Genomic DNA, 56124 nt, shown 5'->3' with positions numbered 1-56124 from the left:
TCGTCGGTGCTGCTGCCGTACGAGTCCCCGGACTCGGAGAACGCCGCGGCGAACATCACGCTGCCGATGAGCGCGAGGACCGCGCCCAGGATGTGCAGGCCACCGAGGATGAAGAGGATGACGCGGGCCGCCTTCACGCCGCCCGGCATCTCCATGTGGGCGCCCGGGTATCCGACGGGACCGCCTGGGTAGCCCTGCGGGGCCTGCTGCGGGTAGGCGTAGCCGCCCTGCGGCGGGATGCCCTGAGGTGCCTGCTGCGGGTAACCGTAGCCGGGCTGGCCTTGCGGGGCCTGGGGAGGCTGCTGTCCGTACGGATTGTGCGGGTCGCCGAAACTCATCTTGGGGTGTTCCTCCGTGGAAGCGCGGGGACGCACGGCATGAGCGCGGAGGAATCCTGTCACGGTGCGGTCCGCCCCCCGGCACTGCCCGCGGCACTCAGTCGTTTCATCGTGGTCCGGCGGCCCCGGGCTTGTCCAGCCGGTTGCGCTACGGCCGGTCACTTGTTGTGCAAGTGCAATGAACCCTGTACACCTCTGAGCGCCTTGACTGGAACCGGGGCCACCTCATCCGGGAGGATGGGGGCATGACCGCCCAGATTCTCGATGGCAAGGCCACCGCAGCCGCGATCAAGTCCGAACTGACCGCCCGGGTGGCGGCACTGAAGGCACGGGGCATCACCCCCGGCCTCGGCACCCTGCTGGTCGGTGACGATCCGGGCAGCCGCTGGTACGTCAACGGCAAGCACAAGGACTGCGCCGAGGTCGGCATCGCCTCCATCCAGCGCGAACTGCCCGCGACGGCCTCCCAGGAGGACATCGAGGCGGTCGTACGCGAACTCAACGCCAACCCGGAGTGCACGGGCTACATCGTCCAACTCCCGCTCCCCAAGGGCATCGACACCAACCGGGTCCTGGAGCTGATGGATCCGCTCAAGGACGCCGACGGCCTGCACCCCATGTCCCTCGGCCGGCTGGTCCTGAACGAGCCGGGCCCGCTTCCCTGCACCCCGTACGGGATCGTCGAGCTGCTGCGCCACCACGGCGTCGGGCTCAACGGCGCCCACGTCGTCGTCCTCGGCCGCGGGATCACCGTCGGGCGTTCCATCGGCCTGCTGCTGACCCGCAAGTCCGAGAACGCCACCGTGACGCTCTGCCACACCGGTACGCGCGACCTCTCCGGGCTGCTGCGCCAGGCGGACGTCATCGTCGCGGCGGCCGGCGTGCCGCACCTGGTCAAGCCGGAGGACGTGAAGCGGGGTGCGGCCGTGCTCGACGTGGGCGTCAGCCGCGACGAGAGCGGGAAGATCGTCGGCGACGTTCACCCCGGTGTCGCGGAGGTGGCCGACTGGATCTCCCCGAACCCGGGCGGTGTCGGCCCGATGACCAGGGCCCAGCTGCTCGTCAATGTCGTCGAGGCGGCGGAACGGACCCCCAGTGCAGGCTGAACCGGACGCCGGGCAGGCGTCCGACAACGGCGGGAGCAGGGCGAACGGCACACCCGTCACCCCTGTCGCATCCGGCGTGTCCGTCCCGCCTGCGGTGCCCCTCACCCCCGGCCTGCCCGGGGCCGAGGCGGCCAGGTCCCGCCGCTTCCCGTCCGTCACGCGGGACACCGCCCGCCCCGAGGGCAGCGGCCGGGCCGTCCCTGGGGCGGTGTCGACGTCCGCCCGTCAGTGGCCGATGCTCAGTGTGCTCACCGCGACCGCGGCCGGGCTGCTGGTCACGGCCCTGGGACAGCCGCGGGTCGGCTGCCTGGTCATCGGCGTGGCCTTGATCGCGGCGTCGGTGCTGCGGCGCGTGCTGCCCTCGGTGGGCATGCTCGCGGTGCGCTCCCGCTACACGGACATGATCACGTACGGGGTGCTGGGCGTGGCGATCACGCTGCTCGCGCTGGTCATGGAACCCGGGCCGTGGCTGGAGATCCCGTTCCTGGAGAGCGCGGTCCGCTTCACCGTGCGGTGAGGACCGCCAGGGTGGCCGCGATGCCCGGCCGGGTCTCCGTGCCCGCCCGGACCGGCACGTCCAGCGTCCGCCCCCGGCCCGGCAGCTCCCGTACGGCCGCGCCGGGCGGCGGGGCGTCGCACAGCGGTTTCGGCAGGACCGACGCGGCCTGACCGGTGGCGACGAACCACAGCCCGGCCCGCAGGCACGCGCACTCGTGCGTGAGTGCGGGATTCGACGCGGTGTCGGTCCGCGCGCGGCGCACGCGTACGTCAAGTCGATCGAAGGCCGCCGAACGGGCCGGATCTTCCTCCTCGAATGAACGACCCGGAAGCGCTCCCGCCTTGGAACGACGGGGTGCGTGTGCCATGCACCACAGGGACCCGGGGATTAGCCCGCCCCCGGGTCGGATAGCCTGACCACGGATGTCTCTTCACGTCAAGATTTACTGGGGAGCGGCGTCCTCCAGCACATGGGGCAGGGACGCCCCACCGCCAGCTGTCTAACGGAGAAGGCCATGACCCGCACTCCCGTGAATGTCACCGTCACCGGCGCCGCCGGCCAGATCGGCTACGCGCTGCTCTTCCGCATCGCCTCCGGTCACCTGCTCGGCGCGGACGTGCCGGTCAAGCTCCGTCTTCTGGAGATCCCCCAGGGCATGAAGGCCGCTGAGGGCACCGCCATGGAGCTCGACGACTGCGCCTTCCCGCTGCTCGCCGGCATCGACATCTTCGACGACCCGAACCAGGGCTTCGACGGTGCGAACGTCGCGCTGCTCGTGGGCGCCCGCCCGCGCACCAAGGGCATGGAGCGCGGCGACCTGCTCGCCGCCAACGGCGGCATCTTCAAGCCGCAGGGCCAGGCCATCAACGCGCACGCCGCGGACGACATCAAGGTCCTCGTCGTCGGCAACCCGGCCAACACCAACGCGCTCATCGCGCAGGCCGCCGCCCCGGACGTACCGGCCGAGCGCTTCACCGCGATGACCCGCCTGGACCACAACCGCGCGATCTCGCAGCTGGCCGCCAAGACCGGTGCCGCCGTCTCCGACATCAAGCGTCTGACGATCTGGGGCAACCACTCGGCGACCCAGTACCCGGACATCTTCCACGCGGAGATCGCCGGCAAGAACGCCGCCGAGGTCGTCAACGACGAGCTGTGGCTGGCCGACACCTTCATCCCGACCGTCGCCAAGCGCGGCGCCGCGATCATCGAGGCCCGTGGCGCGTCCTCGGCCGCCTCGGCCGCCAACGCCGCCATCGACCACGTGCACACGTGGGTCAACGGCACCGCCGAGGGCGACTGGACCTCGATGGGCATCCCGTCGGACGGCTCCTACGGCGTCCCGGCCGGCCTCATCTCGTCCTTCCCCGTCACCTGCAAGGACGGCAAGTACGAGATCGTCCAGGGCCTGGACGTCAACGAGTTCTCCCGCACCCGCATCGACGCCTCCGTCCAGGAGCTGGCGGAGGAGCGCGACGCGGTCCGCGAGCTCGGCCTGATCTGATCGGATCCTCTCCGATCCCCTCGGATCCACGGATCCGATCCGCTTTCCCAGAAGGCCCCGGCGCACTGCGCGCCGGGGCCTTCTGGCGCGATCGAGCCCGTGACGCGCCCGGCCCGGCGGGACTGACCGGCTCTCCGGGCTCGATGCTGCGCTCAGACCTGCTTGTACATGCCCGGGGTGTAGTGGCCCGGCACCATGCGGGTGGTGACGCCGATGCGGTTCCAGACGTTGATCGTCGCGATGACGGCCAGCAGCTGGGCCAGTTCGCGCTCCTCGAAGTGCTTCGCTGCCTTCTCGTACACCTCGTCCGGCACGAAACCGTCGGTCAGAACGGTGACCGCCTCGGTGAACTCGATCGCCGCGAGCTCCTTCTCGGTGTAGAAGTGCCGCGACTCCTCCCAGGCGCCCAGCTGCACGATCCGCTCGACGCTCTCACCGGCGGCGATCGCGTCCTTGGTGTGCATGTCGAGGCAGAAGGCGCAGCGGTTGACCTGCGAGGCCCGGATCTTGACGAGCTCGACGAGGGACGGCTCCAGGCCCTTCCTGGAGGCGATCTCCAGGGCCAGGACGGCCTTGTAGACCTCGGGGGCGAGCTTCGCCATGTTCATGCGCGGGGTGTGCTCGGGGGCGTGAACGTGCGCGGGGGTGTGCGAGGGCGAGGGGGTCTGCCGGTTCTCTGCGGTGGTGGTCATGTGATCCACCCTAGGAGGCAGGCGGCCCGGCGATATGGTCCATATTCATGACGGATTCCTGGGCCACTTTCGGTGCGGACCTGCATCTGGACCTCTCCGCCGGGCGCGGGCTGCGGGCCGGGCTCACCGAGGCGCTGCGCGAGGCCGCGCGCAGCGGACGGCTGGCGGCCGGGACCCGGCTGCCGTCCTCCCGTACCCTCGCCGCCGATCTGGGCATCGCGCGGAACACGGTCGCCGAGGCCTACGCCGAGCTCGTCGCCGAGGGCTGGCTCACGGCCCGCCAGGGCTCCGGCACCCGGGTCGCCGAACGGGCGCGCCCGCGCCGGCCCGCGGCGGCCGCCCGCGTACGGCGGCCCGTGCGCGAGGGGCCCTCGTACAGCCTGCTGCCCGGCTCCCCGGACCTGGGCGGCTTCCCGCGCGCGGCCTGGCTGAGGGCCGCCCGGCGGGCGCTGACCGACGCGCCGAACGAGGCCTTCGGGTACGGGATCGACGTGCGCGGCCGCGTCGAGCTGCGGCGGGCGCTGGCCGGCTACCTGGCGCGGGCGCGCGGGGTGTACGCGGACCCGGACCGGATCGTGCTGTGCGCCGGCTTCCTGCACGGGCTGACGCTGCTGGCAGGGGTGTTGCGGGCGCGGCGGGTGCGGGAGGTGGCCGTGGAGGGGTACGGCCTGGACTTCCACCGCGACCTGCTGGTGCGGGCGGGGCTGCGGACGCGGCCGCTGGGGGTGGACGGGGAGGGGGCCCGTACGGGGGAGCTGACCGCGGCGGCGGGCGCGGTGCTGCTGACCCCGGCGCACCAGTTCCCGACGGGCGCCGCCCTGACCCCGGCGCGGCGGGCGGCGGCCGTCGACTGGGCGCGGACCACGGGCGGGCTGATCCTGGAGGACGACTACGACGGGGAGTTCCGCTACGACCGCCAGCCGGTGGGGGCGTTGCAGGGTCTGGACCCGGACCGGGTGATCTACCTCGGCACGGCCAGCAAGTCGCTGGCGCCGGGGCTGCGGATGGGCTGGATGGTGGTGCCGCCGGGGCTGCTGGAAGAGGTCCTGGCGGTCAAGGGGCCCACCGACTGGGCCTCCAGCGCGCTGGAGCAGCTCACGCTGGCGGAGTTCATCACCTCCGGGGCGTACGACCGCCACGTGCGCGGCATGCGGCTGCGGTACCGGCGGCGGCGGGACGAGCTGGTGGCGGCGGTGGGCGGCCGGGTGGCGGTCTCCGGGATCGCGGCGGGACTGCACGCGGTGCTGGACCTCCCGGTGGGTTCGGAGCGCTCGGTGATCCAGTCCGCGGCCTGGCAGGACCTCGCCCTGCACGGGCTGACCCGCTTCCGGCATCCGGAGGCCGAGCTGCCGCCGCGTGACGCGCTGGTCGTCGGCTACGGCACCCCGCCGGACAGCGCCTGGACCCCGACCCTGGCGGCCCTGTCCGCGTCCCTCCCGCCGTGACCGTCCCGGACCCACCACCGAGCCTCCACCCCTGCCGGCACGGCGCCCCGCCCCCGCGCCTCAATCGCCGGTGGGGTTGGATGCGCCGGGTGGTGCTGAACGCCCGGGCTCGGCCCCCGCACCCTCGCGCCTCAAACGCCGGCGAGGCTGAAAGCCCGGGCGCTCGGCCCCGGCACCCTCGCGCCTCAAACGCCGGCGAGGCTGGATGTGCCGGGTGGTGCTGAACGACCGGGTTCCGCCCCGCACCCGATCGCCTCATACGCCGGCGAGGGTGAACGCCCGGGAGCTCGGCACCGCACTCCCGCGCCTCAAACGCCGACGGGGCTGGATGCGCCGGGTGGGGGGCTGGATGTGCCCGGTGGGGCTGCTTGTGCCCGGTGGGAACTGAGTGGCCGCGCGGTGGCAATTCAGCCTCGCCGGCGTTTGAGGCGCGGGGTTCGGGGCGGAGCCCTGACACGGTGGGCCGTGGGGGCAGACAGGTCGTCGCCCTCGCCTGGCCGGTTCTTCAGGCCTACCGGTTCGAGGCGCGCGGGAACGTGGTTCGGGTCAGTGTCCCGGCGCGGCCGCCCGCAGGGTGACTTCGGCCGCGTCGGCGATTGAGGCGCGGGCCGCCGCGGTGCCCCAGCGGGGGAACCGCGGCCCGCCCGGGTCACCCCGCGGGAGCCACCGGCGCGGGGGGTGCGGGTTCGCCGAAGCGGGCCAGGGCCAAGGAGCCGGCGACCGCCACCGCGAAGCCGAGGACCGCCAGCCAGGTCAGGCCCTCCCGGGTGCTGTCGCCGAGCCAGACCACGCCCACCACCGCCGGGCCGACGGTCTCACCGAGCACCATGCCCGCCGTCGCCGCCGTCACCGAGCCGCGCGCCAGCGCCGAGGTGAGGAGCAGGAAGGCCGCACCGCCGCCCAGCAGGAGTGCGTACAGGGCCGGGTTGGTGAAGTCCCGGAGGGAGTCGATGAGCCGCACCGAGACCTCCACCACCCCGAAGCCCGTCCCCGCGGCCAGGCCGAGTACCAGCGCCCGCGGCCCGTCCGGGAGCCGGCCCGCCACCGCGCCGACCACCAGGACCAGCCCCGCCACCGCCAGCAGCCCCAGCTTCAGCGCGAGTGACCCGGTCCCCGTGCCCTCCTGCCCGGAGGCCAGCCCCAGCATCAGGAGCCCCGCGCACACCACCCACACCGCGGCCCACTCCGTCCGGGACAGCCGCACCCGCAGCAGCCGTGCCGCGACCACCGCCGTCACCGCCAGGCTGGCGGCCAGCGCGGCCCCCACCGCGTAGATCGGGATGTGGCGCAGCGCGATGATCTGCAGCACGAAGCCGGCCGCGTCGAGGCCCAGCCCCAGCAGGTACCGCCACTGCCGTACGGCCCGCAGGAACAGTGCCGCGTCCACCCCGGACCCCGTGCCCGGCTCCGCCGCCCGCGCCGCGACCGCCTGCAGAACGGACGCCGTACCGAAGCAGACCGCCGCACCCAGTGCGCAAATCATCCCAACCAACACGAACTGACTCTAGGTCACGGATCTCACGGCGGCCGGATTCCATCGGCCGGGGCGCCCGCTCTACTCTGTCGGCAGTACGCCAGGCCCCAGGGGGAGCACAGACATGGACACCAGCAACAGCAATCAGCGCCGTATGCGCTCCGGCGCGGTCGCCCTCGGCGGGATGGGTCTGCTCGCAGCCACCCTCGTGGCCTGCGGCAGCAGCGACGAGCCGGACAAGCGCTGCGCGTCCCGCTCCACGATGGACCACCTGAACAGCAAGCAGTGCAAGACCGGCGGAACCGGCGCGTATTACTACGGCGGCACCGTCAAGAACGGAAAGGTCACCGGCGGCAGTTTCGACAAGTCGGCTGTGACCCGCGGCGGCCTCGGCGGCCACAGCAGCTCCGGCTCCAGCGGCGGCTGATCACCCCATGCAGCGGCACACCATCGAGCCCCGCCCCGACTGGCAGAAGACCGTCGAGGAACAGGGCCTGATCTATCCCCTCACCCGCTACCCCGACGACTCGCTGCGCCCCTATTGGGACGAGAGCGCGTACTACTCCTTCTCCCTCCCCGAGGTCGAGGCGCTGGAGAACGTCGTCGAGGAACTGCACGCCATGTGCCTGGCCGCGGCCGCGCACATCGTCGAGCACGACCGTTTCGCCGACCTCGGCATCACCGACCCCAAGCTCGCCGCGCTGATCGCCGAGTCCTGGCGTCGCCGCGCCGAACAACCCTCCCTCTACGGCCGTTTCGACCTGCGCTACGACGGCACCGGCAGCCCGGCCAAGATGCTGGAGTACAACGCCGACACCCCCACCTCCCTCGTGGAGGCGGCCAGCCCGCAGTGGTTCTGGATGGAGGAGCGGTTCCCCGGCGCCGACCAGTGGAACTCGCTCCACGAGCGCCTCGTCGACGCATGGCGCCGGCAGGCCGAGCTGCTGCCGCCCGGTCCGCTGCACTTCGCGCACTCCGAGACCGACGAACTCGGCGAGGACCTGATGACGGTGGCCTACCTCCAGGAGACCGCCGAGCAGGCCGGCCTGGACACCCAGGCCCTGTCCGTCGAGCAGATCGGCTGGGACAGCCTGTCCGGCCGGTTCGTGGACGAGAAGCTCCGCTTCATCCGCAGCTGCTTCAAGCTCTACCCGTGGGAGTGGCTGGCCACGGACGAGTTCGGCCCGCACGTCCTCGGTACGTACGACCACGGCGGCGGCTCCGGCACCACCTGCTGGATCGAGCCGCTGTGGAAGATGCTGCTGTCCAACAAGGCGCTGCTCGCGATCCTGTGGGAGCTCTTCCCGGAGCACCCGAACCTGCTGCCCGCCTACCTCGACGGCCCGCGCGAGCTGGCGGAGCCCGGGTCCGGCGGATACGTGGCCAAGCCGCTCCTCGGCCGTGAGGGCGCGGGCGTCACCCTGCACGCAACAGGCGAGGGCGGCGAGCCGTTCGTACCGGAGGAGGGGGAGCGGTACTGCTTCCAGGGCCTGGCCCCGCTGCCCGACTTCGACGGCAACCGGGTGGTGCTCGGCGCTTGGGTCGTCGAGGACGAGGCGGCGGGGCTCGGCATCCGCGAATCGGCGGGGCCGGTCACGGACGAGTACGCCCGCTTCCTGCCCCACGTCATCCTGTAGTCCGACAGGTACGGGCTACGCGCCCAGCACCGACCTGAGCTGGTCCAGCCCCCAGTCCAGGTCCTCCTTGCTGATCACCAGCGGCGGGGCGAGCCGGATCGTCGACCCGTGGGTGTCCTTCACCAGGACCCGCCGCTCCATCAGCTTCTCGGAGATCTCCCGGCCCGTCCCGTGGTCCGGTTCGATGTCGACGCCGGCCCACAGCCCGCGCCCGCGTACGGCGGTCACGGCGCCCCCGCCGACCAGCAGGCCCAGCTCCCGGTGCAGGTGGTCGCCCAGCTCGGTGGCCCGCTGCTGGAACTCCCCGGTCCGGAGCATCGCGACGACCTCCAGGCCGACCGCGCACGCGAGGGGGTTCCCGCCGAAGGTCGATCCGTGCTGGCCGGGCTTGAACACCCCCAGCACGTCCCGGTCGGCGACGACGGCCGACACCGGCACCACGCCGCCGCCGAGCGCCTTGCCCAGGATGTAGACGTCCGGGACGACCCCCTCGTGCTCGCACGCGAAGGTCTTGCCGGTCCGCCCCAGCCCGGACTGGATCTCGTCCGCCATGAAGAGGACGTTCCGCTCGCGGGTCAGCCTGCGTACGCCGCTGAGGTATCCGGCGGGCGGCACCAGCACGCCCGCCTCGCCCTGGATCGGCTCCAGCAGCACCGCCACGGTGTTCTCGGTGACGGCGTGGGCCAGCGCGGTGAGGTCCCCGTACGGAACGATCTCAAAGCCCGGCGTGTACGGACCGAAGTGGTCGCGGGCGTCGTGGTCCGTCGAGAAGGAGACGATGGTCGTGGTCCGCCCGTGGAAGTTGTCGGCGGCGACCACGATCTTGGCATGCCCGTCCGGGACGCCCTTGACCTCGTAGCCCCATTTGCGGGCCGTCTTCACCGCCGTCTCCACGGCCTCCGCGCCGGTGTTCATGGGCAGCACCATCTCCTTGCCGCACAGCGCGGCGAGTTCGGCGCAGAAGTCGGCGAAGCGGTCGTGGTGGAAGGCGCGCGAGGTGAGGGTGACCCGCTCCAGCTGGGCCCGCGCTGCGTCGATCAGCCGGCGGTTGCCGTGGCCGAAGTTGAGGGCCGAGTACCCGGCGAGCATGTCGAGGTATCTGCGGCCCTCCACATCGGTCATCCACGCGCCGTCGGCGGAGGCGACGACAACGGGCAGCGGATGGTAGGTGTGCGCGCTGTGCGCGTCGGCGGTGCGGATGACATCAGCGGTTGTCGACACGGGGTCTCCGATCGTCCGTCTTGCCGGGTGTAGCGGTGACGAGGGTGGCGTCACCTTCTTATCGTCGCTCGTATCGCGGACGCAGAAACCTTCCGTGCGGCGCGCCCGCTAAGGTGAGCGGTACGCACGGCGACTGGCGTACGGAGAACCAACTCCGGGGGAGTCGTGCGCGCTCGACCGCATACAGGGCCGCTCGCCTGGGCCTCGCGGGGTACCGATCACATCGACCCCGGAGGAGCCCGCCATGTCTGCGCGCCGCCATCCCGCCCTTTCCGCGACCGACCCCGAACTGGCGTCCTTCGTCGCGGCGGAAGAAGTACTCCAGGCGCAGACACTGCGTCTGATCCCCAGTGAGAACTACGTGTCCGCGGCCGTCCTGGAAGCCTCGGGCACCGTACTGCAGAACAAGTACAGCGAGGGCTACCCCGGCCGCCGCTACTACGAGGGCCAGCAGAACATCGACCTCGTCGAGGCGCTGGCGATCGAGCGGGCGAAGGGCCTGTTCGGCGTCGACCACGCCAATGTGCAGCCGTACTCGGGCTCCCCGGCGAACCTGGCCGTCTACCTGGCCTTCGCAAAGCCGGGTGACACGGTGATGGGCATGGCCCTGCCGATGGGCGGGCACCTGACGCACGGCTGGGGCGTCTCGGCGACGGGCTCGTGGTTCCGCGGCGTGCAGTACGGCGTCCGCGCGGACACCGGGCTCGTCGACTACGACGCGGTCCGCGAGCTGGCCCTCGCCGAGCGGCCCAAGCTGATCTTCTGCGGCGGCACCGCCCTGCCGAGGACCATCGACTTCGCCGCCTTCGCGGAGATCGCGCGGGAGGCGGGCTCGATCCTGGTCGCGGACGTGGCCCACATCGCCGGCCTGATCGCGGGCGGCGCACACCCGTCCCCGGCGGACCACGTGGACGTCGTCTCCACCACGACGCACAAGACGCTGCGCGGTCCGCGCGGCGCGATGCTGATGTGCCGGGAGGAACACGCGAAGGCGATCGACAAGGCCGTCTTCCCGGGCCTCCAGGGCGGCCCGCACAACCAGACGACGGCCGGCATCGCGGTCGCGCTGCACGAGGCGGCGCAGCCGTCCTTCGTCACGTACGCCCACGCGGTCGTCGCCAACGCGAAGGCGCTGGCGGCGGCGCTGCTGGAGCGGGGCTTCGACCTGGTCTCGGGCGGTACGGACAACCACCTGATCCTGATGGACCTGACGGGCAAGGACGTGCCGGGCAAGGTCGCGGCGAAGGCGCTGGACCGGGCGGGGATCGTCGTGAACTACAACACGGTCCCGTTCGACCCGCGCAAGCCGTTCGATCCCTCGGGGGTGCGGATCGGTACGCCGTCGCTGACGTCGCGGGGCCTGGGGGTGGAGCACATGCCGCTCGTGGCGGACTGGATCTCGCGCTCGGTCGACGCCGCGTCCAAGGGGGACGAGCAGGCCCTGGCCGCGGTCCGGGCGGAGGTCGTGGACCTCATGGCCGCCTTCCCGGCCCCGGGCCTCCCGTTGTCGTAACCCTGCGGCACCGCTGCCGGCGGCTCCGCCCGCGGACCCCCGCACCTCACACGCCGGGCGGGGCTGAAACCCGGCCCCGCCCGGCGTTCGAGGGCGTCCCTGCGCCGGAGGCGCCGGACGCGGGCCGGAGCCGCCGCCGCACTGGCGAGCCCCGCCGGCGATCGAGGTGCGGGTGCCGGTGCGGGCAGTTCCCCCGGATACTCCGTGCAGCGGTCCATCCGGGGGAAAGCGGTCGCTCGGCCGGGGCAGGATCCGGCCGCGCCGCTACCGCCCGGTACCGCGGCACGGCACGGCCCGTACTCCCGCGACCCGGAAGGTTCCGGCCAGCGGCGGGCCCGAGTCCGCCCCCGCACCTGAGAGAATGAAGCCATGGCTTCTGATCGTCCTCGCGCGCTCTCCGGCATCCAGCCCACCTCCGGTTCGTTCCACCTCGGGAACTACATCGGAGCTGTCCGCCAGTTCGTCGCCCTGCAGGAGACGCACGACGCCTTCTACATGGTCGTCGACCTGCACGCGATCACCATTCCGCAGGATCCGGCGGACCTGCGCGCGAACACCCGCCTCTCCGCCGCTCAGCTGCTCGCCGCCGGCCTGGACCCCGAGCGCTGCACGCTCTTCATCCAGAGCCATGTGCCCGAGCACGCGCAGCTCGGCTGGGTCATGAACTGCATCACCGGCTTCGGCGAGGCCAGCCGGATGACCCAGTTCAAGGACAAGTCCGCCAAGGGCGGCGTGAACAACGCCACCGTCGGCCTGTTCACGTACCCGATCCTTCAGGTCGCCGACATCCTGCTCTACCAGGCGAACGCCGTCCCCGTCGGCGAGGACCAGCGCCAGCACATCGAGCTGACCCGCGACCTGGCCGAGCGCTTCAACCAGCGCTTCGGCCAGACCTTCACCCTCCCCGCCGCGCACATCGTCAAGGAGGTCGCGAAGATCTACGACCTCCAGGATCCGACGATCAAGATGTCGAAGTCCGCGTCGTCGCCCAAGGGCCTGGTCAACCTCCTCGACGAGCCCAAGGTCACCGCGAAGAAGATCAAGAGCGCGGTCACCGACACCGAGGCCGAGATCCGCTTCGACACCGAGAAGAAGCCCGGCGTCAGCAATCTGCTCACGATCTACTCCACCCTCACGGGCGAGACGATCGCCGGGCTGGAGGCGAAGTACGAGGGCAAGGGCTACGGCGCGCTGAAGACCGACCTGGCCGATGTGATGGTCGATTTCGTCACACCGTTCAAGCAGCGCACCCAGGAGTACCTGGACGACCCCGAAACACTGGACTCCGTCCTGGCCAAGGGCGCGGAGAAGGCCCGCGCGGTCGCCGCCGAGACGCTCGCGCAGGCGTACGACCGGCTTGGTCTGGTGCCTGCCAAGCACTGACGAACGCAACTACGGACAGAGGGCTCTGGCACGAAAGGGGGTGCTGCCGCCACACTGGGGCGGCAGCAGTCCACACCGACAAGCGGAGGAGAGATACGTGGGGACCGTAACGCTCGGCGTTTCGATCGCGGTCCCGGAGCCGTACGGCAGCCGGCTTCAGGAGCTGCGCGCAGGCTTCGGGGACGCCGCCGCGCATGGCATCCCCACGCACGTCACCCTCGTTCCGCCCACCGAGGTGGAGGCGGACCGGCTTCCGGCCATCCGCGCCCACCTCTGCCAGGTCGCGGCCGCCTTCCGGGCCTTCCGGATGCGGCTGGGCGGGACGGGAACCTTCCGCCCGGTCTCGCCGGTCGTCTTCGTCCAGGTCGTCGAGGGCGCCGCGGGCTGCACCCGTCTCCAGGGCGAGCTCCGCGACCCCGCCGGGCCGCTCAGCCGCGAGCTGGCCTTCCCGTACCACCCCCACGTCACGGTCGCCCACGGGATCTCCGAGGAGGCGATGGACCTGGCGTTCACGACCCTCGCCGATTACGCCGCCGAGTGGGTCTGCGAGGGCTTCGCGCTCTACGAGCAGGGTTCGGACGGGGTCTGGCGCAAGCTGCGCGAGTACCCGTTCGGGACCGGCCCCGCCGTCGTGCCGACACAGCCGGGCTGCCCCGCCGACGAGACGGCCGGCGCGGCCGGCGCGACCGTACGGCCGTCCTGACGGAGCGGGCGCAGGGTCAGCCGGGCGGTGCGCCGGGCTCGGAACTTCAGCCTTCGCAGGACCAGGGTGTGGAACGGGCGACCCGTCGGGCGCGCTTCGCGAAAAGTCACAATCGAGGACCGTAGTACCCAAAAGCGACAATCCCGGCTATTTCCGGCGGCTCATTTACGGTGACTCCATGGACTGGCTGACGAAACTCCCGGTGATCGGTCCGCTGGCGGCCCGTCTGATGCGGACGCACGCGTGGCGTTCGTACGAACGCCTCGACCGTGTGCACTGGACCCGGCTCGCCGCCGCGATCACCTTCATCAGCTTCCTCGCACTGTTCCCGCTGATCACCGTGGCCGCCGCAGTGGGCGCGGCGCTGCTCAGCCAGGAGCAGCTGGACCGCCTGCAGGAGACCCTCGCCGAACAGGTCCCGGGCATCTCCGACCAGCTGAACATCGACGGGCTCGTCGCGAACGCGGGCACGGTCGGCCTCGTCGCCGGCGCCCTCCTGCTCTTCACCGGCATCGGCTGGGTGGGCTCGATGCGGGACTGCCTGCGCGCGGTGTGGGACAAGGACGACGAGGACGACGGGAACCCGTTCGTCCGCAAGGGCAAGGACGGGCTTGTCCTGCTCGGCCTCGGCGGGGTGGGCCTGGCCTCGGCCGCGGCCTCGATCCTCGGATCCAGCGCGGTCGGGAAGTCCGCCGACTGGCTGGGCATCCCGCGCGAGGGCCCGGGCGGCGCACTGTTGCGCTCGCTCGCCTTCCTCGTCGGCGTCGTGGCCGCCTTCCTGCTGCTGCTCTACGTCCTGACCCTGCTCCCCGGCGTCGAACCGCCGCGCGGCCGCCTGATCCAGGCGGCCCTGATCGGCGCGGCGGGGTTCGAGCTGCTGAAACTGCTGCTGAGCGGCTACATGCGGGAGGTCGCCGCGAAGAGCATGTACGGGGCCTTCGGCGTGCCGATCGCCCTGCTGCTCTGGATCAACTTCATGGCGAAGCTGCTGCTCTTCGTCGCGTCCTGGACGGCGACCCGCGACGGCGGCGACGACGACGACGGCGAAGGCGAAGGCGACGACGGCGTCGACGGCGGCGCGCAAGAGCCTCCGGCGGGCGCCGCGCCGGAGCCTTCACGCGTCCGGTGAACCGCTAGGTCCCTCCGGCCCCGTCCTACACCAGGTCCTCGCCCCGGCTCCGGCGGCCGCGGGGCCAGCGGCGATTGACCACGTAGACGCCGCCCGCCAGCGCGGCCATCGCACCGCCCGCGACGCCCAGCGCGGTGCCGACGCCGCCCGGCCCTCCGGCCGCCGACGGGTTGTTCTCGTGCGACTGGGCCGGGGAGCCGTGCGCGGAGGTGTCCGCGCTCTTCGGCGGCACCAGCTCACCCACCGGCTTGACCTTCCCGGCCGCCGCGAAACCCCAGTCGAAGAGGGCGGCGGTCTCCTCGTAGACCGAGTTCGCACCACCCGCGCCCGGGTTCATCACCGTGACCAGCAGCTTCCTGGAACCCTGCTGCGCGGCGCCGGTGAAGGTGGAACCGGCCATGGTCGTGTTGCCGTTCTTCACCCCTGCGATGCCCTTGTACGGGGAGAGGCCGCCCGCGCCCGTCATCAGCCGGTTGGTGTTCTGGATCTCGAAGTAGTCCCGCGGCTTGCCGGCCTCATGCCTGCCGGGGAACTTCGCGCTCACCGTGCCGCAGTACTCCCGGAAGTCCTGCTTCTGCAGCCCGGAGCGGGCGATGAGCGTCAGGTCGTACGCGCTCGACACCTGCTCCGGGGCGTCGTACCCGTCGGGGGACACCACATGGGTGTCCAGGGCCTGGAGCTCCTCGGCGTGCGCCTGCATGTCCTTGACGGTCTTGTCGATGCCGCCGTTCATGGCCGAAAGCACGTGCACGGCGTCGTTCCCCGACCGCAGGAACACCCCGAGCCACAGGTCGTGGACGGAGTACTCGAGGTCCTCCTTGACCCCGACCAGGCTGCTGCCCGGGCCGACGCCCTCCATGTCCTGCTCGGTGACCTTGTGGACCTGCTCCTTGGGCAGGCCCGGCAGCACGGTGTCCGCGAACAGCATCTTCATCGTGGAGGCCGGGGGCAGCCGCCAGTGTGCGTTGTGCGCCGCCAGCACCTCTCCGGACTCGGCGTCGGCGACGATCCACGACCGCCCCGTGAGGTTCGTCGGCAGGGTGGGCGCGCCGGGCAAAAGGTTCACCTGGGTCCCCGGCTGACCCAGCAGGGAGCCGCCGACCGTGGACATCGAGGCGGGCGGTGCGGGGGCCGCCGGGGCCTGCGGCGCCTTGGCGGGCCCGCCCTTTCCGTCGGCCGGCGGGGTCGGCGCGGCGTGTGCCGGGGCCACCAGCATGGTGGGGACCAGCAACGCGGCGGATAGGACCGTCAGCGCGGTCGTCTTGGCAGACACGCAGGTGAAAGTACATCCCGATGAGCTGAATGATGCCGCGGACCGGCCAATCCGCGGCAACCACCCCCGGGACAGCCCACCCCGGCGCGTCCGTCCTGGGGACGAATCCGATACTGAAGGCATGAAACTGAGCCGTGCCGCCTCCTGGTTCCTGCTCGCCTTCGGGGTGTGGAGCTGGTTCATCTGGGTGTCTTTCGTCCGGAACCTGTGGAAGAACGGCAGCGGCCAGGCCTTCGATGCGGCGGGCGACCCCACGACGTACTTCTGGGTACACCTGACGCTTGCGGTGACGTCCTTTCTCCTGGGGACGGTGGTCGGTGTGATCGGGTTGCGCGCGGTCCTGGCCCTGCGGCACGGATCACGTACGGATGAGGACGGCTCGGCATGACGATCCTGGTTTTCGCGCTGGTCGCGCTCTCGGTGTGCGCCCTGCTGGTCCTGGTCCACCGCTGGCTCTGGATCCGCCTGGTCCGCGACACCACGACCCCCCGCGGACTGCCCCGCCGCATCGGCACGGCCTTGACCATCGCCCTGCCCCTCCTCTCTGTGGCCGCCCTGACCACGGGCCGCGCCGGGGCGCCCTTCTGGCTGCAGCAGACGGTGGCCTGGCCGGGATACCTCTGGCTCGCGGTTCTCCTGTACTTGACCCTGACGATGCTGCTCGCGGAGCCGATCCGCGCGCTGTTGCTCCGCCGTCTGGCCCACCGCGCCCCCTCCGCAGCGGTGGACGGGCCTCCCGGGCCGGCCCCGGCGGACCCGGGCGCCGCGGTGGAGCCCGGCGCGGTCGTGGCCGCAAGCGGTGCACCCCGCCAGGGGCGCTCCCCCCTCGCGGAGCGCGCAGCGGGCGAAGCCGCCCGCCCGCGGGGGCACGGCTCCCCGCAGGAGCCGGCCGCTGCCGGCTCCGCCGGGCAGGCTGCCGCCGGGTCCACTGGGGGCGACGGGCTGACCCGGCGCCGGTTCGTCGCGCGCGCCGTCGGCGGGGCGGCCGCCGCCGTGGCCGTCGGGACCGTCGGCGCGGGGACGTACGGAGTCCTGCGCGGGCCGAGCGTCCGGCGGGTGCAGGTCCCTCTGGCGAAACTGCCGCGCGCGGCGCACGGATTCCGGATCGCCGTCGTCAGCGACGTCCACCTCGGCCCGGTGCTCGGCCGCGCCCACGCCCAGCGCATCGTCGACACCGTCAACCGGACACAGCCCGACGTCATCGCCATCGTCGGTGATCTCGTCGACGGCAGCGTGCCGGACCTCGGTCCCTCGGCGGAGCCGCTGCGCGGGCTCACCGCCCGCCACGGCTCGTTCTTCGTCACCGGGAACCACGAGTACTTCTCCGGCGCACAGCAGTGGATCGACCACGTCCGCGAACTGGGGCTGACCCCTCTGGAGAACGCCCGCCGTGCGCTCCCGCACTTCGACCTCGCCGGCGTCAACGACATCCAGGGGGAGCTGGAGGGGACCGGCCCCGACTTCCAGGCGGCCCTCGGCGACCGCGACCGTACGCGGGCCGCCGTACTCCTCGCCCACCAGCCCGTCGTCATCCACGACGCCGTCCGCCACGGCGTCGACCTGCAGCTCTCCGGCCACACCCACGGCGGCCAGCTCTGGCCCGGCAATTACCTCGCCGAACTCGCCAACCCCACCGTCGCCGGCCTGGAACGCTACGGCGACACCCAGCTCTACGTCTCCCGCGGGGCCGGCGCCTGGGGACCCCCGGTCCGGGTGGGCGCGCCGTCCGACATCACGGTCGTCGAACTCGCCTCGTACCAGGCCTGATCCAGAGCCGCAGTCCGCTTCGGACCCCGGAATCCCGACACCTCACTCGAACGAGTGGCAGACGATCCGTGCCGGCCGACGTGCCCTCAACCGCCAGACCCTCCCACTGCCGGAGGTCAGACGCGAGGTACCGGCCTACGCGAGGTCCGGGCCTACGCGAGGTCCGGGCCTCCGGGGAGTCCGGGTCTACGCGGGGTCCGGGTCGGGGTCCGAGGCCTTGCGCCGGGCCCCCGCCGTCGCCGTCTGCGCCATGCCGGGCAGGAAGTCCGCGAACAACTCGTGTACCTCCCGCACCAGCGGCCGCAGTACCCGGAACCGGGCCAGGACGATGCCCCGCGTCGTCAGCTGCGCGCCGCGCTCGGCGAGCCGTCGCGTCTTCTCGCTGTTCGGGGAGCGGTCGAAGACCCAGTACAGGACCAGGCCCATCTGCGAGAGCCACATCAGCTCGGGCAGTACGTCGACCAGTTCGGCCGGCACCTTGGTCTTCGCCCCCGCCAGCACCTCGCGGTGGATGTCGATCGCCGCCTGCCGCGCCGGTTCCGATTCCGGTGAGAACGGGCTGAGCGGACTCTCGGGGTCCGCCGCGTTCTTGAAGAACTGCGAGGCGAACTCGTGGTACGGGGCCGCGATGTCCATCCAGCTCGTCAGCACGCCCGCGAGCCGCTTCTGCAGATCGGTCTCGCTGTCCAGGATGGGTCGGACCGCCGCCTGGTGGGCGGCGCCGATCCGGTCGTAGAACCCCTGGACCAGGTGTTCCTTAGACTCGAAGTAGTAATAGGCGTTGCCGACCGAGACACCGGCCTCCTTCGCGATACCCCGCATCGTCGTCTTGTCGAAGCCGCGCTCCTGGAAGAGCCGGAGCGCGGTTTCGAGGATGAGCGTGCGGGTCTGCTCGCTCTTGGGAGCCTTCTGATCAGTCACGGTGTATGAGCCTATCGGGGGACGGAGCACTGGTCGTCACAGGCCGGTCCCTCGACGCCTTGGGGGTGGCCCTCCGTACGCACCGCCTGCCGCCACGCCGAGGCGGTGTACATGGCCGCCCGGGCCAAGGGCCGACCGGCCGGGGTGGCCAGCCAGTTGGCCCTCGGCCGGTGTTCGACCAGCGCCCACAGGCACACGATGAAGGCGTCGGTCCCGGTCCACACCTGCCCCGAGTCCCCGACCACGGTGATCTCCCGGAGCGTCGACTCGTGGTCGAGCCCGGGGAATCGCCGCCGCGCCTCGTGGGACGCGGCGGGGACCAGGTCGATCGGGACCAGTCGGCGCTGTGCGAGCAGCCAGTGCCGGATGTGCACGCAGAGCGGGCAGTTGGCGTCGTAGAGCACGGTCAGCTTCCGGACCGGCCACCCGGGCGCCATGACTCAGGCCCCGGCCGGCGCGGTCCACCCCTGCGGGGCGACGGGCGGAGTCTGCTGGCGCTCCATGATTCCGCGGCGGCGCATCTTGTTCAGCACCCACACATTGCCGAGGTGCATGACCCCGAGGACCAGCAGGACGACGCCGAGCTTGACCGAGAGGGCCTCGAAGAGGCCGCGGGCGCTCTCCACCTCCTCGCTCGACCGCAGGTAGAGGGTCACGAAGCCGATGTTCACGAGGTAGAAGCCGACCACGAGGAGCTGGTTGACGGCGTCCGCGAGCTTCTCGTTCCCCTGGAGGACGTCGCCGATGAAGACACGGCCGTTGCGGCTGAGCGTGCGGGCGACCCAGACGGTGAGCCCGATGCTGATGAGCAGGTAGATGACATACGTGACCACGGTGAGGTCCATTGCCCTCAGCCCCCTTGAACGTGTTCAATACTGCTGACGGGGATGACTGTAGGGCTTTTTTTGAACAGGTTCAAGCGAATGGCGGGTTGGGCCTGCCCGGCGCGGAACGCAAAGGCGTACTGAAGCGGACGCGGCGCACCGAGGTCGAGGGTCGAAGGCCCCGACGGGCTCCCGGGCTGGTCCGGACGGCCCAATCGGGTCACCCCTGGGTGGTGACGCTCGGCGACAGCGGTGACCACCATGCGTTACACATAGCCACCGAGAGTGACTGCGACCTTCATTCGAAAGCGAGGCAGCCCATGTCGGTGGAGACGGCCCCAGGCACCCGGACCGCAACGGCTCAGCAGCATCAGGAACAGCTCAGTCTCAGTACGGCGGCGGCGCGGAACCTCGCGACGACGACCAAGTCCGAACCCCAGATGCAGGGCATCAGCTCCCGCTGGCTCCTGCGGAAACTGCCCTGGGTGCACACCCCCGGCGGCGTCTACCGGGTGAACCGGCGCCTCTCGTACGTGCTCGGGGACGGCCGCGTCGCCTTCGTCAAGAACGGCTCCAAGGTCCAGGTCATCCCGGCCGAGCTGACCGAACTGCCCCTCCTGCGCGGCTTCGACGACCCGCTCGCACTCGGCGCGCTGGCCGAGCGGTTCGTGCAGAAGCAGTACGAGCCCGGCCAGGTCATCGTGCACGCCGGAAAGAAGGCCGACCACGTCTACCTCATCGCCCACGGCAAGGTCGAGAAGGTCGGCCCGGGCAAGTACGGGGACGAGAACATCATCGGCCGGCTCGGTGACGGAGACACCTTCGGCTGCCACACCCTGACCCGCTCCAAGGGCGCCACCTGGGAGTTCACCGCCCGGGCGACCACCGCGGTCACCCTCCTCGCGCTCCCGGAGACGGCCTACCGGGCGGTCGCCGACCAGTACGAGCACCTGCGCACGCACGTCGCGAGCCAGAACGGCAGCAGGAACGGCTTCAAGACCAACAAGGTCGGCGAGAAGCTCATCGAACTGAGCGCCGGCCACCACGGTGAGGCCCTGCTGCCGGGCGCCTACGCCGACTACGAGCTGAAGCCGCGCGAGTACGAGCTGAGCGTGGCTCAGACCGTGCTGAAGGTGCACACCCGCGTCGCCGACCTCTACAACCAGCCGATGAACCAGACCCACCAGCAGCTGCGGCTCACGGTCCAGGAGCTGCGCGAGCGGCAGGAGCACGAGCTCGTCAACAATCCGGAGTTCGGGCTGCTCCACAACACCGACTTCGACCAGCGCATCCAGACCCACAGCGGCCCGCCGACCCCGGACGACCTCGACGACCTGCTCAGCATGCGGCGGGGCACCCAGTACCTGTTCGCCCACCCCAAGGCCATCGCCGCCTTCGGCAAGGAGTGCAACAAGCGGGGCCTGAGCCTCGGCCACGTCGAGGTCGACGGCCACCACATCCCGGCCTGGCGGGGCGTGCCGATCCTGCCCTGCGGGAAGATCCCGCTCACCGAGCAGCACACCTCCTCGATCATCGCCGTGCGGACGGGCGAGGACAACGAAGGCGTGATCGGCCTCTACCAGACCGGCCTGCCGGACGAGTACGAACCCGGGCTCAACGTCCGCTTCATGGGCATCGACGAGCGTGCGATCATCTCGTACCTCGTCACCGCCTACTACTCGGCGGCCGTGCTGGTCCCGGACGCCGTCGGCGTCCTCGAGAACGTCGAGGTCCGCCCGCGCGCGTGAACTCCCGCCCGTGGCAAGGCCCGTCCACCCCGGCCCGACCGGACGCGGCGGCTCAGGCCTGAGGGTCCCGCTCCTGCGCGGCGGGCTTCGGCTGCCTCGTGCGCGGTCGTCCCGCCTTCAGGAGGCCGATGCCCTGCACGACATGAGACTCGGGCCCATGCAGGCCTGCGCTTCCGGTAGCCGGGGTTCAGCTCCCTGAGCCTGTCGGCCTCCTCCAGGAGGGTCAGCGGACTCTCCTCGTCGGCGTACTCAGGGTGCTCGACGGGTGCCGACGACATTCCGGCCTCCCGTGGGCTGGGTCGAGAGCATCATCGCAGGACTGCGCGGCCCCTTCGCGCGGTAACCGGACGATTCACCGGAAGGAGCGGTTCAGGAACTCCAGCATCAGGCGGGTTGTCTCCTCCGGGCGCTCCAGTGACGGCAGGTGGCCCGCCCAGGGGAGCTCGCGGTGCTCGGCGCCCGGGACCAGCTCGGGAAGCTCGGCGGCGATGCGGCGGAAGTCCGGGAGATCGTGGGCGCCGCCGACGGCCAGGATCGGGGCGGTGATCGCCGCCAGGTCGACCGGGACCTCCGGCAGTTCATGGCTTTCGGTGACGGCCAGGGCGCCCTCGAAGTTCCCCAGCTGCATGGCCCGGACGAGGGTGTGGGCGTCGGCGTCGGCGTCCGGGCCCAGCCAGGTGCGGGCGTTGAACTCGGCGGCGCCGGCCAGGTCCCCCGCATCGAGGAAGACGTCCTCGGCCGCGCCGAACTTCCGCAGTTCCGGGCTCGGTTCGTGACCGGGCCGGCCGGGGCAGAGCAGGAGCAGCGAGGCCACCCGCTCGGGGTGCAGGGCGGCGAGCGTCAGGGCGACCCGGCCCCCGTAGGAGCTCCCGACCAGGACCGCCCGCTGGACGTCGAGGTGGTCCAGCAGGTCCCTCACGTCGCCCACGTCGCTGTACGGGGCATCGGCGGCGGGGGAGTCCCCACAGGTGCGGAAGTCCGGCCGGACCACCCGGAACCCGGCCTCGATCAACGGGCGCCACTGAGGCTCCCACATCCGCCGGTCGCAGACGGAGGAGTGCAGCAGGACGACGGCGGGGCCGTCTGCGGGCCCGTCCACATCATGAGAAACGATCATCATGTGATCTTCGCGGTTCGCGGGCCGCTCCGCCAGCGGTTTCGGAGGCGGGTTTCAGCGGGGCCCGCCCTGTGGCCCCGCCCGGCCCTGTGGCCCCCGCCCCCCCACCCGCCCCGGGCGGGCCCTCAGAAGCTCAGCGAGCGCGCGTAGTTGAGCTGGGACATCACCCACGGGTACGTGCTCGCGTCCACCGCCGGGATCATCGTGGAGTGGTGCCGGCCGCCGCTGGTGACCGTGATCTGGATGTAGCCGGTGGTCTTCTTCTCCTTCATCAGGAGGAAGAGCAGGCCGAGCAGGCAGAACAGGAAGAAGATGATCGCGAGCACGATCGCGTGGGGCGGGACCTTCTCCTCGGTGCGCGAGAAGTCGGTCGCGTTCCACATCGCGCCCTTGAGCGGCATCGTGCCCGACGGGGTGATGATCTGGTCCCCCGCGATGGTGATGTCGCCGAGGGACAGTCCCGCCCCGCCGACCGGGGCGGCGGAGTAGTCCATGGGGGCCGGAATGCCCGCGCCGCCGATGGTCGGCTGATAGGCCGGGGCCGCGGGGTAGGGCTGCGGGTAGCCGTAACTGGCCTCTCCCGGCCCCCACTTGTATGCCTCCTGGCCGGGCGTGCCGGGCTGGCCGCCCTGACTGGGGTCACTGGCGTACGGATTCGGCTGCTGCTCGCTCATACGGCCGATCCTTCCACAGGGACCCCCGCCCTGTACCCCGGGTCCCGTACCCCGAGTCCCGTACCCGGGGTCCTGTCCCGGGCCGCGGTGCCGTCGATCCGGCCCGGACCGTTGTCAGCGGGCACGCCTGCTGTCGAAGAGACGGGGGAACGGGCGAGGGCCCCGCCCCCGGGTGAACCGGGTGCGGGGCCCTCGTACGGGCAGGGGCCGGGAGATCAGAAGCGGCGCGTGATCAGCGCACGCTTGACTTCCTGGATCGCCTTCGTGACCTCGATGCCGCGCGGGCACGCGTCGGTGCAGTTGAAGGTCGTGCGGCAGCGCCACACGCCGTCCTTGTCGTTCAGGATCTCCAGCCGCTGCTCGCCGGCCTCGTCACGCGAGTCGAAGATGAAGCGGTGCGCGTTGACGATCGCCGCCGGGCCGAAGTACTGGCCGTCGTTCCAGAACACCGGGCACGAGGACGTGCACGCGGCGCACAGGATGCACTTGGTGGTGTCGTCGAAGCGCTCGCGGTCCTCGGCGGACTGCAGGCGCTCACGCGTCGGCTCGTTGCCCTTGGTGACCAGGAACGGCATGACGTCGCGGTACGCCTGGAAGAAGGGCTCCATGTCGACCACGAGGTCCTTCATCACCGTGAGGCCCTTGATGGCCTCGACGGTGATCGGCTTCTCCGGGTTGATGTCCTTGATCAGCGTCTTGCAGGCGAGCCTGTTCTTGCCGTTGATCCGCATCGCGTCGGAGCCGCAGATGCCGTGCGCGCACGAGCGGCGGAAGGTCAGCGTGCCGTCGAGGTCCCACTTGATCTTGTGGAGACCGTCGAGCACGCGCTCCTTCGGGTCGATCTCGACCTGGAAGTCCTGCCAGGTCGACTCCTCCGAGATCTCCGGGTTGAAGCGGCGGATCCGGAAGGTGACCGTGATGAACGGCGAGGCGGCGGACGCCGCCTCCATCTTGTCCAGGGTGGGGGTGGCCATCAGTACTTACGCTCCATCGGCTGGTAGCGGGTGACGACGACGGGCTTGTAGTCCAGCCGGACGGAGTCCTTGCCGTCGTCGCCGACCTCGCGGTACGCCATGGTGTGGCGCATGAAGTTGACGTCGTCGCGGTTCGGGTAGTCCTCGCGGTAGTGACCGCCGCGGGACTCCTTGCGCGCCAGCGCGGACACGGCCATGACCTCGGCCAGGTCGAGCAGGTTGCCCAGCTCGATGGCCTCCAGCAGGTCCGTGTTGAAACGCTTGCCCTTGTCCTGGACGGACACGTTCTTGTAGCGCTCGCGCAGCTCCGCGATCTTCTCGACCGCGGTCTTGATGGTCTGCTCCGTACGGAACACCATCACGCACGCGTCCATCGTCTCCTGGAGCTCGAGACGCAGTTCGGCGACCCGCTCGTTGCCGGTGGAGTTGCGCAGGTGCTCGACCAGGTCGACGACCTGCTGCGCCGGGTTCTCCGGCAGCTCGACGTAGTCGTTGGCCTGGGCGTACGCGGCGGCCGCGATGCCCGAGCGCTTGCCGAAGACGTTGATGTCCAGCAGCGAGTTGGTGCCCAGGCGGTTCGCGCCGTGCACCGACACGCACGCGACCTCGCCGGCCGCGTACAGGCCCGGGACGACGGTGGTGTTGTCCGCCAGGACCTCACCCTCGACGTTGGTCGGGATGCCGCCCATGGCGTAGTGCGCGGTGGGCTGGATCGGGATCGGGTCCGTGTACGGCTCGATGCCCAGGTACGTGCGCGCGAACTCGGTGATGTCCGGGAGCTTCGCGTCGAGCTGCTCCGGCGGCAGGTGCGTCAGGTCCAGGTACACGTGGTCACCGGCCGGACCGCAGCCGCGGCCCTCACGGATCTCGGTGTAGATGGAGCGCGAGACGACGTCACGGGACGCGAGGTCCTTCATGACCGGCGCGTACTTCTCCATGAAGCGCTCGCCGTCCTTGTTGCGGAGGATGCCGCCCTCACCGCGGGCGCCCTCCGTCAGCAGGATGCCCATGCGCCAGATGCCCGTCGGGTGGAACTGGAAGAACTCCATGTCCTCCAGCGGCAGGCCGCGGCGGTAGCAGGCCGCCTGGCCGTCACCCGTGAGGGTGTGCGCGTTGGAGGTCACCTTGAAGAACTTGCCGGTGCCGCCGGAGGCGTAGATGACGGCCTTCGCCTGGAACACGTGGATCTCGCCGGTGGCGAGCTCGTACGCGACCACACCGGCCGACTTCTTGACGCCGTCCTCCTCGACCAGGAGCTGGTCCAGGACGTAGAACTCGTTGAAGAACTCCACGCCCTCCTTGACGCAGTTCTGGTACAGCGTCTGGAGGATCATGTGACCGGTGCGGTCCGCGGCGTAGCAGGACCGGCGGACCGGCGCCTCGCCGTGGTTGCGCGAGTGGCCGCCGAAGCGGCGCTGGTCGATGGTGCCGTCCGGGGTGCGGTTGAACGGCAGGCCCATCTTCTCAAGGTCGAGGACCGCGTCGATGGCCTCCTTCGCCAGGATCTCGGCGGCGTCCTGGTCGACCAGGTAGTCACCGCCCTTGACCGTGTCGAAGGTGTGCCACTCCCAGTTGTCCTCTTCCACGTTGGCGAGCGCGGCGGCCATGCCGCCCTGCGCGGCGCCCGTGTGGGAGCGGGTCGGGTACAGCTTCGTCAGCACGGCGGTGCGGCTGCGCTTCGTCGACTCGATGGCGGCGCGCATGCCCGCGCCGCCCGCGCCCACGATGACGGTGTCGTACTTGTGGATCTTCATTGGTTTCGCCTCAGCCCCGTTGCCTAGCGGATGTTCGGGTCGAAGGTGAAGATCACCAGCGTGCCCAGAAGGATGGTGAACACCGTGGCGGTGTAGAGCAGGCCCTTCAGCCACAGCCGCGTGTTGGCACGCTCCGCGTAGTCGTTGATGACGGTACGCAGGCCGTTTGCGCCGTGCAGCATGGCCAGCCACAGCATCAGCAGGTCCCAGACCTGCCAGAACGGGGACGCCCAGCGGCCGGCCACGAAGGCGAAGCCGATCTTGGAGACGCCGCCGTCCAGCACCAGCTGGATCAGCAGGTGGCCGATGACGAGGACGACGAGCACGATGCCCGAGAGGCGCATGAAGAGCCACGCGACCATCTCGAAGTTGCCGCGGGTCGAGCGGGGCGTCCTGCCCGTGCGCTTGCGCGGGGCCTCGATGTAGGGCGCGGGGTTGTCGACGTCGTAGAGCGACAGGTCCGATACGGACCCGCCGTCGCCGGCGCCCTTGGTCATGTTGACGGAAGAAGTGTCAGAAGACATGCGTGTCACTTCCCGAACAGTTCAAGGTAGGCGTGGCCCAGTACGGGGTACAGGGCCCCGACCATCAGCACGATCCAGATGCCCACGACCCACCAGAGCATCGTCTTCTGGTGGCGCGGGCCCTTGGACCAGAAGTCCACGGCGATGACACGGAGACCGTTGAGCGCGTGGAACAGGATGGCGGCGACGAGGCCGTACTCCAGCAGCGCGACGATCGGAGTCTTGTAGGTAGCCACGACATCGTCGTACGCCTCGGGGGAGACGCGGACGAGAGCGGTGTCGAGGACGTGTACGAACAGGAAGAAGAAGATGAGGACGCCGGTGACTCGATGAGCCACCCAGGACCACATTCCTTCCCGGCCGCGGTACAACGTTCCAGCCGGCACGGAAAACCCTCCGGAAGCGGGGCGGGGGCCAGCCGGCTTCTTTGTCGGTCGGGCCCGGCCGGGTACGGTCCTCCGGCCCCGGACATCGTAGCGACGCTTTGTCGGTTCCCTTGCGCGGGGGCCATCGGTGTGATCAAACAGGCACGTACGGGCTATCCCACAGGGGCGAATAGCCCGATTTCCGCGCCAGACGGCCCATAGGGGGGCGTCAGCCAGCGTGTCAGATCCCGGAGCCGGGCCTGTGCGACACGGCGCAGCTCGTCCGCGGAGATCGAGCGCTCCTCGTCCACCTCGTGCCCCATCCGCCGCCGGATCGCGGCCAGCAGCTGGTCCGCCTGCTCCTCGGGCGGGTGGCCGTCGAGGCAGATCACGAAGGCGTGGCCGAACTTCCGTTCGTACTCCGCATGGGCCGCGTCGAGCGCCAGCAGCGCCGCGTAGGGCGCCCCGTGGTCCAGTTCCGCCGAGCACTCCGCGGCCAGCGCCTCGGTCAGGTCGGTCTGGGAGAGGTCGTACGAGGCTTCGTCCGCCGCGGCGAGCAAAGCGCCGGGATCGGGGTAGGGGCGGTGTGCGGCCACCCGGTGTGCCCAGCGGCGGCTGCCGCAGCAGCTCAGCAGGGCGGCCCGGGCGACTTCGGGGGACAGGGCGTTGAACCGCGCCAGTCCGGAGCCGTGCGACGGGTCGGAGCCGCCGCGGGCCTGTGCCGGCAGATGGCTGGACAGCGGGGGGCTCCTCGGGGCGCGGCGCGGGTGTGCCGCCACGCTAGCGACGCAGGGCATGGTGTGTCGTAGCGATGTGGGTATTTCACCCGGAAGAGAGCCGAAAGGATGACGTGAGCGCCGTCGGCGGGCATGGTGGGTGGCCCGGGAGGGGGAAGGCGACCGAGGCCGCCACCCCCCACAGGAGAGGCCCCGGCCGCCATCCGTCACGGGCTCGTGCGACAAGCCCGTATCCCTGTCAGCGCCTCGAGTGCGTTTTGTGTCACACCTCGCTCCGCACAGGATTGGTTGCGCGTTGTATCACTCGTGGACGAGAGGTGCTTGAAAGCCGTAACGTGCTGATTTGCGCCACACGTACAGGACAGTGAACGGGTTGGGGACTTTGCTGGGGGACGACGCGGAGCTGACCGCTGTGGTGCTCGCGGCACAGGACGGCGACGAGAACGCGTTCCGTGCTGTGTACCGCGCGGTGCACCCACGCCTGCTCGGTTACGTACGCACGCTCGTCGGAGACGGCGACGCGGAGGACGTGACCTCGGAAGCCTGGCTGCAGATCGCCCGCGACCTCGACTCCTTCACCGGCGACGCCGACCGCTTCCGCGGCTGGGCCGCCCGCATCGCCCGCAACCGGGCCCTCGACCACATCCGCATGCGCGGCCGCCGCCCGGCCATCGGCGGCGACGACACGGAACTGACCGGCTGGGCCGCCGAGTGCGACACCGCCGGCGCGGCGATGGAGTCCCTCTCGACCGGCCGGACCATGGCGCTCATCGCGCAGCTTCCGCAGGACCAGGCCGAGGCCGTCGTCCTGCGGGTCGTGGTCGGGCTGGACGCCAAGAGCGCGGCCGAGACCCTCGGCAAGCGGCCCGGCGCCGTACGGACCGCCGCGCACCGGGGCCTGAAGAAGCTGGCCGAGCTGCTCTGCGCCGAGGGCGCGGAGTCCGGGTTCGGGCCGGACTTGGACACCGGCTCCGAGCCGGCCGGACGGGTCGGCCATAATGCCGATGGCCAGGCGTGGGACGGCGGGGGCGGGAGGGATCTCGACGCCGTACCCGCACAGCGTGGCCGAGGTGGGGGCTTCGTGGAACAAACCGGTGTGACGCATTCACGTTGGCGGACGCAGAAGGACATGTGATGGCCGACGAGCGCAACAGGTGGCTGGACGAAGCCACGGCGGACAGACTGCTGCGCGGTGAACCGGCGGAACCTGCGGGGCCTGCCGCTGACCCGCGTGCCCGAATGCAGGCTGCCCGGCTGCGCGCCGCCCTGGACGCCCTGGAATCCCTGGGAGCCGCGGCTCCGTCCCCGGCCGCGGGCGTGGAACTGCCCGGCGAGGCCGCGGCGGTGGCCGCCTTCCGCGCGGCGCACGGCGCCCCGGGCCCCTCGGCGACGCTGCCCGGCGACGTCCGATCCGGCCAATCCCTCGACGAGCTCGTGGAGATCGGCCGCACCGCCCCCGTACCCGTCGTCCACCGGCGCGGCCGCACCGTGAGCTTCGGCCTGGCCGCCGCCCTGGCGAGCGTCGCCGTCGGCGGCCTGGCCGCCGCGATGGGCGCCGGGCTGCTGGAGCGGTCCCGCCACGACAGCGCGGGACCCGGACCGGCGATGTCCGTCAGCGCCGACGAGACGGCTGCGCCGGGCGTCGGCACCGGAGCCCCGACCCTCACCCCGAAGCTGCTGCCCGCCCTGCCGCCGGACGGCTCGAACACGGCGGCCGCCTCCGGTACGCCGCAGCCGCCCCACGCGGACGGGCGTACGACTCCCGGACCCGGGGCCGACGCCGGGACCTCGGCGGGCACCTCGTCCACCGGTGGCTCGCACAAGGACGGCCAGGACGGGCTGACCGGGGCGGGCGGCAAGGACGGGGAAGGCGAGACCTTCGGGAGCGGCGACGTCGGCAAGGAGCGCGAGCAGAACCGCCTCAAGGCCGTGAGCCTCTGCGAGGGGTACCGGACGGGCCGTCTCGACGACGACCGCCGTGAGCGGCTCTCGCGTCTGGCCGACGGGCTCACCCGCATCCCGGACTACTGCAAGGCGGTGCTGGACGGGAACTCCGACGGGGGCAAGCGCAGCGACTCCCCGCTGCGGGACGGGCCGCTCAGGGCCACCACCCTGGAACGGGCGGTCCCGCAGACCTCGGCGGCCCCGGACGCCGGCCGCTGATCCGTGTGCTGACCCGCCTGTAACACTTTTCGAACCGGTGGCGCAGTACATAGCGAGCCGACTGGTCATCGGCCGCGCATGAGCCGGGGTTCCCCCCGTACCCCTGGGCTCTGCGCAACCGGCGCGGGCGGGGCACGTTCCCCCGGCCCTGCCCGCGCCCTTTACTTCGACCCTCGTCGGCCTGCTGCGCATCCCGACGACCTGCTTCGACCCACGTAGCCCACTGCGACCCACGTAGCCCATTGCGATCCTCGTCGGGCTGCTGCGCACCCCGTCAACCTGCTGCGACCGACATCGGGTGCTTCGACCCTCCCGGGACCGGATCCCGGTCCCGGGCCGCCGGACTCACCAGTAGACGACGACCTTGTCGCCGACCTTCACGTCGTCGAACAGCTTCGACAGCTTGCCCTTGTCCCGGACGTTCACGCAGCCGTGCGAGGCGCCGTTGTAGCCGCGGGCCGCGAAGTCGGCCGAGTAGTGCACCGCCTGGCCGCCGCTGAAGAACATCGCGTAGGGCATCGGCGTGTGGTAGATCGTCGACGTCCAGTCCTTGGCCTTCCAGCCCACGTTGAACACGCCCTCGCGGGTCGGGGTGTTCTCCGAGCCGAAGCGCACGTCCATCGTCGAGATGACCTTGCCGTCGATCATCCAGGCGAGGGTGCGGCTCTCCTTGCTGATGCACATGACCCGGCCCTCCATGCAGCGCGGGTCCGGGGCGTCGACCTCGTTGACCGTCGGCGGGCGCAGCTCGTCGGCGGTGGGCTTCTTGCTGGAGCTCTGGATCTTCTTCCAGGTGGCCTCGTCGACCGAGCCGGTCGCGTTCAGGCCGTGCTTCGACTGGAAGGTCTTGACCGCGGCCGTCGTCTTAGAGCCGTAGAAGCCGGTCGGCGCCACCGTCATCAGCTTCAGCTGCTTCAGACGGGCCTGGAGCTCGCGCACCTGATCGCTGTCGTCGCCGTTGGCCATGATCTGCTTCACCGAGGGCGAAGGAGAGGCCGAGCGGGAGGCCGATGCGGAGGGCGACGCCGACGGCGAGGCCTCGCCGGGCTTGTCGTCGGTGGTCGGGGAGGCTTCGGGGGAGGCGCCCGCCGTGGGCGAAGACGAAGCCGGAGAGGCGGAGCCGGCGGACTCCGTCTTCTGCGGCCCGCAGGCGGTCGCGGCGAGCGCGACGGCGGTTGCCACCCCGATCGTGCGGATTATGAGTCTCTGGCGCTGCATTGCAGTCCCCCGGTTTCTACGTCGTGTATCTAGGTGATGCCTCGCGCGCGTGGAGAGTTGCACAGGGATCCGGGATGTTGCGCCATTGTGACCAGCAACCGTCCGCAGCCTTACGAAGCGACGCGCGGGCAAGGTTGTATCAGCCCCGGGCCCGGTTGCTCTACGGAGGACTTCGTCACATGGCACAGACCGAGAGCGGAATTCCCATCGAACCGGTCTACGGGCCCGGCGATCTGACGGGATGGGACCCGGAGACCGACCTGGGGGCGCCGGGCGACTTCCCCTACACTCGGGGGATTTATCCGAACATGTACACCGGCCGCCCGTGGACGATGCGGCAGTACGCAGGCTTCGGCACGGCCACCGAGTCCAACGCCCGCTACCGGCAGCTCATCGAGGGCGGCGGCACGGGGCTGTCCGTCGCCTTCGACCTGCCGACGCAGATGGGACACGACTCCGACGCGCCGCTCGCGCACGGCGAGGTGGGCAAGGTGGGGGTCGCCGTCGACTCCATCGACGACATGCGGACGCTGTTCGACGGGATCCCCCTGGACCGGGTCTCCACCTCCATGACGATCAACGCCCCCGCCGCGCTGCTCCTGCTGCTGTATCAGCTGGTTGCGGAGGAACAGGGCATCTCGGGCACACAGCTGACGGGGACGATCCAGAACGACGTGCTCAAGGAGTACATCGCGCGCGGCACGTACATCTTCCCGCCCGAGCCCTCGCTCAGGCTGACGGCGGACACCTTCCGCTACTGCCGGGCCGAGATCCCCCGGTGGAACACCATCTCCATCTCCGGCTACCACATGGCCGAGGCGGGGGCCTCGCCCGCGCAGGAGGTGGCCTTCACCCTCGCCGACGGCATCGCCTACGTCCGCACCGCCCTGGCGGCCGGGATGGTGGTCGACGAGTTCGCGCCCCGGCTCTCCTTCTTCTTCGTCGCCCGCACCACCCTTCTGGAGGAGGTCGCGAAGTTCCGCGCGGCCCGGCGGATCTGGGCCCGCGTCATGCAGGAGGAGTTCGGGGCGCGCGATCCGAAGTCGCTGATGCTGCGCTTCCACACCCAGACGGCCGGGGTCCAGCTGACCGCGCAGCAGCCGGAGCTGAACCTCGTACGGGTGGCCGTGCAGGCCCTGGCCGCCGTGCTGGGCGGCACGCAGTCGCTGCACACCAACTCCTTCGACGAGGCGATCGCGCTGCCGACGGAGAAGTCGGCCCGCCTCGCGCTGCGCACCCAGCAGGTCCTCGCGTACGAGACGGACGTGCCGCACACCGTGGACCCCTTCGCCGGGTCCTACGCGGTGGAGCGGATGACGGACGAGCTGGAGGAGCAGGTGCGCGGCCTGATGCGGCGGGTCGAGGAACTGGGCGGGGCGGTGGCCGCGATCGAGGCCGGGTTCCAGAAGGGCGAGATCGAGCGGAACGCCTACCGGATCGCGCAGGAGACCGAGAGCGGGGAGCGGGTGGTGGTCGGCGTCAACCGCTTCGCGCTGGACCGGGAGGAGCGGTACGAGCCGCTGCGCGTGGACAGGGCCATCGAGGCGCGGCAGTGCGCGGCGCTGGCGCGGCTGCGTGAGGAGCGCAACGGCGCGGGGGTGACGGCGGCGCTCGCGGCCCTGCGGGAGGCGGCGGCCGGGACGGCGAATGTGCTCTATCCGATGAAGCAGGCACTGCGGGCCCGGGCCACGGTGGGGGAGGTGTGCGGGGCGCTGCGGGAGGTGTGGGGGACGTACGAGCCGAGCAGTTCCACCTGGTGAAACCCCCGAGTCGACAGGTGCAACCTTATGCGACACTCCTGCGCATGCTGGGTGTGACCGATCTTCCGACGTATCTCGCCGGCCTGGTGCTGATCATTCTGCTGCCGGGCCCGAACTCGCTCTACGTGCTGTCCGTCGCCGCCCGTCGCGGGGTGCGCACCGGATACAAGGCCGCCGCTGGGGTGTTCACCGGCGACGCCGTGCTGATGCTGCTGACCGCCGTGGGCGCCGGGGCGCTGCTCCGCGCGAGCCCGCTCGTCTTCACCGTGGTGAAGTTCCTCGGTGCCGGGTACCTGGCCTGGCTGGCCGTCGGGATGATGCGGGGCGCGTGGGCGCTGTGGCGCACGCGTAGGGAGCGGGACGAGGCGCGGGCCGCGGGCGCCGCCGACCCGGCCGAGAACGAGCGGCCCTACCGGCGTGCCTTGCTGATCAGTCTCCTCAACCCGAAGGCCATCCTCTTCCTGATGTCCTTCTTCGTGCAGTTCGTGGACCCGTCCTACGCCTACCCGGCGCTGTCGTTCCTGGTCCTCGGCGGGCTGCTGCAGACCGGCAGCTTCCTCTACCTGACGCTGCTGATATTCGGCGGCACCCGCCTCTCGGAGGCCTTCCGCCGCCGCAAGCGGCTGTCGGCCGGGGCGACCTCGGCGGCCGGCGTGCTGTTCCTGGGCTTCGCGGCCAAGCTCGCCGTCAGCTGAGGACATCGGCTGAGACCCCTCGACTGACGCCCCTCGACTGAGGCCCCTCGGCTATGTGCTCAGCCGATGCCTCACCCGATGCCCTCAGCTGACCACCCGGCGCAGCCAGCCCATCCGCCGCACGGCCCGGCGCACCGCCCGGCTGCGCGGCAGGAACGAGAGCCGGGCCGGGATGCCGCCCGGCAGGCCCAGGGAGGTCAGCCGGTGGCGGGTGAAGTACCGCCAGGTGCGGGGGGTCAGGTGCCGGGTGAGGTAGACCTCGGCCGCCGGCCGGTGCGCGGCCAGGATCCGGGGCTGCATCGTGAACCCGACCGCGGTGAGCAGCCCGGCGGTCTCCGCCCGGACCTGTCCGGGGGCCGGGGGAGTCCAGGCCCGGACCGCCTCCGCGTCGGCGAGGTCCGGGAGCAGGGCGTCGACCAGTGCCAGCGGGACGCGGTTGCTGTTCGGGTACGGGGTCAGGCGGGCCAGGACCGCTTCCGTGCCGGTGCGGGCCACCGGCAGCCCGTAGAGCGTGGCGGCGGTGAGCAGACCGGTGGAGAAGCAGCCGACGACCAGCGCCGGGCGCAGCCGCTGGTAGAGGGTCTCGGCCAGTACCGGGGCGGCGATCACGGTCAGACGGGCGCCGAGCCGCGCGGCCTCCTCCTGCGCCCGGCGGGCGTACGCGGCCGGGGCGCCCGGGTGCGGCTTGAAGACCAGCTCCCGGTGGCCCAGGGCGTGCGCGCCGCGGACCATCGACGCGTGCAGCTCCTCCTCCTCGGCCAGGCTCATCAGGTCGAGCGCCGACAGGTACTGGCCGAGGAGGAGGGCGGGGGACTGCGCCGGCTCCGGTCCGGACGCGGCGGGCTCGGCGGCTCGCCGGGCTCCGGCGGCCTCGGTGAGACCGGCGGCCTCGGTGAAGTCGGCCGCTTTGGTGGCGTCGGCGAGCTCGGCGAGGACCTTGAGGAACGGCTCCGCCGGAACCAGCTCCACCCTTACCCCGAACTCCGTCAGCAGCAGTGGCTCCAGCCCCGGCACCAGGTCCAGGTGCAGCACCCGCCGCACCCGCATGCCGAGCTGCGGATCGAGCCGGAAGCGGGTGGGTCCGTAACTCATGAGCCCGTCGGCGTAGACGTCGACCGCCGCGCCCGGGAAGAGCCGGCACAGGGTCTGCGCCGGCGGCACCTGCAGGGACTCCACGATCAGCTCGACGCGGTCCTCGCCGAGACCCCACAGCGTGCGCAGCTGCCGTTCCCAGATCGGGACGTCCTCGGCGCGCGGGGCCCAGGTGCTCGGGTGCTGGGGCTCGATGAACCGGTTCCAGTCGAGCACCTCGTCGAAGCGGGTGCGCAGGGCGGCGAAGCCCGGCATGACCGCGAGCCCGGGGGTGACCTCGGCGGTGACGGCGTGGTTGCTGGTCAGCAGGATCCGGCGGCCGGCGGGCGGGAAGCCGTCCGCGTCGATGCCCGCCGCGAGCGTGGCCGCACCGTAGAGCGTGGACGCCAGGAAGATCTGCGTGGGCATCAGGCGGTCGCTCCCGACGGGGTACGGCGGCTGCCGCGCAGGCGGCGCAACACGGTGGAGCGTTCGATGTCCATCGAATCCAGCACGTGGTCCAGCACGCCCCCCGGCATGCGCCCGAGCGCAGCCGCGCTCATCGAGCGGAGTCTCCCGGCCACGGCCGGTTCGAACCTTTCGATGGATCCGAAATGGTGCGCGATGATTGCACAGTACGAACGGACGGCCTTAGGGAGCAGCAGTTCGGATTCCCGGTCGGCGATGACGTCCGACAACACTTGATCGAATGCGCGGATGAAATCGAGCTGCCGTTCGTCCCCGATCTGCGTCAACGAGGTGGAAACCCCGCGTCGGTAGAAGATTCCGGGCAGTCCGACCGCGGCGAAGGAGCGCGCCTCCCGGTGCAGCCGCCAGATCCACGGCCGGTCCTCCGCCGTCCGCAGCCCGTCGGTGAAGTGCAGCAGCCCGCGGTCCAGCAGCCGACGGTGGTACATGCCGGCCCAGGCGTACGGATAGTCCACCGAGGTGGCCCGGTCGGCGGGCAGGATCGCGGTGCGCGGGTCGGCGACCACCGACTGGGGACCGAAGGGGACGCGCTGCACGCTCCGCGACCGGCCGGTGCACCGCACATGGTCCGTGCGGACGAAATCGCAGTTCAAAGCCTCTATGGCGGCCAGTACCCGGGCCAGGTGGCCGGGGGCGAGCCAGTCGTCCCCGTCCACGAAGGCCAGGTACTCGCCGCGCGCCGCGTCCAGACCGGTGTTCCGTGCCGTGGCCAGGCCGCCGTTCTGCTCGCGTCTGAGGTGCACCGCCCCGGGCAGCTCGCGCGCCGCCCGCTCCAGCAGGTCGGGCGTCCCGTCCGTCGAACGGTCGTCGACGAGCAGGAACTCGAAATCCTCCCGTGCGTTGACTTCGAGACTTCTCAGGGCATCCGGTGCGTATGTCTGCACGTTGTAGAACGGCACGACAACAGAGAGCTTGGGCACCCGCGAGACATTAGGGTGCCGCCCGGCATTCACTGTGGCCGGGATGGGGATTTCTTGTGAACGGCGCGGGGCGGGCGAGTTAACCCGTACGCTTTCGCATTCCATCGACGCGTTGTTAACCCGCTGTTGTGCGCTCGTTGGGCCGATCACCGAAATTGCGGAATAGCTTCTGCCGCGTGCCAGAACGCAAACGCGTCGCCGTGCTCGCCGATTCCGATACGCGATGGAAATGGGGCGCACTCACCGCCCGCCGTCTCGTGCCCGACCACCAGCTCACCGGATACCTGCTGCGCGGCCGCGCCACCCCCACCGCGCGCCAGCTCGGCGAGGTGGGCGTGCGGGCCGACCTGCTGTCCGAGGTGACCTGCGCCGGGTTCCTCGCCGAGATCGAGCGCGAGCGCTACGACGTCGTCGTCCTCGCCCTCGTCGGCGGGGCCGTCCAGGCCGTCCTGCACGGGGCCCGCGCCCTGTGGCCCGCCCCGGCGCAACGGCCCGTACTCGTCACCGGTTATGTGGGCGTCGTCTACGAGAAGCTCGCCGACGGGCTGCTGCTGCGGCACGGGGCCGACCTCGTCCTCGCCAACTCCCGGCACGACGCGGAGCGTTTCCGCGCCGTGTACGAAGGGGTGGGCGCGGACGCCGGCGCCGTCACCGAGACCGCGCTGCCCTTCCTCGGCGGGGCGCGGTACGAGCCGGTCGGGAACCGGGCCCTCACGGTGGTCTTCGCCGTGCAGCCCTCCGTACCCGACAGCCGCGCCGACCGCGCCTACCTGCTGGAGCGGGCGGCCCGGCACGCGCGACTGCACCCGGAGCGCGAGGTGCTCGTCAAACTGCGCAGCAAGCCCGGGGAGCACACCACGCACCTGGAGGAGCAGCCCTACCAGCGGCTCGCGGAGCGGCTTCCCGGTGGACTGCCCGCCAACTGCCGTCTGGTGTACGGGAACATGGGCGAGGTGCTGGACGGCACCGACCTGCTGGTCACCGTCTCGTCCACCGCCGCCCTGGAGTCCCTGCACCGGTCCATCCCGACGGCGGTGCTCACCGACCTCGGCATCCGCGAGGCCCTCGGCAACCACCACTTCCTGGGCTCCGGCTGCCTGGCCTCGTGGGACCAGCTCGACGCGGGTCTCCTCCCGGAAGGGGATGCGGACTGGCTCGCTTCGCAGGGAGTCCGCCCCCCGCCCACCCCGGCTGCGCCGAGTTCCGCCGGTCCGGCTGCGCCGGGTTCCGCCGGGCCGGCTGCGCCGGGTCCGGTCACTCCGGCTGCGCCGAGTTCCGCCACCCCGGCTGCGCCGAGGCCTACCGCCCCGGTCCCGGCTGAGGCGACGACCCCCGCGCGGGGTGGCGCCGCGCAGGGCCCGGCTGCGGCCGGGGCCGCCGCCCATGGGTGGGGGAACCCGCTGACGGCTGCGTCCCGCCCGGGGCCCGAAGTCCACGGCCCGGCCGGACCGGCGCCCGCCGCGCCGAGCTTTGGCGCGCGTCGGCCGGCCGGGGCGGGCTCGGCCACAGCGGCGAGTGCAGCGCAGGCGCCCAGACCGCCGGGTCCGGCCGGGGCGGCGCTCGCTGCTCACAGCGCGACCGCGCCCCGGCTGCCGGCCACGGCCGTCGTGCCTGCTGCGCCTGCTGTGGCCACTGCGCCCGCCGTACCTGCCGTGGCCGCCGCGCCTGCCGGGCCCGCCGTAGGTGACGATCCCTACGCCCTCGCCCGGGCCAAGGTCGCCGGGCTGCTGGCCGTGGCCCGGCTGCCCTCGCCCGCGCCGTACTACACGCTCACCACCGCCCCCGGGTACCTGCCCGGGATCCTCGCCCGGCATCACCTGGCGCCCGACGGCACCCCGCTGCCCGGCGCGGTGCGCGGGGCGGCCGGGGAGTCGCGGCTGCGCCGCCGGCTCCGTGCCCACCTGCGCGAGGCGGCCCGTGGTGCGTACCGGCACGGTGTGCAGCGCGTGGCCCCGGTGATCCGCAGGCTGGGGGAGCTGTGAGGGTCCTCGCGGTGATCCCGGCCCGCGGCGGCTCCAAGGGAGTCCCCGGCAAGAATCTCGCCGAGGTCGCCGGCACCCCGCTCGTCACCCGCGCCGTCCTCGCCTGCCGCGCCGCGCCCACCGTCACCGACGTGGTCGTCTCCACCGACGCCGCGGGGATCGCCGCCGCCGCCCGCTCCGCCGGCGCCGCCGTGATCGCCCGCCCCGCCGCGATCTCCGGCGACACCGCGAGCAGCGAGGCCGCGCTCCTGCACGCGCTCGACACCTTCGAGGAACTGCACTCCCTCACCGTGGACGTGGTCCTCCTCGTCCAGTGCACCAGCCCCTTCATCAGCGCCTCCGACGTCGAATCGGTCGCCGCCGCCGTCGCCTCCGGCGCGGCCGACTCGGCCCTGACCGTGGCGCCCTTCCACGGTTTCCTCTGGCGGGACGGGGCCGACGGCTCCGGGAACGGGGTCAACCACGCCCCGTCGTGCCGCCCCCGGCGCCAGGACCGGCCGCAGGACCTGCTGGAGACCGGGGCCGCCTACGCCATGGACGCCGCCGGCTTCCGCACCGCGCGCCACCGGTTCTTCGGCCGCACCCTGCCCGTCGCCACCGACCCCTCGCGGGTCCTGGAGGTCGACGACCCGCACGACCTGGCCCGCGCCCAGCTGCTCGCCCCCCTGCTCGACCCGCGCGCCGACACAGACCCCGTCGCACACCCCGCCCCACATCCCGCCCCACGCCCGGCCCCCCACCCCGACCCGCAGCCCGCATCCCGCACACCCCCGCACCGAAGGACGCCCCCTGCCATGACGACCTCCACTCCCGACTCGCGCCTGCGCACCCTCGGATCGCGCACCGCGGGCCCCGGCCGCCCCGTCTACGTCGTCGGCGAGATCGGCATCAACCACAACGGCGACCTCGGCACCGCCTTCGCGCTCATCGACGCCGCCGCCGAAGCCGGCTGCGACGCCGTGAAGTTCCAGAAGCGCACCCCGGAGATCTGCACCCCGCGCGACCAGTGGGACGTCGAACGCGACACCCCGTGGGGCCGGATGACCTACATCGACTACCGCCACAAGGTCGAGTTCGGCGAGGCCGAGTACCGCGCCATCGACGACCACTGCGCCAAGCGCGGCATCGACTGGTTCGCCTCCCCGTGGGACACCGAGGCGGTCGCCTTCCTGGAGAAGTTCGACGTCCCCGCCCACAAGGTGGCCTCTGCCTCCCTCACCGACGACGAGCTGCTGCGCGCGCTGCGAGCCACCGGCCGCACGGTCGTGCTGTCCACCGGGATGTCCACCCCGCAGCAGATCCGCCACGCCGTGGAGGTACTCGGCAGCGCCAACATCCTTCTCTGCCACGCCACTTCGACGTACCCGGCCAAGGCCGAGGAACTCAACCTGCGCGTGATCAACACCCTTCGGGAGGAGTACCCCAACGTCCCGATCGGCTACTCCGGCCACGAGACGGGCCTGCAGACCACCCTGGCCGCCGTCGCCCTCGGCGCCGCCTTCGTCGAGCGGCACATCACCCTCGACCGCGCGATGTGGGGCTCCGACCAGGCCGCCTCCGTCGAGCCCGGCGGCCTCGCCCGCCTGGTCCGCGACATCCGCACCATCGAGACCGCCCTCGGCGACGGGGTCAAGCGGGTCTACGAGTCCGAGCTGGGCCCCATGAGGAAGCTCCGCCGCGTCCGGGGCGAGCTGGCAGCCGTCTGACCTCCGGCCCGGCGCATACGCGTTCCGCCCACCGACTAGGAGTACGTGGTGACCCCCTCCGCCTCCACCCTGGCGTTCGTCGAGAGCCCGGTCCAACTCCTGAACGTGCTGGAGTGGGCGTATGCGCCGGGCACCCCGGCGGACCCCCGCCCCGAGGGGCCGCGTCTGGACGGTGTCCCCAGCCAGCGGGTCCGCCGCCCCGGCGGGACGGAGCCCGGCCCGGCAGCAGCCGCAACCCCGCCCCCGGCTGCAGCCCCGGCAGCGGCCGCAGCCCCGCCCCCGGCAGCAGCTCCCGCTCCCGCCCCCGGCCCCCGTCCGGCGGGCGATGTGCCGCCCCTGAGGATCGTCGTCCTGCCGCCCACCGACCCGATGTCCCGCGGCCAGCTGCGCCGGATGGCCGCGCTGGCCCGGGACGAGGGGTACGAGGTCCGGTGGCAGGAGGCGCGCGGCAGCCGGTTCGCGCCGCTGAAGGCGCTCGCCGCGCTGGCGCGCGACGTGCGCGCGGCGCGCACGGTCGTCGTCGGCGACCCCTTCTCACGCTACGTCCAGCTGCTGCTCACCCTCGTGCGCGCCGAGCAGCTCGTGGTGGTCGACGACGGGACCGCCACCATGGAGTTCGTCGCCCAGACCGCCCGCGGCGAACGCCTCGTGCGCTGGCACCGGGTCGGCGGCGGAGGGCTGCCCGGACGCGTCCGCGAGCTGGCGTACGCGCCCGTCTCGGCGACCGCGCGCCGCCGCTTCACCCCGGCCGCACGTTCCGGCCGCAGCATCGAGGTGTTCAGCTCGATGCCCGTCACCGCCCACGGCACCGGGATGACGCTGCGGGTCAACGACTTCGCCTGGACCCGCGCACGCTTCGGCCCGCCCCGCCTGACCAAGGGCACCGACCTGGTCGGCACCTCGCTGGTGGAGACCGGCGTGGTGGACCCGGCCCGCTATCTGGAGGCGGTGCGCGCGCTCACCCTGGAGCACGGTGCGACCCGCTACTTCGCGCACCGCCGCGAGTCCCCCGAGAAGCTGCGCGCGCTGAGCCGGGCGACCGGGCTGGAGATCGTCCGCCCGGACCTGCCGCTGGAGCTGATCGCCCGGCGAGGTCCGGTCGGCGCAACGATCGTCAGCTTTCCGTCCACGGTCGTCCACACGCTGCCCTACGCACTGACCGGTACCGGTGTGACGGTCGCCATATGCGATGTCGACCCCGCCTGGCTGACCGGGTCCGCCTCCGCGCGCGCCCGCAGCTTCCTTGCCGGAGTCAGCGACACCGCCCGTGATGTGCGCAGACTGCCCGCTCAGGCGGCTCCTACGGCCGGATGAGCGCGCGAGTTTACCCCCCAGAGCACCCGGTCATGCGCCAGAGGCCGGGTTTCTTTCCCCTAACGGCATGAACTTTTGCTGATCCCCGGCCAGTTGACCCGTCCGTGCGCCTACCCTTCAACGGGTGAACCAGTTGATGTCCCGCGAGTCCCAGACCGCCCAGCCCGCCGCGTCCGACCGGCCCGAGCTGCCCGGCACACTTCCGGACCACCTGCGTGCCGAACTGATCGCCTTCCGCCGTGACTTGCACATGCACCCGGAGCTCGGGCACCAGGAATTCCGTACCACCGCGGCGATCAAGGCCCGGCTGGAGAAAGCCGGCCTGCGACCACGGGTGCTGAAGTCCGGCACGGGCCTGATCTGTGACGTCGGCACCTGGGACGGGGGCCGGCCGATGCTGGCCCTGCGCGCGGACATCGACGCCCTGCCCATTCCGGACGCCAAGACGCACGTCCCGTACCGCTCGACCTTCCCCGACCGCGCCCACGCCTGCGGCCACGACGTGCACACCGCGGTCGTCCTCGGCGCCGGCCTGGTCCTCGCCGAACTCGATCGCCAGGGCCTGCTGCCCCGCCCCGTACGGCTGCTCTTCCAGCCGGCCGAAGAGGTGCTCCCGGGCGGGGCCACCGACGCCATCGAGTCCGGGGTCCTGGACGGCGTGGGCCGGATCGTCGCCGTGCACTGCGACCCCCGGGTCGACGCGGGCCGGATCGGTCTGCGGCCCGGCCCCATCACCTCCGCCTGCGACCGGCTGGAGGTCAGTCTCTCCGGCGCCGGCGGGCACACCGCGCGGCCGCACCTGACCACCGACCTGGTGACCGCAACCGCCCGCGTGGCCGTCGACGCCCCGGCCCTGCTGGCCCGCCGGATGGACGCCCGCTCGGGCATGTCGGTCACCTGGGGCCGGATCGAGGCCGGGCACGCCTGCAACGTCATCCCGATGCACGCCGAGCTGTCCGGAACCGTGCGCTGTCTGGACCTGGGCGCCTGGCACGAGGCGCCGGACATGATTCACGCGGCGATCGACGAGATCGCGACCATGCACGGAGCCAAGTTCGAGATCAACCACGTGCGCGGGGTGCCGCCGGTGGTCAACGACCCGGTGATCACCGAGCTGCTGCGCGAGGCGATGGCGGTCCGCTGCGGCGCCGAGTCGGTCGAGGACACCGAGCAGAGCCTGGGCGGGGAGGACTTCTCCTGGTACCTGGAGCACGTCCCGGGCGCCATGGCCCGTCTGGGGGTCCGTACGCCCGGGGACACCGCCAAGCGCGATCTGCACCGGGGGGACTTCGACGTGGACGAGTCCGCGATCGGGGTCGGCGTGGAGTTCTTCACGGCCGCCGTACTGCTCGACGGACGTCGCGCGCTGACGCCGTCCGGGCGCTGATCACGGGCCGGACACAGCAGGGAAAGGAGCGGACCGGAATCGGCCCGCTCCTTTCTATTCAGCGTTCCTTTATTCGGCAGGCGCCCAGGAGCCGTCGACCCGCCAACGGTTATAGCCGACCTGGTAAAGGCCGACATTCGGATTGTCGGGGCACGTAGCCGAAGACGTGTCTCCGTTACCCTTTCCGGACCCGTGGACAACGGCCTTCGACCCTCGCGAATCGATACAGGTGACATTCACCCGCACTCGTTCGATGAGCGGAAGCATTCCGGTGCACCTGACGTACCCGGTCTTGCCCGAAGACCAGGTCTTGCAATTGACGGCGGACGGGGCGTTCTGCGCGGCGGAAGCCGTGGGCGCAGTAATGAGGGAGCCTGCCGCGATGGCGATCCCGAGCATGCTGGCGAGCTTGAGCTTGTTCACTGTTCTTCCTCCGTGTGCGGGCAGGGCGCGGATGCTCAGGCGCTCTGGATCACGTTGACGTACAGGACGCCGACGTTGGGGTCCGACGAGCACACAGCGCTGGACGTCTCGTTGTTCTTCTTCTTGGGTCCGAGCACCGTGTACTGCGAACCGCGCGAGTTGATGCAGGTCAGCTGAACGCGGAAGGTGTCGGCCCTGGCCATGCCGGTGCACTTCGCGGAGCCGCCCCAGGGTGCGCTGTGCGACTTCCAGGCGTCGCACTTGCCCATGTCGCCGGACGGCCCCGATGTGGCGGCGCCAGCCGGTGTCGCGAGAGCCAAGGACGCGGCCGCGAGTACGAATCCACCCATGCCTGCAACAAGCCTGTTCTTCATTTTTCAACTTCCCCCGGTAGTCAATCGAATCTGGTCATGCGAGAAATTCGGCCGCGTGGTCAATCGGCGGCAGCCCTTCCTTGTGAAGATCATCTGAGTCTGTCCGGGTGCCGGAGTCAACTGGAATATTCCGCACGTGACTCAGGTCACAGGGGCGGGGTGAATTTCGGCTTGGCCGGATTCCCGTCATCGGGGCAGTGAATTCCGAATTCCGTATCCGGTGCCTGATCGGTTGCTCGTCACCCGTGATCGCATGGCCCGCAAGGCGAGTGCGGGACCCTGCAGCCGGCGGGTCGAGTCTGTGCCCGTGTGGGGCCGGGACGTTCCGCGGAGCCGCGGTGTCCGGAAAGGGGTCATGCTGCGCCGGTGTGAGGGGGTGGGTCGGTGCGTCCCGGGAGGGACGTCTCGAGTTCCGGGGCTGCTGAGCGGCTGCGGAGGAGGGGGTCACCGCCGCGCGGCGGTCCGGTTGGGTACGCCGTCGGTGGGGGGCGACACGGCGTGGCGGTCCGGTTCGATACACCGTGGGTGATCTGATTGCAGGCGAGTCCAGCCCTTGGGACGCAAGGGCTGGACGTGCGAGAGTTACCGATCGGTCACTGTTCGGTTCGCGACGATCCGATAACGACTGATGAACGGGCCTTTAACTGACATCTACGCGCGTTACGATCGCCGCGAAACCAGCGCCGGAAGAGGCGCTTTCGGTCAGTCTCGAAGGGACCCTCCTCTTGCGCCGGGCATCCAAGATCCTCTCCGCGTCCATCGCGACTGCGGCACTCGCTCTCACCGCCACCGCCTGCGGTGAGTCGTCCACCGAGAGCTCCGGCTCCGGCGACGGCAAAATCAAGGTCGGCATGGCCTACGACGTCGGCGGCCGCGGCGACAACTCCTTCAACGACTCCGCCGCGCGTGGCCTGGACAAGGCCAAGGCGGACCTCGGTGTCGAGACCAAGGAGCTCACCGCCAAGACCGGTGAGACCCCGGCCGACCGCGAGCAGCGTCTCGCCTCCCTCGCCGAGGGCGGCTTCAACCCCGTCATCGGTGTCGGTTTCGCCTACAAGGACGCGATCGACAAGGCCGCGGCCAAGTACCCGAAGACCACTTTCGGCCTCGTGGACTCCGTCTCCGAGAAGCCGAACGTCTCCTCGATCGTCTTCACCGAGGAGCAGGGCTCCTACCTTGCCGGTGTCGCTGCCGCGCTGAAGTCCAAGGACGGCCAGATCGGCTTCATCGGTGGGGTGGACATCCCCCTGATCAAGAAGTTCGCCGCCGGCTTCCAGCAGGGCGTCAAGGACACCAAGCCGGGCGCCAGTGTCCAGATCCAGTACCTGTCCACCGGCACGGACATGTCCGGTTTCGGCGCCCCGGACAAGGGCAAGGCCGCTGCCAAGGGCATGCTCGACAAGGGCATCGACGTCGTCTACGCGGCCGCGGGCGGCTCCGGCGCCGGAGCCATCGAGGCCGTCGCCGCCAAGCCGGGCGCGTGGGCGATCGGCGTCGACTCGGACCAGGCCAAGGACCCGGCCCTGTCCAAGTACGCCGGCTCGATCCTGACCTCGGTCGTCAAGAACGTCGACACCGGTGTCTTCGAGCTCGTCAAGTCCGTCCAGGACGGCAAGCCGATGACCGGCACCAACACCTACTCGCTCGCCGAGAACGGTGTCTCGCTGACGACCACGGGTGACCACCTCAAGGACATCCAGGCCCAGCTGGACGAGGCCAAGAAGAAGATCGTCGACGGCCAGATCAAGGTCGCCACGACCCTCTGACACGGGTCACACTGGGGGCCCGGAGCGGCTTCGGCCGACACTCCGGGCCCCTTTCCGTGTATGCCTGCGGGCAGTTGAACATTTTTGCCAATGCTACGCGCGTAGCATGGTTGGTCGCACGGTAGCTTTCGCCACCAGCGCCCGCGTCCCCGTACCGTTCCCCGCCTCGTCCGAGCCCCGTCCCAGCCTCGTCCTCCCACGCTCCCGTCCTTGGAGAGTGCGCCATCAAAGCCTCCAGTCCCAACGCCGTAGAACTCCGCGGCATCACCAAGCGTTTCCCCGGAGTCGTGGCCAACCACGACATCGACATCACCGTGCGCCGCGGCACCGTGCACGCCCTCGTGGGCGAGAACGGCGCGGGCAAGTCGACCCTGATGAAGATCCTCTACGGCATGCAGAAGCCGGACGAGGGGACCATCACGGTCGACGGCGAGCAGGTGGTCTTCCACGATCCCGGCGACGCCATCGACCGTGGCGTCGGAATGGTGCACCAGCACTTCATGCTCGCGGACAACCTCACCGTCCTCGAGAACGTCGTCCTCGGCTCCGAGAAGCTGTACGGCATCGGCGACAAGGCCCGCACCAAGATCAAGGAGATCTCGGACGCGTACGGACTCGGCATCCGCCCGGACGTCCTCGTCGAGGATCTCGGTGTGGCCGAAAGGCAGCGCGTGGAGATCCTCAAGGTCCTGTTCCGCGGCGCGCGCACGCTGATCCTCGACGAGCCCACCGCGGTCCTGGTCCCGCAGGAGGTCGACGCACTCTTCGACAACCTCCGGGAGCTGAAGGCCGAGGGCCTCACCGTCATCTTCATCTCGCACAAGCTGGGCGAGGTCCTGTCGGTCGCCGACGACATCACCGTCATCCGGCGCGGCACGACGGTAGGCACGGCGGACCCGGCGCACATCACGACCAAGCAGCTCGCCGAGCTGATGGTCGGCTCAGAGCTGCCCTCCCCGGAGACCCGCGAGTCGACGGTGACGGACGTCCCGATGCTCACGGTCGACGGTCTGTCGCTGAGCGCCGTCGACCCCGACGGCACCGTCCGCGCGGTGCTCGACGGCATCACCTTCACCATCCACAAGGGCGAGGTCCTGGGCATCGCCGGCGTGGAGGGCAACGGCCAGTCCGAGCTCGTCGACGCGGTCATGGGGATGCGCCACCCGGACCACGGCGTCGTCACCCTCGACGGCAAGGACATCTCCACCGCGCCGACCCGCAAGCGTCGCGAGGACGGCATCGGCTGCATCCCCGAGGACCGCCACCGGCACGGTCTGCTCCTGGAGGCCCCCCTCTGGGAGAACCGCATCCTCGGCCACGTCACCGAGACCCCGAACTCCCGGGGCCCGATCCTCGACCTGAAGGCCGCCCGCAAGGACACCGAGCGGATCGTGCGCGAGTACGACGTCCGCACGCCCGGCATCGAGGTCACCGCGGCCTCGCTCTCCGGCGGCAACCAGCAGAAGCTGATCGTCGGCCGGGAGATGAGCCACAACCCCAAGCTGCTGATCGCCGCGCACCCCACCCGGGGCGTGGACGTCGGCGCGCAGGCGCAGATCTGGGACCAGATCCGCGAGGCGCGCCGCGAGGGCCTGGCGGTGCTGCTGATCTCCGCAGACCTGGACGAGCTGATCGGCCTCTCCGACACCCTGCGCGTGATGTACCGCGGCCGACTCGTCGCGGACGCCGACCCGGCCACCATCACCCCGGAGGAGCTCGGCTCGGCCATGACCGGTGCCGCCGCCGGACACCTTGAGCACGAAGACCGCCCTGAGGGCACCGACGGCCCGGAGGACGAGGCCCGATGAAGAAGATCGACAAGGAGCGGCTGCTCCTGGGTATCGCGGCCCCGCTGCTCGCGATCGTCGCCGCGTTTCTGATCACCGCCCTGGTGCTCGCGTTCACCGGCAAGGAGCCGTTCAGCGCCTTCGGGATCATGTTCGACTACGGCGTCAAGTCGGACAGCCAGGTCTACATCATCAACAAGTCGACGACGTACTACCTGGCGGGCATCGCGGTGGCCATCGGCTTCCGCATGAACCTGTTCAACATCGGTGTCGACGGCCAGTACCGTCTCGCCGCCTTCTTCGCCGCCGCCGTCGGTGGCGCGCTGACGCTGCCGGGCATCGTCCAGATCCCGCTGATCATCATCATCGGGATGATCGTCGGCGCCATGTGGGCGGGCATCGCCGGTGTCCTCAAGACCACCCGGGGTGTGAGCGAGGTCGTCTCGACGATCATGCTCAACTTCATCGCGACCTCGATCATCGCCTACCTCCTCCAGCCCGGCCGCCTCGGTCATCTGGACGCGGCCGGCACCAAGATCGCCACGACCCCGCTGCCGGAGTCCTCGCACTTCTTCGAGTTCCCGACCACGCCGACCCCGATCTACGGCTTCGTCGTGTTCGCGGTCCTCGCAGGTGTCGCGTACTGGTTCACGCTCTCCCGCACCCGCTTCGGCTTCGACCTGCGCACCGTCGGCCAGTCCGACACGGCCGCCGCCGCCAGCGGTGTCAACGTCAAGAAGATGGTCGTCACCTCCATGCTGATCTCCGGCGCCATCGCCGGTCTGATCGGTATGCCGACCCTGCTCAACGACTCGCACGAGTTCGGCGGCGACTTCCCCGTCGGCATCGGCTTCACCGGTATCGCCATCGCCCTGCTCGGCCGCAACCACCCGATCGGCATCGCGCTCGCCGCGATCCTCTGGAGCTTCCTGGAGCGCGGCGGCCAGCAGCTGGAGTTCGAGGACTACGACAGGGAGATCGTCGGCGTCATGCAGGGCGTGATCGTCCTCTGCGTCGTCATCGCCTACGAGGTCGTCCGCCGGTACGGCCTCAAGCGTCAGCAGCGCCAGGTCGGCGAGAAGCTCGCCGCCCAGGCCCGTTCCAACGAAACGACGGAGGTGTCGGCGTGACCGTCACGGCGAATTCCACCCCGCCGCCCGCGGCCCCCAAGGTGGCCGGCGGCAAGGGCGGTCGCACCCGCCTCTCCCTGCCCTGGATCCTGCTGATCGTCGCGGGCGGGCTCATCGCCCTCTCCGCCGTCCGGGCCCTCACCGGCGCGCAGGACCTCACCTCGGCCGGCCAGATCAGCGCCGCGCTCTCGCTCGCCGTACCGATCGGCCTCGCCGGTCTCGGCGGTCTGTGGGCCGAGCGGGCGGGTGTGGTCAACATCGGCCTCGAAGGCATGATGATCCTCGGCACCTTCTTCGGCGCCTGGGCCGGCTGGCAGACCAGCCCGTGGATCGGCGTCCTCGCCGGCATCGTGGGCGGCATGTTCGGCGGTCTGCTGCACGCGGTCGCCACCGTCACCTTCGGCGTCGACCACATCATCTCCGGCATCGCGATCAACATCCTGGCGGTCGGTGTCACCACCTACTTCGCCAAGCTGTGGTTCAACACCGGTGAGGCAGCGGCCAAGGGCGGCAGCCCCAAGCAGTCCCCGCCGGCCGAGGACATCACCTCGATCAGCATCCCAGGCCTGTCCGACTGGCTGGCAGACATCGAGAAGCACCACTGGTTCCTGATCTCGGACCTCGCGGGCATCCTCGGCGGCCTGGTCACCAATATCTCGCTGCTGACGATCGTCGCCGTGCTGCTGCTCGTCGGCACGTACTTCGTGCTGTGGAAGACCTCGTTCGGTCTGCGGCTGCGCTCCTGCGGCGAGAACCCCATCGCGGCGGAGTCGCTGGGCGTCAACGTCTACAAGTACAAGTACATCGCCGTGATCGTCTCCGGCGGCCTCGCCGGTCTCGGCGGCGCGTTCCTTTCGCTGGTCACCTCGCACATCTACAACGAGGGCCAGACCGGTGGCCGCGGTTACATCGGCCTCGCGGCGATGATCTTCGGTAACTGGCGGCCGGGCGGCCTCGCGATGGGCGCGGGCCTGTTCGGCTTCGCCGACGCGCTCCAGCTGCGCGGCGGCGGTGAGTCCGTGCACGCGCTGCTCCTGCTGCTGTTCGCGGTCCTCGTCGCGATCGCGGCCTGGAAGGCGTACCAGAAGCGCTGGGTCACCTCCTCGATCGCCGTCGTCATCGGTGTCGGCGTGTTCATCTGGTACCTCGGCACGGAGACCGTCCCGGTCGAGTTCGTCAGCGCCACGCCCTACGTGGTCACGCTGCTGGTGCTGTCGCTCTCGGCGCAGCGCCTGCGGATGCCCAAGGCGGACGGCATGCCGTACCGCAAGGGGCAGGGCAAGTGACGTCCGGCCCGGCGGTGGACTGGGAAGCCCTGCGGACGTCCGCCCGGGAGGCGATGACCCGGGCGTACGCCCCGTACTCGGGCTTCCCGGTCGGGGTCGCCGCCCTGGTGGACGACGGCCGCGTCGTGACCGGCTGCAACGTCGAGAACGCCAGCTACGGGCTGGGCCTGTGCGCCGAGTGCGGGCTGGTCTCCTCCCTCCAGGCCACCGGCGGCGGCCGCCTCACGCACTTCACGTGCGTGGACGGCAAGGGCGAGATCCTCGTCCCGTGCGGCCGCTGCCGCCAGCTGCTCTACGAATTCGGCGGCGACGAGCTGCTGGTGGAGACTCCGGACGGGGTCCTCCCGCTGGCGGAGATGCTGCCCCAGGCCTTTGGGCCCGACCACCTGAGATAGCCGTGCCGACGGCCCTTCGCCCCTGCCGGGGCGGAGGGCCGTCGTGATTCCGTTCCCTGAACCCCTCATCTCCTCTCTCTATGCGCGTAGAAGGAAGCACCTCATGGACGTCATCTCCGTCATCCGGACCAAGCGGGACCGCGGTGAGCTGAGCCCCGAGCAGATCGACTGGGTCATCGACGCGTACACGCGCGGTGTCGTCGCCGACGAGCAGATGTCGGCGCTGGCGATGGCCATCCTGCTGAACGGCATGAACCGGACCGAGATCGCCCGCTGGACCGCGGCGATGATCGCCTCCGGCGAGCGCATGAACTTCGACTCACTTTCCCGCCCGACCGCCGACAAGCACTCCACGGGCGGCGTCGGCGACAAGATCACCCTTCCGCTGGCCCCGCTCGTCGCCGCGTGCGGCGCGGCCGTGCCGCAGCTGTCGGGCCGCGGGCTCGGCCACACCGGCGGCACCCTCGACAAGCTGGAGTCGATTCCCGGCTGGCGCGCGCTGCTGTCCAACGAGGAGATGCTGCACGTCCTGGACACCACCGGCGCGGTCATCTGCGCGGCGGGCGACGGGCTGGCCCCGGCGGACAAGAAGCTCTATGCGCTGCGCGACGTCACCGGCACGGTCGAGGCCATCCCGCTGATCGCCTCCTCGATCATGTCCAAGAAGATCGCCGAGGGCACGGGCTCCCTCGTCCTGGACGTCAAGGTCGGCTCCGGCGCCTTCATGAAGAACATCGAGGACGCGCGCGAGCTGGCGCGGACCATGGTGGGCCTCGGCACCGACTCGGGCGTCAAGACCGTCGCGCTCCTGACGGACATGTCCACGCCGCTGGGCCTGACCGCAGGAAACGCGCTGGAGGTCCGCGAGTCGGTCGAGGTGCTGGCCGGCGGCGGCCCCGCCGACGTGGTCGAGCTGACGATCGCACTGGCCAAGGAGATGCTGGACGCGGCGGGCATCAAGGACGCCGACCCGGCGAAGGCGCTGGCCGACGGCTCCGCGATGGACCACTGGCGCCGGATGATCGCGGCCCAGGGCGGCGACCCCGACGCGACCCTCCCCGTGGCCCGCGAGCAGCACGTGGTCACCGCCCCCGACTCGGGCGTCCTGACCCGCCTGGACGCGTACGGGGTCGGCGTCGCCGCGTGGCGCCTCGGCGCCGGCCGCGCGCGCAAGGAGGACCCGGTGCAGGCGGGTGCAGGCATCGAGCTCCACGCGAAGCCGGGCGACACCGTCACGGCCGGCCAGCCGCTGATGACCCTGCACACGGACACCCCGGAGAAGTTCGACTACGCGCTGTCCTCCCTGGAGGGCTGCTACGACGTCTCCCCGGCGGGCACCGCTTACTCCGCCACGCCGATCGTGCTGGACCGCATCGCCTGACCTGTACTCACTCGTCCGGCTGAACGGGACCGGTGGACGCCCACCGGTCCCGTTCTGCATGCTCGCATCGGTGACGAACCGATCGAGGAGCACACCATGAGCGCCGTCCAGCACGAGCAACTCGGTGGCGACGGCTGGGACGCGCTCGTCCGTCTCTGGGAGGAGACGGGCGCGCCGGAGGGCTCCAAGGTGGAGATCATCGAGGGGATCGTCACCGTGGCGCCACCGCCGGTCAACGACCACAACTTGATCGCGGAGTCGGTGCAGCGCCGCCTGTACACGGTGGTCCCCGACGACTGGGGCATCCACCAGACCCTCAACGTGGCCGTCCCGAGCCGCAGCGGCCTCTACATCCCGGACCTCGTGGTCGTTCCGAGCGAGGCGATCCCCACGGGGGAGAACTTCGCTCCGCAGCAGCCGCCGAGCTGGTCGTCGAGATCACATCGAGGTCGAACGCCGTCAACGACCGGGTATCAAAGCTCAAGGGATATGCCGCGGCGGGCATCCCTCTCTACCTGCTCATCGACCCGCATGCGACGGGCAGCCCCACCATCCACCTGTACGGCGAGCCCACCGATGGCAAGTACCGCCTGCTGCACGCAGGCAAGTTCGGCGAGGCCGTCCACCTGCCCGAGCCGTTCGACCTGACCCTCGACACCTTCGGCTATCCCCGCCCGTAAGCGGTTGCCGCCCTACCGATGAGTTCGGCCCCGGGCCGCGGTCAACCCTTGCGTGACGATCACGGAGGAGATGACACTACCGGGGCCCGCGCTGCGGGCCGAAGACGTGCCCGCACTGTGCGAGGCGCTCGCGGACCGTTACCGGCGCGGAGCGGTCGAGGTCGTGTGCGACCTCGGCGCGCTCATCCGGCCCGGCCTGCCCGCCGTCGACGCCCTCGCGCGCATGGCGCTGACCGCCCGCTGTCACGGCGGCCGGCTCCGGCTGACCGCAACGCCGCCGGCCCTGGCGGCGCTGCTGGAGCTGACGGGCCTCGGTGCGGTTTTACGGGAGCTGCTCGGGGAGGCCGAAGAGCGGGAACCACCGGGCGGTGTCCAGGAAGGCGTTGAGCCCGGTGATCTTGCCGTCTGAGATCTCCAGGACCTGCAGCGCCCACGGGGTGTGCCCAGGCCGCCCGTCCTCGCGCGGGCGGTACTGGCCGAAGGCCGGCATGCCGTTCGCCCTCGTCGGGATCAGGCGGGATCCCTTGCAGCCGATGCCCTGGTTCAGGTGCCAGGCGGCGATGTCCGCGTGGCCCCGGAGCCACAGGTCGAACGGCGGCATCGACAGCACCGCGTCCTCGTGCAGGAGCGTGGTGAGCCGCGTGATGTCGTAGGCCTCGAAGGCGGACAGATACTGCTCCAGCAGCTTGGCCTGGTCCGCGTCCAGCGGGTCGGCCGCCTCGCTCTCGCGGATCCGGCTGCCGGCCAGAGTGGCCCGTGCCCGCTGCAGGGCGCTGTTGACCGACGCCACCGTGGTGTCCAGCAGCTGTGCGACCTCGTCGGCCTTCCACGCCAGCACCTCGCGCAGGATGAGCACGGCGCGCTGTTTCGCCGGCAGGTGCTGGAGCGCCGCGACGAAGGCCAGCCGTACGGATTCCTTCGCCAGCGCCATCTCGGCGGGATCGGCGGTCTGCGGGAGCACCCGGCCGTCCGGGACCGGCTCCAGCCAGGTCACCTCGGGGCGCTCGCTGAGCACGGCGGAGGCCTGGTGCTGCGGGGCGGTCAGGTCCATCGGGCGGGCCCGCTTGTTCCCGGCGTTCAGCAGGTCCAGACAGACGTTGGTGGCGATCCGGTACAGCCACGACCGCAGCGAGGAACGGCCTTCGAACTTCGCGTGGCTGCGCCAGGCGCGGACGTACGTGTCCTGCACCGCGTCCTCGGCGTCGAAGGAGGAGCCGAGCATCCGGTAGCAATAGCCGGTGAGCTCGACCCGGTACCGGTCCATCGCCGCGTCGAGGTCCGTACTGGTGGCGAGATCGCTCATGTCGGTTCATCCCCCTGGTCGTTCCCGATGCTTCGGAACCTACCGGAGGGGTCTGACAACGGCAGCCGGAAGCGCCGGAACCGAGTATGTCTGTCGACATCAAGTATCTTGACGTCAAGATTAACGTGAGGCAGGCTTCCCCGTGTATCTCGACATCGAGATACATGGACGGGGATGCGGAGGCCTGGGATGCGGCGCGGCGGGGAGAACCGGAAGGCGCGGCGGGGGGAGCCCGGCCTGATCGCGCAGCTGCGCAGGCCGCCGGGGGGCCGCGACGCCCGGATCATGCTGATCGCCCAGCTCCTGGACCGCGCGGGAACGGGCGTCTGGGCCGCGGCCTCCGTCCTCTACTTCACCTTCATCGTCGGACTCGACGCCGGGCAGCTCGGCCTGCTGCTCGGGGCGGCCGGAGGGGCGGGCATCGCCGGATCGCCGCTGGCGGGCCACCTGGCCGACCGCTTCTCGGTGCGCTCGCTGCTGATCGGCTGCCACCTGCTGCGCCTCGGGACCCTCTGCGCACTGCTGGTGGTCACCGACTTCGACGTGCTGCTGCCCGTGGTCGCCGTGACCTACCTGGGAGACCGGGCGGCCAAGACGCTGGAGATGCTCTTCGCCACCCGGGTCGCGGGCGAGCGGCGCTCCACCTACCAGGCGTTGTCGCGCAGTTCGGCGAACGCCGGCTACGCGCTCGGCGCGGGCCTCGCCGCCATCGGCCTCGCCGTCGGGAGCCGGGGCGCCTATCAGGTGCTGATCCTGGCCAACGCGCTGTCGTTCCTCGCGGCCGCGGCGCTGGTCTGGCGCACCCGGGAGCCGCGAGGCCGCGGCCTGCTGACCGCACCGCCCGGTGCCGGGGCCGGCGTCGCGGGGCCCACGGACCCGGAAGCGCAGTCCGGGGCGGACACGGCGGCCGCGGCTGCTGCCGGTGCTGTCGGCGCCGGCGCCGGTGCGGTCGGGGCGTGTGCGGCCGGTTCAGGTGCGGCCGGTGCGGGCGAGGCCCGTGCCTCCGGGTCGAGCCCGTGGCGGGACCGCGGCTACCTCCGGTTCGTCCTGCTGGACATCCCGATGAACCTGGACGACTCGATCCTGGGCGTCGGCCTGCCCCTGTGGCTGGTGACCCAGACCACCGCGCCGCACGCCCTGATCCCGGCGTTCCTGGTCATCAACACCGTGCTCGTCGTCGTCCTGCAACTGCGCGTGTCGGCGAAGGTCCAGGACGCCCGCCAGGCGACCGGCGCGGTCGCCCTGTACGGACTGACCACGCTCGTGTGCTGCGTCCTGCTGGCCACAGCCGCCGGGGGCGGGGTCTGGGCCGCCTCGGCCGCCCTGCTCGCCGCGGCGGTGCTGGCCACCGCGGCGGAGCTGATGCGCTCGGTCAGCTCCTGGGAACTGGCGGTCTCCCTCGCGCCCCGGGAAGCGCGCGCCTCGTACCTCGGCGTGGCCGGCATGGCCCAGTCCGTCCAGAAGTCCGCCGGCCCGCTGCTGCTCACCGGCGCGGTGATGACGGCGGGCCCGGCGGGCTGGCTGGTCCTCGGGGTGGCGGTGGCAGGGCTGTCGCTCGTCCAACGCCAGGCCAGCCTAAGGCGGTTGGAGCATCTGCGCGCGGAACCCGACTCCGCCGTACCACCGCCCGCCGCCGAAGCCGCCGGGCGAACTACCGCTTGAGTCCGTCCGATTCAGGTGCCGGGCTTGCGACCGTACACATAGACGTCCTCGCCCTTCCCCAGCAGGTTCCAGTACGCCTTGGCGTCGGCGGGCCGCATGTTCACGCAGCCGCCCGACCCGGGCGGGTTCCACATGCTCTTGGCGGTCGAGTGGAAGGCGATGCCGCCGTCGAAGAACTGTGAGTACGGCATCGAGACGTTGTAGATCGTCGACCAGTGGTCGATGCTGCGGTAGTAGATCTTCTTCAGGCCGGTCCGGGTCTCCGTGCCGTTCTTGCCGGTGCGGACCGGGACGGGGCCGTACTTCAGGGTGGCGCCGTCCTGGATCCAGCTGAGCTGCCGCGTCAGGTCGACGCAGGCGATCCTCCCCCGGTTCGTGGGGCAGTTGCCCGCCTTGTTCGGGGTGCTGCCGGCCGCCCGCTGGGCCAGCATCGTGTTCATCGTCTGCCACGTCAGCGGACCGGCGTACCCCTGGGTCGGCGTGATCCCGTGGCTCGCCTGGAACGCCCTGATCGCCGTGCAGTCGGCCGCGGACTGCCTTCCGTCCGCGGGCCGTCCCAGGAACTGCTCCACCTGGCGCTGGTACGGGCCGGTGGTCAGGTTGCAGGAGGCGGCCTGCGCCGAACCGCCTCCCGCGACCACCATCGGCAGCGCCAGCGCCGCCGCACCGCCCAGCACCACCGCCCGCCGCTTCGCGCGCATGCGCGTCCTTCGCGTCCTCCGCGTCCCCATCAAGTCCTCCCCTGTTCGTACCGCGTCCGTTCTCCGTGTTGAATGCCCGGAAAACAAGCAGGGGTCGCCTACGGCGGGAGCGTAGATTTCGTCAGCGCGCACCCAGCGCCGACGTCGGCATCCGCCGCTGCGCACGGGCCGCGTGGCTCCCGTACAGGGTGATCGACACGACGCCGAGCACCGCCAGCAGGGCGATGCCGACCGTGGCCGCCCACCCGGCCCCGTGGTAGGCGAGGGCGCCCAGGGTGCCGCCCGCGCTGGAGCCGAGGTAGTACGCCGACTGGTAGAGCGCGGAGGCCTGCGCCCGGCCCGTCTTCGCCGTCCGGCTCACCGCTGCCGAGGCGACCGCGTGGCCCGCGAAGAAGCCTGCCGTGATCAGGACCAGCCCGACCACGATCGCCGGCAGGGAGTCGGACAGCGACAGCAGGAGTCCCAGCGCCGTGGTGGTCACGGCCAGGTACAGCGCGCCGCGCCGCCCCGTGCGGGCCACCAGCTGCCCGGCGGCGGCGGAGGAGACCGTACCGACCAGGTAGATCAGGAAGATCGACCCGACGACGCCCTGTCCGAGCGAGAACGGCTCGTCGACCAGGCGGTAGCCGATGACGGTGTAGACCGCGCCGAAGACCGTCATGAACAGCGCGCCGATCCCGTACAGCCGCAGCAGCAGCGGATCACGCAGGTGGCCGGCGACGGTACGCCCCACCGCACGCGGGTTCAGCGACGCCGGGCGGAAGAAGCGCGCCCGGGGCAGCAGGACCAGGAAGACCACCGCGCAGGCCAGCGACATCAGGGCGACGGCTGCCAGTCCGGCCCGCCAGCCCCCCAGCTGCGCCGCCCAGCCGGTGACGAGGCGGCCGCTCATGCCGCCGATGGAGTTCCCCGCCACGAACAGGCCGATCGCTGCCACCAGGGCCTTCGGCCTGACCTCCTCCGCCAGGTACGCCATCGCGGAGGCCGGGATCCCGGCGATCGCCGCACCCTGGACGGCGCGCAGCGCCACCAGCCACTCCAGGTTCGGCGCGAAGGGCACCAGCAGGCCGACGCCCACGGCCACCACCATCGAGCAGGTCATCATCCGGGTGCGGCCGAACCGCTCGGACAGCGCGCTGAGCGGCAGCACGAACAGCGCGAGCGCGCCGGTGGCCGCGGACACCGTCCAGCTGGCCTGGCCCGCCGTCA

General features: G+C 71.2%; 54 protein-coding genes, 1 pseudogene and 1 riboswitch (2 of these 56 only partly in view). Of the genes and pseudogenes, 31 read left to right on the top strand and 24 right to left on the bottom strand.

The window, feature by feature from the left end:
* On the bottom strand, positions 1–338 hold the 5' portion of the coding sequence (locus ACWGIF_RS02235) for a proline-rich domain-containing protein (protein WP_453489686.1). 325 nt of this gene lie to the left of the window's left edge; 338 of the gene's 663 nt are visible here — the first part of the coding sequence; it begins with the start codon at positions 336–338; its stop codon lies beyond the left edge, outside the window.
* A gap of 245 nt (positions 339–583) precedes the next feature.
* On the opposite strand from ACWGIF_RS02235, the gene ACWGIF_RS02230 reads away from it, so the two are divergent.
* Positions 584–1444, top strand: a complete 861-nt coding sequence (locus tag ACWGIF_RS02230) for a bifunctional methylenetetrahydrofolate dehydrogenase/methenyltetrahydrofolate cyclohydrolase (protein ID WP_453489683.1) — start codon at positions 584–586, stop codon at positions 1442–1444.
* Positions 1434–1961 (top strand): DUF3017 domain-containing protein, encoded by a 528-nt coding sequence (locus tag ACWGIF_RS02225; protein WP_453489680.1) that lies wholly within the window; start codon positions 1434–1436, stop codon positions 1959–1961. Before ACWGIF_RS02230 ends, ACWGIF_RS02225 begins: the two co-directional genes overlap by 11 nt.
* Here the strand turns inward: ACWGIF_RS02225 and ACWGIF_RS02220 are convergent.
* Positions 1948–2205, bottom strand: a complete 258-nt coding sequence (locus tag ACWGIF_RS02220) for a hypothetical protein (RefSeq protein WP_453489678.1) — start codon at positions 2203–2205, stop codon at positions 1948–1950. The genes ACWGIF_RS02225 and ACWGIF_RS02220 overlap by 14 nt on opposite strands.
* Before the next feature lie 252 nt (positions 2206–2457).
* Here ACWGIF_RS02220 and ACWGIF_RS02215 point away from each other — a divergent pair, with 252 nt between their 5' ends.
* Positions 2458–3447 (top strand): malate dehydrogenase, encoded by a 990-nt coding sequence (locus tag ACWGIF_RS02215; protein ID WP_385724635.1) that lies wholly within the window; start codon positions 2458–2460, stop codon positions 3445–3447.
* A 152-nt stretch (positions 3448–3599) separates the two neighbouring features.
* On the opposite strand, the gene ACWGIF_RS02210 is transcribed toward ACWGIF_RS02215, so the two are convergent.
* Positions 3600–4139 (bottom strand): carboxymuconolactone decarboxylase family protein, encoded by a 540-nt coding sequence (locus tag ACWGIF_RS02210; RefSeq protein WP_453489675.1) that lies wholly within the window; start codon positions 4137–4139, stop codon positions 3600–3602.
* 47 nt (positions 4140–4186) lie between these two features.
* Between ACWGIF_RS02210 and pdxR the strand changes: the two genes are divergently transcribed.
* A complete protein-coding gene (gene pdxR / locus ACWGIF_RS02205; RefSeq protein WP_453489672.1) occupies positions 4187–5584 on the top strand; it encodes a MocR-like pyridoxine biosynthesis transcription factor PdxR in 1398 nt (465 codons plus the stop codon).
* A 649-nt stretch (positions 5585–6233) separates the two neighbouring features.
* On the opposite strand, the gene ACWGIF_RS02200 is transcribed toward pdxR, so the two are convergent.
* Entirely contained in the window at positions 6234–7067 is an 834-nt protein-coding gene (locus tag ACWGIF_RS02200; protein WP_453489669.1) for a DMT family transporter, read from the bottom strand.
* A gap of 115 nt (positions 7068–7182) precedes the next feature.
* On the opposite strand from ACWGIF_RS02200, the gene ACWGIF_RS02195 reads away from it, so the two are divergent.
* Positions 7183–7485 carry a hypothetical protein gene (locus ACWGIF_RS02195; RefSeq protein WP_453489666.1) on the top strand — a complete coding sequence of 101 codons (303 nt, stop codon included), beginning with the start codon at positions 7183–7185 and terminating at the stop codon, positions 7483–7485.
* A 7-nt stretch (positions 7486–7492) separates the two neighbouring features.
* Entirely contained in the window at positions 7493–8695 is a 1203-nt protein-coding gene (locus ACWGIF_RS02190; RefSeq protein WP_453489663.1) for a glutathionylspermidine synthase family protein, read from the top strand.
* Between the two features lie 15 nt (positions 8696–8710).
* On the opposite strand, the gene rocD is transcribed toward ACWGIF_RS02190, so the two are convergent.
* Positions 8711–9916: an ornithine--oxo-acid transaminase gene (rocD, locus tag ACWGIF_RS02185; protein ID WP_453489660.1), complete on the bottom strand. Its 1206-nt coding sequence runs from the start codon at positions 9914–9916 to the stop codon at positions 8711–8713.
* 119 nt (positions 9917–10035) lie between these two features.
* Positions 10036–10126, top strand: a riboswitch (ZMP/ZTP riboswitch).
* Between the two features lie 34 nt (positions 10127–10160).
* Here rocD and ACWGIF_RS02180 point away from each other — a divergent pair.
* The 4 genes from ACWGIF_RS02180 (at position 10161) to ACWGIF_RS02165 (ending at position 14644) form a co-directional block, all read left to right on the top strand.
* Entirely contained in the window at positions 10161–11429 is a 1269-nt protein-coding gene (locus tag ACWGIF_RS02180; protein WP_453489657.1) for a serine hydroxymethyltransferase, read from the top strand.
* Between the two features lie 369 nt (positions 11430–11798).
* Positions 11799–12812 carry a tryptophan--tRNA ligase gene (gene trpS, locus ACWGIF_RS02175; RefSeq protein WP_453489654.1) on the top strand — a complete coding sequence of 338 codons (1014 nt, stop codon included), beginning with the start codon at positions 11799–11801 and terminating at the stop codon, positions 12810–12812.
* Positions 12813–12909: 97 nt separating this feature from the next.
* The gene (locus ACWGIF_RS02170; protein WP_453489651.1) at positions 12910–13515 is read left to right on the top strand and encodes a 2'-5' RNA ligase family protein; all 606 of its coding nucleotides are present in this window, start codon (positions 12910–12912) and stop codon (positions 13513–13515) included.
* 178 nt (positions 13516–13693) lie between these two features.
* Positions 13694–14644, top strand: coding sequence for a YihY/virulence factor BrkB family protein (locus tag ACWGIF_RS02165; RefSeq protein ID WP_453489648.1), 951 nt, complete (start codon positions 13694–13696; stop codon positions 14642–14644).
* A gap of 25 nt (positions 14645–14669) precedes the next feature.
* Here ACWGIF_RS02165 and ACWGIF_RS02160 read toward each other — a convergent pair whose 3' ends face one another.
* A complete protein-coding gene (locus ACWGIF_RS02160; protein ID WP_453489645.1) occupies positions 14670–16040 on the bottom strand; it encodes a D-alanyl-D-alanine carboxypeptidase family protein in 1371 nt (456 codons plus the stop codon).
* On the opposite strand from ACWGIF_RS02160, the gene ACWGIF_RS02155 reads away from it, so the two are divergent.
* Both ACWGIF_RS02155 and ACWGIF_RS02150 read left to right on the top strand, forming a co-directional pair.
* On the top strand, positions 16039–16305 hold the full coding sequence (locus ACWGIF_RS02155; protein ID WP_453489642.1) for an SCO4848 family membrane protein: 267 nt from the start codon (positions 16039–16041) through the stop codon (positions 16303–16305). The two genes, ACWGIF_RS02160 and ACWGIF_RS02155, sit on opposite strands and share 2 nt — an antisense overlap.
* A complete protein-coding gene (locus ACWGIF_RS02150; protein WP_453489639.1) occupies positions 16302–17684 on the top strand; it encodes a metallophosphoesterase in 1383 nt (460 codons plus the stop codon). The genes ACWGIF_RS02155 and ACWGIF_RS02150 overlap by 4 nt, the downstream gene beginning before the upstream one ends.
* Before the next feature lie 186 nt (positions 17685–17870).
* On the opposite strand, the gene ACWGIF_RS02145 is transcribed toward ACWGIF_RS02150, so the two are convergent.
* Genes ACWGIF_RS02145 through ACWGIF_RS02135 form a run of 3 tightly spaced genes read right to left on the bottom strand, consistent with a single transcriptional unit; the run spans position 17871 to position 19450 of the window.
* Complete coding sequence (locus tag ACWGIF_RS02145) at positions 17871–18605, bottom strand: TetR family transcriptional regulator (protein ID WP_453489637.1); 735 nt, start codon at positions 18603–18605, stop codon at positions 17871–17873.
* Positions 18606–18616: 11 nt separating this feature from the next.
* A complete protein-coding gene (locus ACWGIF_RS02140; RefSeq protein ID WP_453489634.1) occupies positions 18617–19042 on the bottom strand; it encodes a thiol-disulfide oxidoreductase DCC family protein in 426 nt (141 codons plus the stop codon).
* A 3-nt stretch (positions 19043–19045) separates the two neighbouring features.
* Positions 19046–19450, bottom strand: a complete 405-nt coding sequence (locus tag ACWGIF_RS02135) for a hypothetical protein (RefSeq protein ID WP_453489631.1) — start codon at positions 19448–19450, stop codon at positions 19046–19048.
* A gap of 299 nt (positions 19451–19749) precedes the next feature.
* Here ACWGIF_RS02135 and ACWGIF_RS02130 point away from each other — a divergent pair, with 299 nt between their 5' ends.
* Positions 19750–21177 carry a family 2B encapsulin nanocompartment shell protein gene (locus tag ACWGIF_RS02130; RefSeq protein ID WP_453489628.1) on the top strand — a complete coding sequence of 476 codons (1428 nt, stop codon included), beginning with the start codon at positions 19750–19752 and terminating at the stop codon, positions 21175–21177.
* A gap of 352 nt (positions 21178–21529) precedes the next feature.
* Here ACWGIF_RS02130 and ACWGIF_RS02125 read toward each other — a convergent pair whose 3' ends face one another.
* From ACWGIF_RS02125 to ACWGIF_RS02095, 7 genes are all read right to left on the bottom strand, one after another.
* Positions 21530–22294, bottom strand: coding sequence for an alpha/beta fold hydrolase (locus ACWGIF_RS02125; protein ID WP_453489625.1), 765 nt, complete (start codon positions 22292–22294; stop codon positions 21530–21532).
* Positions 22295–22419: 125 nt separating this feature from the next.
* A complete protein-coding gene (locus ACWGIF_RS02120) occupies positions 22420–22968 on the bottom strand; it encodes a hypothetical protein (protein WP_453489622.1) in 549 nt (182 codons plus the stop codon).
* A gap of 215 nt (positions 22969–23183) precedes the next feature.
* On the bottom strand, positions 23184–23942 hold the full coding sequence (locus ACWGIF_RS02115) for a succinate dehydrogenase iron-sulfur subunit (RefSeq protein WP_453489619.1): 759 nt from the start codon (positions 23940–23942) through the stop codon (positions 23184–23186).
* On the bottom strand, positions 23942–25696 hold the full coding sequence (gene sdhA / locus ACWGIF_RS02110) for a succinate dehydrogenase flavoprotein subunit (RefSeq protein WP_453489616.1): 1755 nt from the start codon (positions 25694–25696) through the stop codon (positions 23942–23944). The genes ACWGIF_RS02115 and sdhA overlap by 1 nt, the downstream gene beginning before the upstream one ends.
* 23 nt (positions 25697–25719) lie before the next feature.
* Entirely contained in the window at positions 25720–26220 is a 501-nt protein-coding gene (locus ACWGIF_RS02105) for a succinate dehydrogenase hydrophobic membrane anchor subunit (RefSeq protein ID WP_453489613.1), read from the bottom strand.
* Positions 26221–26225: 5 nt separating this feature from the next.
* Positions 26226–26606, bottom strand: coding sequence for a succinate dehydrogenase, cytochrome b556 subunit (sdhC, locus tag ACWGIF_RS02100; protein ID WP_326588406.1), 381 nt, complete (start codon positions 26604–26606; stop codon positions 26226–26228).
* A gap of 152 nt (positions 26607–26758) precedes the next feature.
* Complete coding sequence (locus tag ACWGIF_RS02095) at positions 26759–27313, bottom strand: 2-oxo-4-hydroxy-4-carboxy-5-ureidoimidazoline decarboxylase (protein WP_453489719.1); 555 nt, start codon at positions 27311–27313, stop codon at positions 26759–26761.
* 391 nt (positions 27314–27704) lie between these two features.
* Here ACWGIF_RS02095 and ACWGIF_RS02090 point away from each other — a divergent pair, with 391 nt between their 5' ends.
* On the top strand, positions 27705–28457 hold the full coding sequence (locus tag ACWGIF_RS02090; RefSeq protein WP_453489716.1) for an RNA polymerase sigma factor: 753 nt from the start codon (positions 27705–27707) through the stop codon (positions 28455–28457).
* Positions 28457–29485 (top strand): hypothetical protein, encoded by a 1029-nt coding sequence (locus ACWGIF_RS02085; protein ID WP_453489610.1) that lies wholly within the window; start codon positions 28457–28459, stop codon positions 29483–29485. The genes ACWGIF_RS02090 and ACWGIF_RS02085 overlap by 1 nt, the downstream gene beginning before the upstream one ends.
* A 345-nt stretch (positions 29486–29830) precedes the next feature.
* Here the strand turns inward: ACWGIF_RS02085 and ACWGIF_RS02080 are convergent, their stop codons facing one another.
* Positions 29831–30703, bottom strand: coding sequence for a L,D-transpeptidase family protein (locus tag ACWGIF_RS02080; RefSeq protein WP_453489608.1), 873 nt, complete (start codon positions 30701–30703; stop codon positions 29831–29833).
* Positions 30704–30882: 179 nt separating this feature from the next.
* On the opposite strand from ACWGIF_RS02080, the gene ACWGIF_RS02075 reads away from it, so the two are divergent.
* Entirely contained in the window at positions 30883–32463 is a 1581-nt protein-coding gene (locus ACWGIF_RS02075) for an acyl-CoA mutase large subunit family protein (protein ID WP_453489605.1), read from the top strand.
* A 44-nt stretch (positions 32464–32507) separates the two neighbouring features.
* Complete coding sequence (leuE, locus tag ACWGIF_RS02070) at positions 32508–33158, top strand: leucine efflux protein LeuE (protein WP_453489602.1); 651 nt, start codon at positions 32508–32510, stop codon at positions 33156–33158.
* Positions 33159–33242: 84 nt separating this feature from the next.
* Here the strand turns inward: leuE and ACWGIF_RS02065 are convergent, their stop codons facing one another.
* Both ACWGIF_RS02065 and ACWGIF_RS02060 read right to left on the bottom strand, forming a co-directional pair.
* Positions 33243–34658, bottom strand: a complete 1416-nt coding sequence (locus tag ACWGIF_RS02065; protein ID WP_453489599.1) for a polysialyltransferase family glycosyltransferase — start codon at positions 34656–34658, stop codon at positions 33243–33245.
* Positions 34658–35638 carry a glycosyltransferase family 2 protein gene (locus ACWGIF_RS02060; protein WP_453489596.1) on the bottom strand — a complete coding sequence of 327 codons (981 nt, stop codon included), beginning with the start codon at positions 35636–35638 and terminating at the stop codon, positions 34658–34660. Before ACWGIF_RS02060 ends, ACWGIF_RS02065 begins: the two co-directional genes overlap by 1 nt.
* 176 nt (positions 35639–35814) lie before the next feature.
* Between ACWGIF_RS02060 and ACWGIF_RS02055 the strand changes: the two genes are divergently transcribed.
* From ACWGIF_RS02055 to ACWGIF_RS02035, 5 genes and pseudogenes are all read left to right on the top strand, one after another.
* A complete protein-coding gene (locus ACWGIF_RS02055) occupies positions 35815–37620 on the top strand; it encodes a DUF6716 putative glycosyltransferase (protein ID WP_453489593.1) in 1806 nt (601 codons plus the stop codon).
* Positions 37617–38006, top strand: a pseudogene (locus tag ACWGIF_RS02050) (acylneuraminate cytidylyltransferase family protein); the annotation flags it as partial. The gene ACWGIF_RS02055 and the pseudogene ACWGIF_RS02050, both read left to right, overlap by 4 nt.
* A gap of 408 nt (positions 38007–38414) precedes the next feature.
* Positions 38415–39326, top strand: coding sequence for an N-acetylneuraminate synthase family protein (locus tag ACWGIF_RS02045; RefSeq protein WP_453489713.1), 912 nt, complete (start codon positions 38415–38417; stop codon positions 39324–39326).
* 48 nt (positions 39327–39374) lie between these two features.
* Complete coding sequence (locus ACWGIF_RS02040; RefSeq protein WP_453489590.1) at positions 39375–40640, top strand: hypothetical protein; 1266 nt, start codon at positions 39375–39377, stop codon at positions 40638–40640.
* Positions 40641–40776: 136 nt separating this feature from the next.
* Positions 40777–42027: an amidohydrolase gene (locus ACWGIF_RS02035; protein WP_453489710.1), complete on the top strand. Its 1251-nt coding sequence runs from the start codon at positions 40777–40779 to the stop codon at positions 42025–42027.
* Positions 42028–42096: 69 nt separating this feature from the next.
* Here ACWGIF_RS02035 and ACWGIF_RS02030 read toward each other — a convergent pair whose 3' ends face one another.
* Complete coding sequence (locus ACWGIF_RS02030; protein ID WP_453489587.1) at positions 42097–42450, bottom strand: hypothetical protein; 354 nt, start codon at positions 42448–42450, stop codon at positions 42097–42099.
* A 35-nt stretch (positions 42451–42485) separates the two neighbouring features.
* On the bottom strand, positions 42486–42800 hold the full coding sequence (locus tag ACWGIF_RS02025; protein WP_453489584.1) for a hypothetical protein: 315 nt from the start codon (positions 42798–42800) through the stop codon (positions 42486–42488).
* 749 nt (positions 42801–43549) lie between these two features.
* Between ACWGIF_RS02025 and ACWGIF_RS02020 the strand changes: the two genes are divergently transcribed.
* The 8 genes from ACWGIF_RS02020 (at position 43550) to ACWGIF_RS01985 (ending at position 51658) form a co-directional block, all read left to right on the top strand.
* Entirely contained in the window at positions 43550–44590 is a 1041-nt protein-coding gene (locus ACWGIF_RS02020) for a BMP family lipoprotein (RefSeq protein ID WP_453489581.1), read from the top strand.
* A 224-nt stretch (positions 44591–44814) separates the two neighbouring features.
* Positions 44815–46398: an ABC transporter ATP-binding protein gene (locus ACWGIF_RS02015; protein WP_453489707.1), complete on the top strand. Its 1584-nt coding sequence runs from the start codon at positions 44815–44817 to the stop codon at positions 46396–46398.
* The gene (locus tag ACWGIF_RS02010) at positions 46395–47507 is read left to right on the top strand and encodes an ABC transporter permease (RefSeq protein WP_453489578.1); all 1113 of its coding nucleotides are present in this window, start codon (positions 46395–46397) and stop codon (positions 47505–47507) included. The genes ACWGIF_RS02015 and ACWGIF_RS02010 overlap by 4 nt, the downstream gene beginning before the upstream one ends.
* Entirely contained in the window at positions 47504–48793 is a 1290-nt protein-coding gene (locus tag ACWGIF_RS02005; protein WP_453489575.1) for an ABC transporter permease, read from the top strand. The genes ACWGIF_RS02010 and ACWGIF_RS02005 overlap by 4 nt, the downstream gene beginning before the upstream one ends.
* Positions 48790–49188, top strand: a complete 399-nt coding sequence (locus tag ACWGIF_RS02000) for a cytidine deaminase (protein WP_453489572.1) — start codon at positions 48790–48792, stop codon at positions 49186–49188. Before ACWGIF_RS02005 ends, ACWGIF_RS02000 begins: the two co-directional genes overlap by 4 nt.
* A gap of 103 nt (positions 49189–49291) precedes the next feature.
* A complete protein-coding gene (locus ACWGIF_RS01995; RefSeq protein WP_453489570.1) occupies positions 49292–50569 on the top strand; it encodes a thymidine phosphorylase in 1278 nt (425 codons plus the stop codon).
* A gap of 134 nt (positions 50570–50703) precedes the next feature.
* Positions 50704–51249: a Uma2 family endonuclease gene (locus tag ACWGIF_RS01990; protein ID WP_453489704.1), complete on the top strand. Its 546-nt coding sequence runs from the start codon at positions 50704–50706 to the stop codon at positions 51247–51249.
* 52 nt (positions 51250–51301) lie between these two features.
* Positions 51302–51658 carry an STAS domain-containing protein gene (locus tag ACWGIF_RS01985; RefSeq protein WP_453489567.1) on the top strand — a complete coding sequence of 119 codons (357 nt, stop codon included), beginning with the start codon at positions 51302–51304 and terminating at the stop codon, positions 51656–51658.
* Here ACWGIF_RS01985 and ACWGIF_RS01980 read toward each other — a convergent pair.
* Positions 51572–52552: a sigma-70 family RNA polymerase sigma factor gene (locus ACWGIF_RS01980; protein ID WP_453489564.1), complete on the bottom strand. Its 981-nt coding sequence runs from the start codon at positions 52550–52552 to the stop codon at positions 51572–51574. The genes ACWGIF_RS01985 and ACWGIF_RS01980 overlap by 87 nt on opposite strands.
* A gap of 189 nt (positions 52553–52741) precedes the next feature.
* Between ACWGIF_RS01980 and ACWGIF_RS01975 the strand changes: the two genes are divergently transcribed.
* Entirely contained in the window at positions 52742–54214 is a 1473-nt protein-coding gene (locus ACWGIF_RS01975) for an MFS transporter (RefSeq protein WP_453489561.1), read from the top strand.
* Between the two features lie 11 nt (positions 54215–54225).
* Here the strand turns inward: ACWGIF_RS01975 and ACWGIF_RS01970 are convergent, their stop codons facing one another.
* Together ACWGIF_RS01970 and ACWGIF_RS01965 are read right to left on the bottom strand one after the other, a co-directional pair.
* Complete coding sequence (locus tag ACWGIF_RS01970) at positions 54226–54915, bottom strand: L,D-transpeptidase family protein (RefSeq protein ID WP_453489558.1); 690 nt, start codon at positions 54913–54915, stop codon at positions 54226–54228.
* A 121-nt stretch (positions 54916–55036) separates the two neighbouring features.
* Positions 55037–56124, bottom strand: partial view of an MFS transporter gene (locus ACWGIF_RS01965; protein ID WP_453489555.1) — the 3' portion only. It continues 196 nt past the right edge of the window; only the last 1088 of its 1284 coding nucleotides appear in the window; its start codon lies off the right edge, out of view; its stop codon occupies positions 55037–55039.

The organism is Streptomyces sp. NPDC054849, assembly GCF_053610945.1.
The sequence above is the reverse complement of the archived record's forward strand: the minus strand, read 5'-3'. Positions and strand labels throughout refer to the sequence as shown.

Coding starts and splice junctions, on each gene's coding strand:
- ACWGIF_RS02230 (WP_453489683.1), top strand. CDS start 584: ATGACCGCCCAGATTCTCGATGGCAAGGCCACCGCAGCCGCGATCAAG.
- ACWGIF_RS02215 (WP_385724635.1), top strand. CDS start 2,458: ATGACCCGCACTCCCGTGAATGTCACCGTCACCGGCGCCGCCGGCCAG.
- ACWGIF_RS02210 (WP_453489675.1), bottom strand. CDS start 4,139: ATGACCACCACCGCAGAGAACCGGCAGACCCCCTCGCCCTCGCACACC.
- pdxR (WP_453489672.1), top strand. CDS start 4,187: ATGACGGATTCCTGGGCCACTTTCGGTGCGGACCTGCATCTGGACCTC.
- ACWGIF_RS02200 (WP_453489669.1), bottom strand. CDS start 7,067: ATGATTTGCGCACTGGGTGCGGCGGTCTGCTTCGGTACGGCGTCCGTT.
- ACWGIF_RS02195 (WP_453489666.1), top strand. CDS start 7,183: ATGGACACCAGCAACAGCAATCAGCGCCGTATGCGCTCCGGCGCGGTC.
- ACWGIF_RS02190 (WP_453489663.1), top strand. CDS start 7,493: ATGCAGCGGCACACCATCGAGCCCCGCCCCGACTGGCAGAAGACCGTC.
- ACWGIF_RS02180 (WP_453489657.1), top strand. CDS start 10,161: ATGTCTGCGCGCCGCCATCCCGCCCTTTCCGCGACCGACCCCGAACTG.
- trpS (WP_453489654.1), top strand. CDS start 11,799: ATGGCTTCTGATCGTCCTCGCGCGCTCTCCGGCATCCAGCCCACCTCC.
- ACWGIF_RS02165 (WP_453489648.1), top strand. CDS start 13,694: ATGGACTGGCTGACGAAACTCCCGGTGATCGGTCCGCTGGCGGCCCGT.
- ACWGIF_RS02155 (WP_453489642.1), top strand. CDS start 16,039: ATGAAACTGAGCCGTGCCGCCTCCTGGTTCCTGCTCGCCTTCGGGGTG.
- ACWGIF_RS02160 (WP_453489645.1), bottom strand. CDS start 16,040: ATGCCTTCAGTATCGGATTCGTCCCCAGGACGGACGCGCCGGGGTGGG.
- ACWGIF_RS02150 (WP_453489639.1), top strand. CDS start 16,302: ATGACGATCCTGGTTTTCGCGCTGGTCGCGCTCTCGGTGTGCGCCCTG.
- ACWGIF_RS02140 (WP_453489634.1), bottom strand. CDS start 19,042: ATGGCGCCCGGGTGGCCGGTCCGGAAGCTGACCGTGCTCTACGACGCC.
- ACWGIF_RS02135 (WP_453489631.1), bottom strand. CDS start 19,450: ATGGACCTCACCGTGGTCACGTATGTCATCTACCTGCTCATCAGCATC.
- ACWGIF_RS02130 (WP_453489628.1), top strand. CDS start 19,750: ATGTCGGTGGAGACGGCCCCAGGCACCCGGACCGCAACGGCTCAGCAG.
- ACWGIF_RS02125 (WP_453489625.1), bottom strand. CDS start 22,294: ATGATCGTTTCTCATGATGTGGACGGGCCCGCAGACGGCCCCGCCGTC.
- ACWGIF_RS02120 (WP_453489622.1), bottom strand. CDS start 22,968: ATGAGCGAGCAGCAGCCGAATCCGTACGCCAGTGACCCCAGTCAGGGC.
- ACWGIF_RS02115 (WP_453489619.1), bottom strand. CDS start 23,942: ATGGCCACCCCCACCCTGGACAAGATGGAGGCGGCGTCCGCCGCCTCG.
- sdhA (WP_453489616.1), bottom strand. CDS start 25,696: ATGAAGATCCACAAGTACGACACCGTCATCGTGGGCGCGGGCGGCGCG.
- ACWGIF_RS02105 (WP_453489613.1), bottom strand. CDS start 26,220: ATGTCTTCTGACACTTCTTCCGTCAACATGACCAAGGGCGCCGGCGAC.
- ACWGIF_RS02085 (WP_453489610.1), top strand. CDS start 28,457: ATGGCCGACGAGCGCAACAGGTGGCTGGACGAAGCCACGGCGGACAGA.
- ACWGIF_RS02080 (WP_453489608.1), bottom strand. CDS start 30,703: ATGCAGCGCCAGAGACTCATAATCCGCACGATCGGGGTGGCAACCGCC.
- ACWGIF_RS02075 (WP_453489605.1), top strand. CDS start 30,883: ATGGCACAGACCGAGAGCGGAATTCCCATCGAACCGGTCTACGGGCCC.
- leuE (WP_453489602.1), top strand. CDS start 32,508: ATGCTGGGTGTGACCGATCTTCCGACGTATCTCGCCGGCCTGGTGCTG.
- ACWGIF_RS02065 (WP_453489599.1), bottom strand. CDS start 34,658: ATGCCCACGCAGATCTTCCTGGCGTCCACGCTCTACGGTGCGGCCACG.
- ACWGIF_RS02045 (WP_453489713.1), top strand. CDS start 38,415: ATGACGACCTCCACTCCCGACTCGCGCCTGCGCACCCTCGGATCGCGC.
- ACWGIF_RS02035 (WP_453489710.1), top strand. CDS start 40,777: ATGTCCCGCGAGTCCCAGACCGCCCAGCCCGCCGCGTCCGACCGGCCC.
- ACWGIF_RS02025 (WP_453489584.1), bottom strand. CDS start 42,800: ATGGGTGGATTCGTACTCGCGGCCGCGTCCTTGGCTCTCGCGACACCG.
- ACWGIF_RS02010 (WP_453489578.1), top strand. CDS start 46,395: ATGAAGAAGATCGACAAGGAGCGGCTGCTCCTGGGTATCGCGGCCCCG.
- ACWGIF_RS01995 (WP_453489570.1), top strand. CDS start 49,292: ATGGACGTCATCTCCGTCATCCGGACCAAGCGGGACCGCGGTGAGCTG.
- ACWGIF_RS01980 (WP_453489564.1), bottom strand. CDS start 52,552: ATGAGCGATCTCGCCACCAGTACGGACCTCGACGCGGCGATGGACCGG.
- ACWGIF_RS01975 (WP_453489561.1), top strand. CDS start 52,742: ATGCGGCGCGGCGGGGAGAACCGGAAGGCGCGGCGGGGGGAGCCCGGC.
- ACWGIF_RS01970 (WP_453489558.1), bottom strand. CDS start 54,915: ATGCGCGCGAAGCGGCGGGCGGTGGTGCTGGGCGGTGCGGCGGCGCTG.